This window comes from Xenorhabdus miraniensis (assembly GCF_002632615.1).
Map to the genome: position 1 here is coordinate 54,764 of NZ_NITZ01000008.1, position 55,805 is coordinate 110,568.

Below are 55,805 nucleotides of genomic sequence, written 5' to 3' on the forward strand. Positions count from 1 at the left end.
ACTGCCAGAAGGCGTAGAGATGGTAATGCCAGGTGACAACATCAACATGGTAGTTAACCTGATTGCGCCAATCGCAATGGACGAAGGTCTGCGTTTCGCAATCCGTGAAGGCGGCCGTACTGTAGGTGCTGGTGTTGTTGCTAAAGTGATCGCATAATTCATTTAATGTGTTCATTTGGAAGGGCATCGACAGATGCCCTTTTTATACGTTGTCTTAGGACTCAGTTTTAGCGCGAGTTTTAAAACATTGTCTTAAGAAGAACCTATCTCATCAATAGTTGTTCATTAATAATTGTCTGATGGCAAGATAAATCGTCATTTGATTGCTATTCTTAACTATTGGTGAGATAGGCTCTGATACAACGGATGGGCTTAAAGATCATAATGATACGAAAGTCCTACTGAATTATGGCGCCGAGTCAGATACAATTACAATTATCTTTGGGTTCGGTCTGATTTGTTTTGCTCTTGCGAGGCAAGCTGGCTATCTATTTTCATCATAGTTACTTACATAGAGTTACAGGTTGGTTTATGAGTGCGAATAGCGATGCTCAAGAAAGCGGGCGTGGTCTTGATATAGCAAAATGGCTATTGGTAGCAGTGCTGCTGGTGGTTGCTATTGTGGGTAATTATTATTACCGAGAGTATAACCTGCCTCTGCGCGCGATAGCTGTTGTTGCTATTGTTGCCCTTGCAGGAGCAGCTGCATTGTGGACTGTGAAAGGTAAAGCTGCATTAGCATTTGCCCGTGAAGCCCGCATTGAAATGCGGAAAGTCATTTGGCCAACTCGCCAGGAAGCGCTGCATACAACGCTGATTGTTGCGGCTGTGACGGCTGTCATGTCCCTAATTTTGTGGGGATTGGATGGTATTCTGGTGCGTTTAGTTTCATTTATTACAGGCCTGAGGTTTTAAAAAATGTCTGAATCCCCAAAAAAGCGTTGGTATGTCATACAGGCATTTTCTGGGTTTGAAGGTCGTGTCGCTCAATCTCTGCGTGAGCATATCAAATTACAGGATATGGAAGATTCTTTCGGCGAAGTTATGGTGCCGACAGAAGAAGTTGTTGAGATCCGCAGTGGCCAACGCCGTAAAAGCGAACGTAAATTCTTCCCTGGCTATGTCTTGGTACAGATGGTAATGAACGATGCAACTTGGCATTTGGTTCGTAGTGTACCTCGCGTAATGGGTTTTATCGGCGGCACGTCTGACCGTCCGGCACCAATTAGCGATAAAGAAGTTGATGCAATTATGAATCGTCTTCAGCAAGTTGGTGATAAACCGCGGCCAAAAACGTTGTTCGAACCTGGCGAAATGGTTCGTGTCAGCGATGGCCCGTTTGCAGACTTCAATGGTGTAGTGGAAGAAGTCGATTACGAGAAGAGCCGCTTGAAAGTTTCGGTTTCTATCTTTGGTCGTGCTACACCAGTCGAGCTGGATTTCAGTCAGGTAGAGAAAGTCTGATTTGATGCTTAAATAAGCGGGCTCGCTTGCAAAGGGTGTGAAATTAGCATACAATTTCGCGCCTTTTGTTTTTTATCCAGGCATTATTTTTGATGATGCTTTCTGGAAAACAAAGTAATGTTTTAAGTGGCCTGGTCTTTTGACGGGGCCTAAATCGTCAGGGGAGCCTCATTTTGAGGCGATAAGACCCACATAGAGGAAATATAGATGGCTAAGAAAGTACAAGCCTACGTTAAGCTGCAAGTTGCAGCTGGTATGGCTAACCCAAGCCCACCAGTTGGTCCAGCTCTGGGTCAACAGGGTGTTAACATCATGGAATTCTGTAAAGCGTTCAATGCTAAAACTGAAAGCATTGAAAAAGGCCTGCCAATTCCAGTTGTTATTACTGTTTACGCAGACCGCTCTTTCACTTTCGTGACCAAAACCCCACCAGCGGCTGTTCTGCTGAAAAAAGCAGCAGGCATCAAATCTGGTTCTGGCAAACCGAACAAAGATAAAGTTGGTAAAGTAACCAGCGCACAAGTTCGTGAAATCGCTGAAACTAAAGCTGCGGACATGACTGGTGCTGACGTTGACGCGATGATGCGTTCAATCGAAGGTACTGCTCGTTCCATGGGCCTGGTAGTGGAGGGTTAATCAATGGCTAAACTGACCAAGCGCATGCGCACTATTCGTGAAAAAGTTGATGCAACTAAACAATACGAAATCAACGAAGCTGTTGCTCTGCTGAAAGAACTGGCTACTGCTAAGTTTGTAGAAAGCGTTGACGTAGCTGTTAATCTTGGCATCGATGCTCGTAAATCTGACCAGAACGTTCGTGGCGCAACTGTACTGCCACACGGTACTGGCCGTTCAGTACGCGTTGCTGTATTTACCCAGGGTGCAAACGCTGAAGCGGCTAAAGCTGCTGGCGCTGAACTGGTAGGTATGGAAGATCTGGCTGAGATGATTAAGAAAGGCGAGATGGACTTCGACGTAGTTATCGCATCTCCAGATGCAATGCGCGTTGTTGGCCAACTGGGCCAAATCCTGGGCCCACGTGGTCTGATGCCAAACCCGAAAGTGGGTACTGTAACTCCTAACGTTGCTGAAGCGGTACAAAACGCTAAAGCAGGTCAGGTTCGTTACCGTAACGACAAGAACGGTATCATCCACACTACCATCGGTAAAGTTGACTTTGAAGCTGACAAACTGAGAGAAAACCTGGAAGCTCTGCTGGTTGCGCTGAAAAAAGCTAAGCCATCTTCTGCTAAAGGTGTTTTCATCAAGAAAGTTAGCCTGTCCACTACCATGGGTGCAGGTGTTGCGATCGACCAGTCTGGTCTGAGCGCATCAGTTTAATTATTTAAGCTGAGAATAACGCTTTACCTTAGCGTCAGATTTGTCTAAAATCTGACGCTTAAAATTTGCCTGATAGAATGTGTAATGACACACAGCTTTTGAAAAATAAGGCAATATCGGCAAATAACAAGTTTTCGGTTGGAGCTTGGCCTTAATCCAAGCCCCGTCCAAGACCGCAGGCGTAAGTACGTAGTAATAAATTACTTACTTAATATCCTGCGTAGACGGTGACAGAGCCAAATGAAATTTATTTTCTGGATTCTGCTCACCGTGTTTTAGCGCTCAGACACATTCTGTGCCTTGAGTGAAGTGAGTTCCGGGTTTTCCCGGTTAATCCAGGAGCAAGAAGCTAATGGCACTAAATCTTCAAGACAAACAAGCGATTGTTGCTGAAGTCAGCGAAGTAGCCAAAGGCGCGCTGTCTGCGGTTGTTGCGGATTCTCGTGGCGTTACTGTAGATAAAATGACTGAACTGCGTAAAGCATGCCGTGAAGCTGGCGTTAACGTACGTGTTGTACGTAATACCCTGCTGCGCCGTGCTGTTGAAGGTACTGAATATGAGTGCCTGAAAGAAGCGTTTGTTGGTCCAACCTTGATTGCTTTCTCTTCTGAACATCCGGGCGCAGCAGCTCGTTTGTTCAAAGATTTCGCGAAAGCGAATCCAGCATTCGAGATTAAAGCGGCAGCCTTTGAAGGTGAGTTCATCCCAGGTGAAAATATCGATCGTCTGGCAACACTCCCAACTTACGAAGAAGCAATCGCACGCCTGATGGCAACCATGAAAGAAGCCTCTGCAGGCAAACTGGTTCGCACTCTGGCTGCGCTACGCGATCAGAAAGAAGCCGCTTAATTGCCTATTTCCTTCGTCGCTTTTTAACGTATAAACTTTTTCTGAATTTTAGGAACACTTGTTATGTCTATCACTAAAGAACAAATTCTGGACGCAGTTGCAGAAATGTCTGTAATGGACGTTGTTGAACTGATCAGCATGATGGAAGAAAAATTCGGCGTTTCTGCTGCTGCAGCTGTTGCTGTAGTTGGTGGTGCTGCTGAAGTAGTTGAAGAAAAAACTGAATTCGACGTAATCCTGACTGGCGTTGGCGCTAACAAAGTTGCTGTAATCAAAGCAGTACGTGGCGCAACTGGCCTGGGTCTGAAAGAAGCTAAAGACCTGGTTGAAAGCGCACCAGCAGCACTGAAAGAAGCTATCAGCAAAGACGACGCTGAAGCTCTGAAAAAATCTCTGGAAGAAGCAGGCGCTTCTGTTGAGATCAAGTAAGATCAGTTTTAAGTTCGCAGCCTAACTTTAAAGGCTGGCGGCTGGCGATTTTTTAATCGCCAGCCTTTTTGCGCTGTAGGGGGTTAGTAGCATTTCACACTGTTTGGCTGCTAATTAACCCAAAATACTTCTTCCTATTGACGACTTAATATACTGCGTTCTCAGCTACGATCCACTCGGGTAGCTCGGTAGTAAGGTAACGCAATGAAATGATTTGAGAGTAATAGTAATGGGTATTACGGAAAATATTCTATTTTCTGTTCGAAAAAAATAGTGTTGCAGAGTGCTGTCCTTAAGGGCGGACAGAGTGGGTCACTTATCAGCGAGCTGAGGAACCCTATGGTTTACTCCTATACCGAGAAAAAACGTATTCGTAAGGATTTTGGTAAACGTCCACAAGTTTTGGATGTTCCATACCTTCTTTCTATCCAACTTGACTCGTTCCAGAAGTTTATCGAGCAAGATCCTGAAGGCCAGAATGGACTGGAAGCGGCCTTCCGTTCTGTGTTCCCAATTCAGAGTTACAGCGGCAATTCTGAGCTGCAATATGTAAGCTACCGTCTTGGCGAACCTGTTTTTGATGTTAAAGAATGTCAGATCCGTGGTGTGACTTTCTCCGCACCGCTGCGCGTTAAACTGCGTCTGGTGATCTATGAGCGCGAAGCGCCAGAAGGCACAGTCAAAGACATCAAAGAACAAGAAGTCTACATGGGTGAAATTCCACTCATGACTGATAACGGTACTTTCGTTATCAACGGTACTGAGCGCGTTATCGTATCTCAGTTGCATCGTAGCCCAGGCGTTTTCTTTGACAGCGATAAGGGTAAAACCCATTCATCCGGTAAGGTACTGTATAACGCACGTATCATCCCTTACCGTGGTTCATGGCTGGACTTCGAATTTGATCCAAAAGATAACCTGTTTGTGCGTATCGACCGCCGCCGTAAACTGCCGGCTTCGATTATTCTGCGCGCGATGGATTACTCTACTGAAGACATCCTGAATCTGTTCTTCAACAAAACCGTTTTCGAAATTCGCGATAACAAATTGCAGATGACGCTGGTTCCAGAACGTCTGCGTGGCGAGACTGCTTCATTTGATATTGAAGCGAACGGCAAGATCTATGTTGAAAAAGGCCGTCGTATTACTGCTCGTCATATCCGCCAGTTAGAAAAAGATCAGGTAAACCGCATTGAGGTGCCTGTCGAATATATCGCGGGTAAAGTTGTAGCAAAAGATTACATCGACCAGAACACAGGTGAAATCATCTGTGCGGCTAACATGGAACTCTCTTTGGATCTGCTGGCGCGTCTGAGCCAGTCTGGTCACAAATCTATCGAGACCCTGTTTACCAACGATCTGGATCACGGTGCATACATTTCCGAAACTCTGCGTATTGACCCAACCAACGATCGCCTGAGCGCACTGGTTGAAATCTATCGCATGATGCGTCCGGGTGAACCACCAACACGAGAAGCCGCAGAAAACCTGTTTGAGAACCTGTTCTTCTCTGAAGATCGTTATGATCTGTCTGCGGTTGGCCGTATGAAGTTCAACCGTTCTTTGGATCGCGATGAGATTGAAGGTTCCGGTATCCTGAGCAAAGAAGACATCATTGATGTGATGAAGAAGCTCATCGATATCCGTAACGGTAAAGGTGAAGTCGATGATATCGACCACTTGGGCAACCGTCGTATCCGTTCTGTCGGTGAAATGGCTGAAAACCAGTTCCGCGTAGGTTTGGTTCGTGTAGAGCGCGCCGTGAAAGAGCGTCTGTCTCTGGGCGATCTGGACACTCTGATGCCACAGGACATGATCAACGCCAAACCAATTTCTGCGGCGGTGAAAGAGTTCTTTGGTTCCAGCCAGCTGTCCCAGTTCATGGACCAGAACAACCCACTGTCTGAAATTACCCACAAACGCCGTATTTCTGCGTTGGGCCCAGGTGGTTTGACTCGTGAACGTGCAGGCTTTGAAGTTCGAGACGTACACCCGACTCACTACGGTCGTGTTTGTCCAATCGAAACGCCTGAAGGTCCAAACATCGGTTTGATTAACTCATTGTCCGTTTATGCGCGTACCAATGAGTATGGTTTCCTTGAAACCCCTTACCGCTTGGTTCGTGATGGTGTAGTGACTGATGAAATCCACTACCTGTCTGCGATCGAAGAAGGTAACTACGTTATTGCACAGGCTAACACCGTATTGGATGAAGAAGGCCACTTCGTTGAAGAATTGGTAACTTGCCGTCATTACGATGAATCCAGCTTGTTCAACCGTGATCAGGTTCAGTACATGGACGTTTCGACACAACAGATCGTGTCCGTCGGTGCTTCCCTGATCCCATTCCTTGAACACGATGACGCCAACCGTGCCTTGATGGGTGCGAACATGCAGCGTCAGGCGGTTCCAACACTGCGTGCTGACAAGCCGCTGGTCGGAACAGGTATGGAGCGCGCGGTAGCAGTTGACTCCGGTGTAACTTCTGTTGCTAAACGCGGTGGTATGGTTCAGTACGTTGACGCATCTCGTATCGTTATCAAGGTTAACGAAGATGAAATGTACGCGGGTGAAGCGGGCATTGATATCTATAACCTGACCAAATATACCCGTTCTAACCAGAATACCTGTATCAATCAGATGCCATGTGTTTCTCTGGGCGAATTGGTAGAACGCGGTGACGTACTGGCTGATGGTCCATCCACCGACTTGGGTGAATTGGCGCTAGGTCAGAACATGCGTGTGGCGTTCATGCCATGGAATGGTTATAACTTCGAGGACTCCATCCTCGTATCTGAACGTGTTGTTCAGGAAGACCGTTTCACAACGATTCACATTCAAGAACTGGCTTGTGTGTCCCGTGACACCAAACTGGGGCCTGAAGAGATTACGGCTGACATCCCTAACGTGGGTGAAGCTGCGCTGTCTAAGCTGGACGAATCCGGTATCGTTTATATCGGTGCAGAAGTGAAAGGCGGCGACATTCTGGTTGGTAAAGTGACGCCAAAAGGTGAAACTCAGCTGACTCCAGAAGAAAAACTGCTGCGTGCGATCTTCGGTGAGAAAGCGTCTGATGTTAAAGACTCTTCTCTGCGCGTACCAAACGGCGTTTCCGGTACTGTTATCGACGTACAGGTCTTTACCCGTGATGGCGTAGAAAAAGACAAGCGTGCGCTGGAAATCGAAGAGATGCAGTTGCGTGAGGCGAAGAAAGACCTGACAGAAGAACTGCAAATTTTCGAAGCTGGCTTGTTCGCTCGTATCCACTCTGTACTGGTTGCAGGTGGTATTGAAGCAGAAAAACTCAGCAAACTGCCTCGTGAACGCTGGTTAGAACTGGGTCTGGCTGATGAAGAAAAACAAAATCAGTTGGAGCAGTTGGCAGAACAGTATGACGAACTGAAAGCAGAGTTCGAGAAAAAACTGGATGCTAAACGTCGTAAGATCACACAAGGTGACGATCTGGCACCGGGCGTGCTGAAAATTGTCAAAGTGTATTTGGCGGTGAAACGTCAAATCCAGCCTGGTGACAAGATGGCAGGTCGTCACGGTAACAAGGGTGTTATCTCTAAGATCAACCCGATCGAAGACATGCCTTACGATGAAAACGGTACTCCTGTTGACATCGTACTGAACCCGCTGGGCGTACCATCACGTATGAACATCGGTCAGATTCTGGAAACTCACTTGGGTATGGCGGCAAAAGGCATTGGTGACAAGATCAATGCAATGCTGAAACAACAGCAAGAAGTTGCCAAACTGCGTGAATTTATCCAGAAAGCTTATGATCTGGGTGACGATACTCGTCAGAAAGTTGACTTGAATACCTTCTCTGACGAAGAAGTGATGCGTCTGGCAGAAAACCTGAGAAAAGGTATGCCAATCGCAACACCAGTCTTTGACGGTGCTAAAGAGACCGAAATCAAAGAGCTGCTGAAATTGGGTGGCTTGCCGACTTCCGGTCAGATCACACTGTTCGACGGCCGTACTGGTGAACAATTCGAGCGTCAAGTAACCGTTGGTTACATGTACATGCTGAAATTGAACCACTTGGTTGATGACAAGATGCACGCCCGTTCTACCGGTTCTTACAGTCTGGTTACTCAGCAGCCGCTGGGTGGTAAGGCACAGTTCGGTGGTCAGCGCTTCGGGGAGATGGAAGTGTGGGCATTGGAAGCATATGGTGCTGCGTACACCCTGCAAGAAATGCTCACCGTTAAATCCGACGATGTTAACGGTCGTACCAAGATGTATAAAAACATCGTGGACGGTAACCACCAGATGGAACCAGGCATGCCGGAATCTTTCAACGTATTGCTGAAAGAAATCCGTTCGTTGGGTATCAACATCGAGCTGGAAGACGAATAAATTGTTTTCCCGCTGGTACTGCCCGGCCGTATGTTGAAGCATAAAACATGTTGAAGCATAAAAATACCGGGCAGTTTACCAGCCAGTGGTTACACTGGTCATAGGGGGGAGTGGCATGGGCCACTCACCTAACAGGTCTAACTCCGACAGGAGCTATTTCGTGAAAGACTTATTGAAGTTTCTGAAAGCGCAAACCAAGACCGAAGAGTTTGATGCGATCAAAATTGCTCTGGCCTCTCCAGATATGATCCGTTCGTGGTCATTCGGGGAAGTAAAAAAGCCAGAAACTATTAACTACCGTACGTTCAAGCCTGAACGTGACGGACTTTTCTGTGCACGTATTTTCGGGCCGGTAAAAGACTACGAATGCTTGTGTGGTAAATACAAGCGTTTGAAACACCGTGGTGTGATTTGTGAGAAATGTGGCGTTGAAGTAACCCAGACTAAAGTTCGTCGTGATCGTATGGGTCACATCGAGCTGGCATCTCCAACCGCTCACATCTGGTTCCTGAAATCTCTGCCATCCCGCATCGGTTTGTTGCTGGATATGCCTCTGCGCGATATTGAACGCGTACTGTACTTCGAATCCTATGTGGTTGTTGAAGGCGGTATGACCAGCCTTGAGCGCAGCCAGATTCTGACTGAAGAACAGTATCTGGATGCTTTGGAAGAGTTCGGTGATGAATTTGACGCAAAAATGGGTGCAGAAGCCATCCAGGCTTTGCTGAAAAACATCGATCTGGAAAACGAATGTGAAACCTTGCGCGAAGAGCTGAATGAAACCAACTCTGAAACCAAACGCAAGAAGCTGACCAAGCGTATTAAACTGCTGGAAGCGTTCATTCAGTCTGGCAACAAACCAGAGTGGATGGTTTTGACCGTTCTGCCAGTTCTGCCACCGGATTTGCGTCCACTGGTTCCATTGGATGGCGGCCGTTTCGCAACTTCAGACCTGAACGATCTGTATCGTCGCGTTATTAACCGTAACAACCGTCTGAAACGCCTGCTGGATCTGGCTGCGCCAGACATCATCGTACGTAACGAAAAACGTATGTTGCAGGAAGCGGTTGATGCCTTGCTGGACAACGGACGCCGCGGTCGTGCGATTACGGGTTCTAATAAGCGCCCTCTGAAATCCCTGGCAGACATGATCAAGGGTAAACAGGGTCGTTTCCGTCAGAACCTGCTGGGTAAACGTGTTGACTACTCAGGCCGTTCTGTAATTACCGTAGGTCCATACCTGCGTTTGCATCAGTGTGGTCTTCCTAAGAAGATGGCACTGGAGCTGTTCAAGCCATTCATCTACGGCAAGCTGGAATTGCGTGGTCTGGCGACGACTATCAAAGCCGCCAAGAAAATGGTTGAGCGTGAAGAAGCCGTCGTATGGGATATCCTGGATGAAGTGATCCGTGAGCACCCTGTTCTGTTGAACCGTGCACCGACCCTTCACCGTTTGGGTATTCAGGCATTTGAACCTGTTCTGATCGAAGGTAAAGCGATCCAGTTGCACCCACTTGTGTGTGCGGCTTATAACGCCGACTTCGATGGTGACCAGATGGCTGTCCACGTACCGTTGACACTGGAAGCACAGTTGGAAGCGCGTGCGCTGATGATGTCTACCAACAACATCCTGTCTCCGGCGAGCGGTGAACCAATCATCGTTCCATCTCAGGACGTTGTATTGGGTCTGTACTACATGACTCGTGACTGTGTTAACGCGAAAGGCGAAGGCATGGTTCTGAGCGGCCCTAAAGAAGCAGAGCGTGTTTACCGCGCAGGTCTGGCTTCTTTGCACGCTCGCGTCAAAGTTCGTATCACTGAAGAAGTGAAAGATGGCGAAGGCAATATCACCGTTAATACAGGGTTGGTTGATACAACTATCGGTCGTGCCATCCTGTGGATGATCGTACCGAGAGGTCTGCCATATTCACTGATTAACCAGGCGCTGGGTAAAAAAGCAATCTCCAGAATGCTGAATACCTGTTATCGCGTACTGGGCCTGAAACCAACGGTTATCTTGGCTGACCAGACCATGTATACCGGCTTTGCTTACGCTGCTCGTTCAGGGGTATCCGTAGGTATCGACGACATGGTTATTCCTGAGAAGAAAGAAGGCATCATCGCGGAAGCGGAAGCGGAAGTGGCTGAAATTCAGGAACAGTTCCAATCAGGTCTGGTAACCGCTGGCGAACGCTATAACAAGGTTATCGATATTTGGGCCGCGGCGAACGAACGTGTTGCTAAGGCGATGATGGAAAACCTGTCTACTGAAACTGTTATTAACCGTAACGGTGAAGAAGAACAGCAAGTTTCTTTCAACAACATCTTTATGATGGCCGACTCTGGTGCGCGTGGTTCTGCTGCTCAGATCCGTCAGTTGGCGGGTATGCGTGGCTTGATGGCAACACCAGATGGCTCCATCATCGAAACCCCGATTACCGCGAACTTCCGTGAAGGTCTGAACGTACTCCAGTACTTCATCTCAACCCACGGTGCTCGTAAAGGTCTTGCGGATACCGCATTGAAGACCGCGAACTCCGGTTACCTGACTCGTCGTCTGGTTGACGTTGCCCAAGACTTGGTTGTGACTGAAGACGACTGTGGTACTCACAACGGTATCCTGATGACTCCGGTTATCGAAGGTGGTGACGTTAAAGAACCACTGCGTGAGCGCGTATTGGGTCGTGTGACGGCTGAAGACGTTCTGAAGCCGGGCACCGCGGACATTCTGGTTGCACGTAATACACTGCTGAATGAAAAATGGTGTGATCTGTTAGAAGAAAACTCCGTTGACAGCGTGAAAGTACGTTCCGTAGTAAGCTGTGAAACTGACTTTGGTGTTTGTGCGAACTGTTACGGTCGCGACCTTGCTCGTGGTCATCGCATCAACAAAGGTGAAGCAGTTGGTGTTATCGCGGCACAGTCAATCGGTGAGCCGGGTACACAGTTGACGATGCGTACGTTCCACATCGGTGGTGCGGCATCTCGTGCGGCAGCAGAATCCAGCATTCAGGTACGTAACAAAGGTCACTTAAAACTGACCAACGCTAAATTCGTGACTAACTCAGCGGGCAAACTGGTTATTACTTCTCGTAATACCGAATTGCGCCTGATCGACGATTTCGGCCGTACTAAAGAAAGCTATAAAGTTCCTTACGGCTCGGTATTGGCTAAAGGTGATGGTGAGACAGTAACCGGCGGCGAAACCGTTGCGAACTGGGATCCACATACCATGCCAGTTGTGAGTGAAGTATCCGGTATCATTCAGTTCTACGACATGGTTGATGGCCAGACCATTACCCGTCAGACGGACGAATTGACCGGCCTGTCTTCACTGGTGGTTCTGGATAGTGCAGAGCGTACTGGTAGCGGTAAAGATCTGCGTCCGGCACTGAAAATCGTTGATGCTCAGGGTAACGATGTTCTGATCTCAGGTACAGATATGCCTGCTCAGTACTTCCTGCCGGGTAAAGCGATTGTTCAGTTGGAAGATGGCATGTCCATCTCTGCGGGTGATACGTTAGCGCGTATTCCTCAAGAATCCGGCGGTACTAAAGATATCACCGGTGGTCTGCCACGCGTTGCGGACCTGTTCGAAGCTCGTCGTCCGAAAGAACCTGCTATTCTGGCAGAAATCAGTGGTATCGTTTCCTTCGGTAAAGAAACTAAAGGTAAACGTCGTCTGGTTATCAGCCCACTGGATGGTGGCGATGCTTACGAAGAGATGATCCCTAAATGGCGTCAGCTCAACGTATTCGAAGGTGAGGTTGTTGAACGCGGTGACGTGATCTCCGATGGCCCAGAATCTCCACATGACATTCTGCGCCTGCGTGGTGTTCACGCGGTTGCCCGTTACATCACTAACGAAGTACAGGAAGTTTACCGTCTGCAAGGCGTTAAGATTAACGATAAACACATCGAAGTTATCGTTCGTCAGATGCTGCGCAAAGTGACCATCGCGAACTCAGGTAGTTCTGAATTCCTCGAAGGCGAACAGGTTGAATACGCGCGCGTTAAAGTCGCGAACCGTAAGCTAGAATTGGATGGTAAAGTACCAGCGACTTTCCACCGTGATCTGCTGGGTATCACCAAGGCATCACTGGCAACAGAATCCTTCATCTCTGCGGCGTCGTTCCAGGAAACAACGCGCGTACTGACTGAAGCAGCTGTTGCAGGTAAACGTGATGAACTGCGTGGCCTGAAAGAGAACGTTATCGTTGGTCGTCTGATCCCTGCTGGTACAGGTTATGCTTACCACCAGGATCGTATCCGCCGTCGTCAAGAAAACGAAGTGGTTGAAGCACCACAAGTTAGCGTTGACGAAGCCACTGCAAACCTTGCTGAATTGTTGAATGCAGGTTTCGGTAGCAGCAGCAATAACGACTAATATCGTGATGCGTAGCTTACATAGGTATAGCTAATCGTAAAATGCCCTCTCTTGGTAGAGGGCATTTTTTATTGGATGGAAAATTAAAATGAGACGAATCGTTCATGTTAGTGCAATGGTTTTCTTGCCACTTTTATTATGTTTTTCCTATCCTGTTTTCGCGCAGCACCATGACTCGCCTGACTATCACTATATGGAGTCGACCAGAGACAGTGATATTTATGCCTGGGTCGGTGAACACGTTATCAAGGCTGGTGTATTAAAGAAAAGGCAAAGCCTGAAGGTGTTTGAAGAAGAAGGGGAAGATAAAGATTATTATGCGTTTCATTTTGGTAATGGCACCGGCTATATTGCCAAAGAGCATTTAAAGAAAATAAAAAAATCGGCGTTTCCCGCAGATCCCTTCAATATTCTCCATAAAAAAGTTACCCAAAATTTGGTGGTTTTTAAAGAAGCCAAAATTTATAGCACACCTAAAATTGATAGCAAACCAGTTGGTATTTTGATGGCGAACCTCCGTTACCCGATTGTAAGTAAGTTACATGATCCTTCACATCATACCTGGTATGAAATTAATATGGGTGATCGATTAGGCTACATTAGTGATCAGGATGCAGAATTGGATAATGGCATTCCTTTATTAACCTATCATCATATTTTGCAGGATAAAGAGAATAAACGTTTTCTCCATACCTCAACAACGACATCTCTGACAGCCTTTCGTGAGCAGATGGCTTATTTGAAACAAGCAGGTTACACCACAATTTCATTATATGAATTGGAAGGTTATATAAATGGCACAATTAATTTGCCAGCAAAAGTGGTTGGTTTGACTTTTGATGATGGCTTGAAATCTGTGTATCGTTATGCTTACCCAATTTTGAAAGAAAACAAACAGAAAGCGACATTTTTTATTATTTCATCTCGTATTAAACGTTACCCGCAGAAATGGAACCCTAATAGTCTGCAATTTACCAGCCTCTCTGAATTATATGCCATGCAGGATGTGTTTGATTTTCAATCCCATACCCACTTTTTGCATCGCTTGGGGAAAAATAAGCAACCCATATTATTCAGTCGGTCATATCGTACTATTTTGTATGATTTCGAACGTTCCAGACGGGCCTTGTCACAGTTTAACCCTCATGTACTTTATCTCTCGTATCCTTTTGGTGGATATAACCCGACAGCAATGAAAGCGGCTGAACAAGCCGGGTTTCATTTGGCGGTGACCACGATACAAGGCAAAGTAAAGCTGGGTGATAACCCATTCTCATTGAAGCGATTATATATCTTACGGACTGATCCGATTGAAAAAATGGCAAAAATGATTGCTAATAACCCTGAATCAATGCCTTTGCAACCAATTGATAATCGTATGTAAGATGTAAAATATTTATTCGATAAAAAGCTAAGAGCTATTTCACAATGTTATGATTTATTTGGATTTATTGTGAATTTTGAACCTAATATAAATGTTTTTTACAAGGAATGATGCTGGTGGATATATTGGCAGATATATTAGCAACAATATTGGAAATATTTTATAACACCATAAAATATACTATTAAGTTTATTGCGTGGTTATTTAATGTTGCAATGAAGGATATTGTTATTTCGTTGCTGTCTATAGGTGTTTTATTCTGTTTGTTATTTTCAGTAATAATACCCGAGATCATGTTTATTACCTTATTATTAGTGCTGGTTATTGGTTTCGTCTATAAATTTCGCGGAAAAATAAAAAATTATCTTGATAAGAAAGGGAGTTAAAGAGAATTTTAATTAAATATCATACCGTAACGAGTGATAACAAAAGTCTGTTAAGAAATAATGAAAGGGTTATAGTGATATTTAGTTCTCAAACTCAATAAGCTATAACCCTGTCATGAGTTAAATTTATCCTTTATTTTTTATTAACTTAATAAAAGTTTCTCGTGCGGTTGGCGAACCTAGGCGTTCCGCTTCATCCAACAGTTTCAACGCCTTATCAATATCGCCATGATTAATAGCTCTCCTGATGGCATCATTGAAATACTGTTCTGTATCGCTCAGTACAGGTTTAGCTGCGGATGCGGTAGATTGCGGTACAGTCACGGGGAGTGTTCTTACCGGTGATGTGGATATTTCTTGTGTAGAGCCTACGGTAACGGGTTTTGGTGCTGGTGTAGAAAATACCTGACCAATCAGAATATTGCCGGCATCACGTTCTGACTTCACTTTTAGCGTTAAAGTTCCTGTTTCCGTATGGCGAGCGATCGGATCCGGAATGTCCGGTACTGCGTTACCTACTCCTTGTGCATAGGCTTTAGCGGGATCGACCATTTGTGTAGAGGACTTCAAATCAGCAAAAGTTGTATAAATCAGTAAATAAATTCGCTGTTGTCCTAATGCAGGTGTCAGTTTTAATACACCTTGAAGCCTGTCAACGGACATAATGCCCGGTTGTTGATAGTGAAAATAGTGGCTTGGATAAAAGGCAGCAGGATTCAGTTGTTCATCAAGTACCAGAACATTTGGTGAATATACCTGATTGTCCTTTATCAGACTATTTAACGTGATCTCCAATGAACCTTGATTAGCAGGCAAAGCAAATGCCGCTATCGCCCCGCGGATATCCTCATTAGTAAGTTGTTGTGACGTGCCACTGAGAATAACGGTTTGTGTGTCATGAGTATTAATGGGTTGCCATTGTAACTTGTGTAAGGCTGACAGAGACAAATTTGGTGCAATAGCGTTGGATGTTGCTATTCCTGAACTTGCTTTATTAGTGGTTACAGCATTTGATGCAGCATAACTTCCAGCGGGAATCATGCTGTAGAATAACGTACTGAGACAAAGTACGAGTAATTTCGTTTTCATCACCACCAAGCCTCAAACTGAGCACCAAACGTAAATTCATCACTGTTACCACGGCTGAATCGGTGCGCTGGTGTATCACGATAAGCTACGCCGCCACTATAACCCCATTTCTCATCCCATTTGGTGTAAGTAGCGAATAAACGAATGGCAGGGCGTGACCAGATACTGTCACCGGCTTGCCACTGTTGGGCCAGTGTAATTTTGTACTGATTATTGCTCTTGCTGGTTCGTTGGGATTTTACATTGTCATAGCCAACTTCCATCAAGGTACTCATTACTGGTGTCCATTTGTACATTGGGCGGACACCTACTGTGTACCATGTATCGCCATTGTTATTGTCGAGATCAATATCTTGATACATGGCGACGTACATCAGATCCCAGTTTTTTGCAACACTGACGGCACCATGATTCAGAACGCGCAGCATATGCCCGTCATTGTTGGCACTAGCACCTTCAGCACGCCCATTCCTGCTGGAAGTCAGAGCGTCAGTTGCATACTGTAAGACAAATTTGTTGAAACCACCGAGCATACTTTGGGTATGTTCAGCAGTCAGCATCACACCGTCTTTGGATGCCTTCTGATCAAGCTTATATCCCTTGCGTGCATTAGCGCGTCCATAATTAATGCCAAGCTCCAATGTGCCGCCATCATTGACGGGTAATTTAGCGAGTCTTATATCGAAAACATCATTTGAGGTTGAGATTTTTTTCTTTTCACCGGCAACCCAGCCATGTGAATCACCGGATTCTGTATTGCGGGTTACAGCGAAGGAAAGGTTGCCGAAACCAAGGTCAATATTCTCCAACCCTGCGCCGGGGCCAGAAATATCCCAGTAATAGAAGTCAATCATATGAACATCATGGCGTTGGTAGAAACGTTTACCTGCCCACAATGTTGAACCGGGTAACCAGTCAATGATATTGGTTGCCTTTACGTTTGCTTCACGGAAAGCAGGATTGGTTGCCTCCCAGTCTTTTTCTTGAGATACGGAGTAAGCTAAGTTGGTATCAAAGTAGAAACTCTTGTCACCTTCTTTCCATAATTCCTGACCTAGCTTAAGTTCCGCATAGGTTTCACATTCATTGCCGAGACGGTACTTACTCTGAGCGCCTGTGACTGGGGCGCATTTTTGATCGCCACCGCTACCTGTCCAGCCAATTCCTGAACGGGCATAGCCGTGAAAGTCTACCGCAGCAGCCTGCATGGATAACAAACCAGTGAGCATGGCCAGTGAGAGAGGCAATATACGCATAATGATTCTCCTGTTATTTTTGATAACCGCGGATCTAGATTCCGGGTTCTTTATGTAAACGTTGGCATGCAGTTCCATCTTCACGGAAAAGATGGCAACGGTGGGGAGCTAACCCGATAGTGAAGTCCGCTCCTTCTTGCACGAGAACAATATCAGGCTGGCGGTAGACTAAGTTTTGGTGAATGGCAGGTATGCGGATGTGAATTTGGGTTTCATTGCCCAGTTGTTCCACTATCTGTACTGTCCCCTCTAACGTAACATCAGCAACATCATTAGGCAAAAGGTGTTCGGGGCGAATTCCCAAAGAGACATTACTACCAACCGTGAGCCCTTTACTTTCAACGGGCAACCAAACGAGTTGACCATTAGGCAGGGTAATTTGTACCTGATCGACGGCAATAGCTGAGACTTTGACAGGTAGGAAATTCATTTTCGGTGAGCCAATAAAGCCAGCAACAAAGCGATTGGCAGGATAGTGATAAATTTCAAGGGGTTTGCCGACCTGAGCAATGTTTCCACCATCCAGCACAACAATTTTATCCGCCAGAGTCATAGCTTCAGTCTGATCATGGGTGACATAAATCATCGTGCGTTGCAGGCGCTTGTGCAGACGTGAAATCTCAATTCTCATTTGTACACGTAAGGCCGCATCCAGATTAGAAAGAGGTTCATCCAGCAGAAAAATATTTGGCTCTGCGACAAGTGTTCTCCCAATAGCGACCCGTTGGCGTTGTCCACCGGATAATGCCTTAGGGCGACGATCGAGCAAATGAGCAAGCTGGAGGGTTTCTGCAACTTGTTGCACCCGTTTTTGAATATCACTTTTTTTGACTCCTGCCAGCTTCATGCCGAATGACATATTGTCAGCAACAGAGAGATGGGGATATAGCGCATAAGATTGAAAAACCATGCCGACACTGCGCTTAGCTGGTGGAACATCATTCATCCGTTTTCCCGCCATCAGCAAATCACCGGATGTGATGTCTTCCAAGCCCGCGATCATCCTCAGTAACGTCGATTTTCCACACCCTGACGGGCCAACAAATACGACAAATTCTCCTTCCTGGATATCAAGATTGAGATCTCTGGAGATGACTGTTTCACCATATGATTTAGATACATTGCGGAATGTGACGCTAGACATTTGTTCCCTCCCTCGGATTGGCAAGATTGTGTACAAAATAACAGGTGTAAGAATCCTCCATTCCCGAGTTTTTTATGGGGGAGGAATCAGGATGATGAGATTAATGCGGTTAGGGGATGGAGGAGCCAATTGTCAGATAAGATGTGATTCAAATCGCAAAAAATAATGCCTTATTGGTGTTAACGTTATGATTTTAATTATTTTTGTAACCCAGTTCACACTCATTCTGATTGAGGCGTAGGGCAGGGGAGGATGAGTCTTTTTTCTATTAATTGCACACTGAGAACCATTTTTTAGCCATGTAGCAAAGAAATGAGTAATGAAGAAACTCATCTGAACTGACAAATGATAAAAGGGCGGAATGATGATCAAAAAAAATTTTAAAATGGGTACCCGCACCCTTATGCTGTCTGTTTTAACGACATGGGTATTGTCTGCCCCAGCTTTTGCAAAGTTTGAGGAAGGCAAGCTGGTGATTTGGATCAATGGTGATAAAGGCTACAATGGACTGGCTCAGGTCGGTGAAAAATTTGCAAAGGAAACGGGAATTCCTGTCGTTGTTGAGCACCCTGACAAGCTGGAAGAGAAATATACCCAAATAGCGGCTACAGGAGGCGGGCCGGATATCATTTTTTGGGCACATGATCGTTTTGGCGGTTATGCTCAATCAGGTTTAGTCGCTGAAATTACACCTGACAGCGCTTTCATCAATAAGCTATTCCCTTTTACTTGGGATGCTGTTCGTTATGATGGAAAACTGATGGGATATCCTGTCGCAGTTGAAGCGCTTTCTCTTATCTACAATAAAGATTTAATCAAATCTCCGCCTAAAACATGGGAAGAAATTCCTGCATTGGATAATGAACTGAAAAAGCAAAATAAAAGCGCAATTATGTTCAATTTGCAGGAACCTTATTTCACCTGGCCGCTGATTGCCGCAGATGGTGGTTACGCTTTCAAGGCAGAAAACGGTACTTATAACGTTAAAGATAGCGGAGTGAATAACGCAGGCTCTAAAGCAGGAATGCAGTTTTTGGTTGATTTAGTCAAAAACAAACATCTCAGTGCTGACATTGATTATTCGATTGCTGAAGCCAACTTTAATAAAGGCAAAACAGCAATGACGATCAATGGCCCGTGGGCATGGTCAAATATCGATAAAAACAAGATTAACTATGGCGTTACGTTATTGCCGACTTTCAAAGGAAAACCGTCTAAACCATTTGTGGGTATTTTAACGGCAGGGATTAATGCGGCCAGCCCCAATAAAGAATTGGCGAAGGAGTTTTTGGAGAACTATCTGCTTACGAACGAAGGTTTAACAATGATAGATAAAGATAAGCCGTTGGGAGCCGTGGCTTTGAAATCTTATCAGGAGATCCTTGCGAAAGACCCACGTATTGCTGCCACGATGGAAAATGCTCAGAAAGGCGAAATTATGCCTAATATCTCTCAAATGAGTAGCTTCTGGTACGCCATGCGTAGCGCAGTTCTTAACAGTATTAATGGTCGTCAGACAATCGATGCCGCACTTAATGATGCTGAATCAAGAATGACAAAATAAACAAATAACAGGCTCCTGCTTTGAAAGGAGCCTGAGTACCCATTGGATAGACCCTTAATTACGGGAATTGAATTACGGGAACTTTATCTCGAGTAATCGTAACAGGAAGTGCAAGATGTCAGCGACATTAGAAAAAACAGTATGGTGGCAGCATCCTGCCTTGAAATGGTTTGCTGTAGGTTTGTGCCTGCTTTTTACCGGTTATCTGGTTGTATTGATGTATGCGCAGGGAGAATACCTGTTTGCTATGTTGACATTGATATTACTGGGAAGCGGTATTTATGTTTTTGCCAATCGCAAAGCGTATGTTTGGCGCTATACCTACCCAGGAATTGCTGGAATAGGGTTGTTTATACTGTTTCCGCTTATTTGCACGATTGCCATTGCTTTCACAAACTATAGCAGTACCAACCAATTGACTTTTGAACGTGCCCAGACTGTCTTAATGAGTCGTCAATATCAGGCAGGGCAATCCTTTAATTTTAAACTCTATCCTGCATCTGATAAGTGGATTTTGGCGCTGAGCGTTCCAGACAGCACTCAACCACTGGTATCAATGCCTTTTTCTTTTTCTGAGACGGAAGACATTACCCTGCCTCTACGTGAACAAGAAAAAAGTTTTGAAGGTGATGCCGCAACGTTACGCACGATTACCCAACATCGTCAAGCCTTGAGCCGATTGGTCGCGGTTCTTCCCGATGGTGGTCAGTTACGGATGAGTTCATTGCGTCAGTTTTCCGCTATACATTCTCTTTATTCCCTTGAAGAAGATGGCGTTACATTGACCAATAAACAAACCAGCGTGCAATATCGGCCGAATATGGAGACAGGGTTTTATCAATCCGTTCATGCTGAAAGTGGTTGGGGACAAGAAACATTAAGCCCGGGGTTTACAGTTTCCATTGGCTGGAAAAACTTCCTGCGGGTGATACAGGATGAAGGCATTAAAAAACCTTTTTTGTCTATTTTTGTCTGGACGGTGATCTTCTCGCTGCTGACGGTAGTACTAACGGTTGCATTAGGAATGATCCTCGCGTGTATTGTGCAGTGGGAAGCCCTTAAAGGACGGGCGATTTATCGTGTACTCCTTATTTTGCCTTATGCCGTTCCTTCTTTTATCTCCATTTTGATTTTTAAGGGATTGTTTAACCAGAGTTTCGGTGAAATTAATCTGGTGCTTAACGGCCTGTTTGGCCTTAAACCAGATTGGTTTACAGATCCAACCTTGGCCCGAACGATGTTGATTATCGTAAATACCTGGTTGGGCTATCCCTATATGATGATTCTTTGCATGGGGCTGCTTAAGGCTATTCCTGATGACCTTTATGAAGCATCCGCTATTGATGGTGCAGGGACATGGCAGAACTTCACCAAAATAACCTTCCCGTTGTTGATTAAGCCACTGACACCGTTAATGATTGCCAGCTTTGCTTTTAACTTTAATAACTTTGTCCTGATCCAATTGTTAACCAATGGCAGACCTGACCATATTGGTACAACGACTCCTGCGGGTTATACCGATCTTTTGGTGAGTTATACCTACCGTATTGCGTTTGAAGGCGGCGGCGGACAGGATTTTGGTCTGGCAGCCGCGATCGCGACGTTAATTTTCCTGTTAGTGGGGGCATTAGCCATCATCAATTTGAAAACCACCCGCATTAAATTTGATTGAGGAGAGCAAGAATATGGCGATGGTACAACCCAAATCGCAACGTTGGCGGGTATGGGCAACGCACGTGTTTATGCTGGCTTTTATTGCCTTGATTTTATTTCCTCTGTTGATGGTGATTGCTATTTCTTTGCGTCCGGGGAATTTTGCTACTGGTAGCCTGATCCCAGACACCATTTCTTGGGAACACTGGAAACTGGCATTTGGTTATAGTGTGGAATCTCCTGATGGGAGAGTGGTCCTGCCGCCATTTCCGGTTATGCAGTGGCTTTGGAATTCAGTAAAAGTTGCATCCATTACTGCGATCGGAATTGTTGCATTATCAACAACTTGTGCTTATGCGTTTGCCCGCATGCGTTTTCGTGGCAAAAGCACTTTACTGAAAAGTATGCTGATTTTTCAGATGTTCCCTGCTGTGCTCTCATTAGTCGCATTATATGCTTTGTTTGATCGGCTAGGGGAATATATCCCTTTCCTTGGGCTCAATACCCACGGTGGCGTGATTTTTGCCTATATGGGAGGGATTGCTCTGCATGTATGGACGATCAAAGGTTATTTTGAAACGATAGATCGTTCGCTTGAAGAGTCTGCCATGCTGGATGGGGCGACAACGTGGCAAGTTTTCCGTTTGATATTGCTACCACTTTCTGTACCGATATTGGCTGTTGTGTTTATCCTGTCTTTTATTGGTGTGATTACCGAAGTGCCTGTTGCATCCCTGCTATTACGGGACGTAGATAATTACACGTTGGCAGTGGGCATGCAGCAATATCTTCACCCACAAAACTATCTTTGGGGAGACTTTGCCGCTGCGGCTGTACTTTCAGCTATTCCTATTACGGTGGTTTTCTTGGTTGCTCAACGCTGGTTGGTCGGTGGATTAACATCGGGAGGCGTGAAAGGCTGAAATAAACCGGCAACGATAGGATAACGTTCGTTGCCGGTTTAGCCGGTTATGAAGCTTGTTTTCTGGCTTCTCTTACTGTTTGCAATAATTGCTTGATATGCTCATCCGTAAACATAGCTTCCAATGTGACAGTGAGTTTGCGTCGCCAGTTGGGATATTCCTCAGTTGTACCGGGAATATTGACGGGGTTTTCCATATCTAGCCAGTCTTCAGGTTGTAATCCTAATAAAGCGCAATTGCTATGAGCGATATAGTGATGTACAGCGTAATTGATAGAAGCAGACATGGGGTGTTCGGCTTGCCCTTGTAATGCAGTTTGCTGTGATGATGGCTGTTTATCCGTTTCTATAGGTGATGTTTCTATAGGCGATGTTTCTGATAAATAGCCGTGTTGATTTAAACTTGCCAATAATGCCTGCTTGCAACGTTTACGTTCAGTATATAACTCAGCAAGAAGTGCTTTATCAGGGTACAAACCAATGTCTTCTCCTAAAGAGAGATCTCCGTTTTGCCAAAATCCACGTAAGGTAGGTAAATCATGGGTGGTAATGGTTGCCATGGCTTGCACAGGATATTCATCAGGAGAGCGATATTCACCTTGCTCGTTGCGTTCAAAGTAAAACACTTTATATGAATAAACGCCCCGATCGCGTAACTTATCTACAATCTCTTCCGGAACAATACCCAAATCTTCACCAATCACCAGACAATGATGACGCTGGCTTTCCAGTGCCAGTATCGCCAGAAGATCATCGACCGGATAATGGACATAGACGCCTTTATCAGCAGTTTCTCCTTGGGGGATCCACCAGAGCCTGAGTAAAGACATCACATGATCGATACGCAATGCACCGCAATGGCGCATATTGCTGCGTAGTAATTCAATGAACGGTTGATAGGACTGAGCTTTTAATACATGGGGATTCATTGGCGGAAGCCCCCAGTTTTGTCCTAATGGCCCCAGAATGTCAGGTGGTGCTCCTACCGACGCCTGAGTGCAATAAATGTTGCGGTTACACCATGTTTCAGAACCTCCCTGTGCCACACCCACAGCGAGATCACGGTAAATGCCAATCGGCATGTGGTTGGATTGACTGGTTGTGAAGCACTCAGCAAGTTGAATATCAGCTATCCATTGTAACCAAAGGAAAAACTCGATTTCTTGAGGGTATGAATGACAAAATTCTTTCACTGCTTCACTGGCGAATTCACGATATTTTTCCGGCCATACCGGCCAGCCCCAGTAAGTATTATTTTCTCCATATAGTTTATGGTGAAGTGCATCATAAACTGCTTGAGAGTGAAGATTTTTGCCACCTTTGGTTACAAATTGTTGGAAAGCAAATTTCTGGGGATCATTGCCGGTTCGGTTTTTAAATTGTGGATAAGCGAGACGTAGGGCCGCCATTTTTAGTGCCATGACAGTCGTGTAATCAACCCACTCTGTCTGGCGGGCTTGCTGGAGTTTGAGCTGTGTTTCCGGTGAGTGCCACCACGCTTGTGCTTTGGCACTATCCTTAAAATCCTCTACCTGATGCACTGCAATATAGATGATATTGAGCCAGTGACGGGAGGATGGGCTGTAAGGGCTGGCATTTTCAGGCATGGCAGGATAGATGGCATGAAGAGGATTCAGGCCGACAAAAGCTCCTCCACGTAATGCCAGTTCTTGCAACATGTATTTCAAATCGCTGAAATCACCGATTCCCCAGTTATTTTCTGAGCGCAGGGTATAAAGCTGAACGCAAGCGCCCCAAAGTTTTTCTCCATGTATCAGCGCCTGTGGTTCATAACAACGTTCAGGAGCAACAATGAGTTGCATAGTTTGTTGTTGAGAACTGGCTTCTTGTTCCACTTTTGGTATCAGTGTCAGAGTGTGATATCCCAAAGGGAGGTCGTTTGGTAAAGTGAGCTGATGCTGACAGCGACCATGAAATACTTCCCCTTGTTCAGTGGTTATCTGCCAGTGGTAACTGGTTAGCGGCTTTAGCGGCAGAGTTATCTCCTGACCTTGAATAATCACTGTAACCTGAGGCGAAGAAGGATCCTGTAAGTAAGAAACCGGTCTGTCGACCGGTGTATTTTTACTCATGGCTTCCAATATCCGATGCCGGGTTTCAGCCGGGATCGCCTGTGGTTTTCCATAGGCATTAATATATTCGCTGGTAATGCCGGCTTCAGTTGCTAAATCATCTAGCCATTTGTTTTCCATGCTAAATCCCTATTTGGTTTGCCAAATGCGCTGCTGATAATCCCGAATAGTTCGGTCAGAACTAAACTTACTCATTCGGGCGGTGTTGAGCACAACACTGCGTGTCCAACGTTGAGAGTCACGATACAGGGAATCAATTTGCTTATGGGTATGGCAATAGGAGGCAAAATCAGCCAGCACTAAATAAGGGTCACCAGCATCAATCAGGCTACGTAACATGAGATCAAATGCGTGCGTATCTCCGTGACTGAATTCACCCTTAGCAAGGGAATCCAATATGCCTTTCAGATGATGATCTTGTTGAAGAATATCGTGTGGATTGTAGCCATTATTCAGCAAGGCTTTTGCCTCTTCCACGGTTTTACCGAAGATAAAGATATTGTCGTTTCCGACCTGTTCGGCGATTTCGACATTGGCGCCATCCAGTGTTCCGATGGTGAGTGCGCCGTTTAAGGCCAGTTTCATGTTGCCTGTTCCAGAGGCTTCTTTGCCCGCAGTGGAGATTTGCTCTGATACATCAGCGGCAGGGATCATCAGTTCCGCTACGGAAACGTTGTAATCAGGGATGAAAGCAATCTTGATGCGATCGCGGACGATCGGATCATGATTGATCTTTTCCGCCGCATGATTAATGGCTGAAATGATGTTTTTCGCCAGATAGTAACCGGGAGCAGCTTTGGCACCGAACAAGAAAACACGGGGGTGGATATCCAAAGCCGGATTTTCCTGAATTTGTCGGTAAAGTGACAAGATATGGAGCAGATTCAAATGTTGTCGCTTGTATTCATGCAGACGTTTTATCTGTACATCGAACATGGCATGCGGATCAAGTTTGAGTCCCATGACCTTATTCACATAGTTGGACAGGCGAATTTTATTTTCCTGTTTGATGGTGCGGTAAGCTGCGCAAAATGTGGCGTCATCAGCATAAGGCTCGAGTTGTTTGAGAGCATCAAGATCATTAACCCATTCTTGGTTTAATGTCTGACTGATTAATGCAGAAAGCGCAGGGTTGCACTGTTTTAACCAACGACGAGGCGTTACCCCATTGGTGACGTTGTGGAATTTTGTTGGCCACAATTGATGATATTCAGGGAATAAATCAGACACGATCAAAGATGAATGCAGTGCTGCGACACCATTGACGGCAAAACAGGCGACAACGCAGAGATTAGCCATTCTTACCTGATTGTCATGGATAACCGCCAGTTTTTCCCAGACTTGTTGGTTACCTGGCCAAGTTTGTTCCACGGTTTCTTTAAAACGTCGGTTGATTTCTTGAATGATGCGGTGGTGGCGTGGCAGGAGTTCAATAACCAGTTTTTCATCCCAACGTTCCAAGCCTTCCGGCAGAAGTGTATGGTTAGTATAGGCGAACGTTTGTCCCGTAATTTTCCATGCTGTTTCCCAATCTAACTGGTATTCATCCAGCAGAAGACGCATCATTTCAGGAATAGCGATAGTTGGGTGAGTATCGTTAAGTTGGATAACTTCGTAACGTGCCAGTTCTTCTATTTTACGCCCTGCTTGTTGGTGACGGCGCAGAATATCTGCCACGGCACAGGCACATTGGAAGTATTGCTGCATCAGGCGCAGGCGCTTGCCGGCCTGATGATTATCGTTCGGATAGAGCACTTTGGTTAAACTGGCGGCTTCAATGCCTTGTTGTTCAGCAAGCAGAAATTGCCCATCATTGAAAAGTGACAGATCAAAGGGGCTATCGTATGTTGCCTGCCATAAACGCAGTGGTTGAGTAATGCCATTGCCATACCCAATTACCGGTAAATCCCACGCTTCGCCAATCAGGGTAAATGCAGGGTTCCACGTTTCATGACCGTCGGCAGTTGCCACGATTTCGCCACCAAAACTAACATCAATTTTTAATTGGGCGTTGTGGTGGAACCACGGGTAAGACTCTCGTTCCCAATTATCGGGGGCTTCGATCTGTTGTCCGTGTTCAAAGGATTGGCGGAACAGGCCGTATTGGTAATTCAGGCCATATCCTGTGGCGGGTTGATTGATCGTTGCCATGGAATCAAGAAAACAAGCTGCCAACCGCCCCAGCCCGCCGTTACCCAATGCAGGGTCGGTTTCTTCTTCCAGCAAATCCGTTAAAACGATGCCTTCTTCTGCCAGATAAGCCTGCACATCGTCATACCACCCCAGATTCAATAAGTTATTAGCCGTCAGGCGGCCTATCAGAAACTCCATCGAAATATAGTTCACATGGCGTTGCTTACTTTGAGGTGGATTACTTTGAGGTGGATTACTTTGAGATAGATTGCTCTGAGATAGATTGCTATGGGATGAATTGCCATGGTTTTTCTGGGAAGAGAGAGGAAGTAATTCAGAAAGTGCGGCACTCACGGCGAGCCACCACTGATGTGGGGTCATCTCTTGCAAGGAGGTAAGACCAAAGCGTTGCCATTGGCGTGTGAGAGCCGCTTGGAATGTGGCTTTATTTAGCTTGGTTTTTTCACCTGATTCGAACTGTTGCATGGCGTCGTCATCCTGTCACTGAATAAGGAAAATGTAGAGATTATTTAGCGGAATATGCTGAATGCTCATGGCATGGGAAACATCATCCCGTGAAAATATTCGCGGGGAGGAGTGCAAGGGCGTAGCCATTTCTTTCGAATCTTTTCGCAATTTCATCGAGAAATAGAAAGGTTGTAGTAAAAGAATGTGACAAGGTGCAATTTAACACAATGAAATCAAACAACTTGTTTGCAAAAGATGGGCGTTTCTCTAAATTTGGTTGGCATTGATGTATGTTAAGGGCGTAAGTCAGCCAATCGCATCAAACGGAATTCTGGTATCAGTTTTATTCACTGCTTGTGTGGGGAGAAAATTAATGCTTATCCCATCGAAACTCAGTCGTCCACTTCGCCTGAATAATATGGTTATGCGGGAGCGTCTGTTAGAAAAGTTCAATGAGGTACAAGATTATCGCTTGGTGTTGATAACCAGTCCGGCGGGGTATGGTAAAACCACCCTTATGTCTCAATGGGCTGCCGGACGGGATAATCTGGGCTGGTATTCTCTCGATGACAGCGACAATCAGCCAGAGCGTTTTGCCAGCTATTTGATAGCCGCTATTCAGCAGGCAACGCAAAGGCATTGTGCGAAAAGTGAGGTGCTGGCTCAGAAACATCAGTATGCCAATTTATCCGCACTGTTTGCTCAACTTTTTATTGAACTCAGTGAATGGCAGCAGCCAATTTTTCTGGTGATTGATGATTACCATCTTATAGAGAATGACCTTATTCACGAAGCAATGCGCTTTTTTCTCCGCCACCAGCCAGAGCATTTGACGCTGATGATCTTATCGCGCCATTTGCCTTCATTGGGCGTGGCAAATTTACGTGTGCGTGAACAGCTATTAGAGATTGATAGTCAGCAACTCGCTTTCGATTATCAGGAAACTCAGCAATTTTTTGCCAAACGGCTGGCGCATCCATTGGATGCCGATAATTGCAAACAGTTGTGCAATGACGTTGCAGGATGGGCGACAGCATTGCAGCTTATTGCACTTTCTGCCCGCCAATCGGGCAACACGGCTGAAATGTCAGCGAAGCGGCTTTCGGGGATTAATGCCAGCCATCTTGCGGATTATCTCGTGGATGAAGTTTTAAATCGTGTAGATCAATCGACGCGGGATTTTTTGCTACATAGTTCTATCTTGCGTTCCATGAATGATGGTTTGATTGTTTGCCTGACGGGAGAAGAAAACGGCCAGCAGCGCCTTGAGGATATTGAGCGTCAGGGGCTGTTTATTCAGCGCATGGATGATTCCGGCGAGTGGTTCTGTTTTCATCCTTTGTTTGCATCATTCTTGCGCCAGCGCTGCCAATGGGAAATGGCGGCAAAATTACCTGAATTACACAGAGCGGCAGTGAAAGGATGGTTGATGCAGGGATATCCGGGGGAAGCGATTCACCATGCCCTTGCCGCAGGGGATAGTGTGTTGTTGCGGGATATTTTACTGCAACATGCCTGGGATCTCTTTAACCACAGCAAACTGTCTTTGCTGGAAGAGTGCATGAATGCACTGCCATATGAACAATTATTGGAAAGCCCGCGTTTGGTACTGTTGCAAGCGTGGTTGGCACAAAGTCAGCACCGCCACTATGAGGTGAATGCGTTATTGAATCAGGCGGAGCAATCACTTAAGCAGAAACAAATAGTCATTGAACCGGAGTTGCTGGCGGAATTTGATGCCTTGCGCGCTCAAGTGGCAATTAACGACGGGCGGCCAGCCGATGCAGATGCCTTGGCTGAAAAGGCACTGGCGACCCTGCTGCCGGATAATCAATATGGTCGTATTGTCGCTATGTCGGTGAAAGGTGAAGTATTGCATTGCAACGGGCAACTGGTTAGCGCACTGGCTCTGATGAAGCAAACGGAGCAACTTGCCCGCCTTTGCCATGTTTATCACTATGCTTTATGGGCGTTGCTGCAACAAAGTGAGATTTTACTGGCTCAGGGTTATTTACAGGCTGCTTATGATATCCAAACCCATGCTTTTGATTTAATTCGTGAGCAGCATTTGGAACAATTGCCGATGAATGAATTTCTACTGAGAATTCGCTCGCAGCTTTTGTGGTGTTGGGCACGCATTGATGAATCGGAAGAAGCGGCCCGCCAAGGATTGGAAGTATTGTCCAATTTCCAGCCACAGCAGCAATTACAATGCCTGACGCAATTGGCGAAATGTTCTTTGATTCGTGGCGATATTGATAATGCCCGCCGTTATCTATCCCGTTGTGAGAATTTGCTGAGTAATGGTCAGTATCACCGTGATTGGCGGACGAATACTGACAAACTGCGCGTTATTATCTGGCAGAGTGTGGAAGACAGCAATTCGATGTCTCAGTGGCTGGTGCAGGCAGAACGGCCTGAAAGTTTCTGTAATCACTTCAATCAAAATCAATGGCGCAATATTGCCCGCGCCCAAATCCTGCTGGGGCAGTATGCGGAAGCCGAATCTGTCTTAAAGACACTGAATGAATACGCGAGAGAGTTGGCGCTGATCAGCGACCTGAACAGAAATCTCCTGCTGTGTAATCTGCTTTATTGGCAGCTTGGACGAAAAGCTGAGGCTCAGGATGTTTTGATGGAAGCTCTGCGTTTGGCTAATCGCACGGGATTCATCAGCCACTTTGTCATTGAAGGGGAACTGATGGCTTTGCAATTACGCCAGCTTATCCAGCTTAATATTTTACCGGAAATGGAACAGCATCGGGCACAGCGTATCCTGCGGGAAATCAACCGCCAGCACCGACATAAATTTGCTCACTTTGATGAAGCGTTTGTCGAACAATTGATTCACCATCCTGATGTGCCGGAACTGATTCGTAATAGCCCGCTTACCCAGCGTGAATGGCAGGTATTGGGGCTGATTTATTCTGGCTACAGCAACGATCAGATCGCTGCCGAATTGGATGTAGCTACGACGACTATCAAAACCCATATACGTAATTTATATCAGAAAATGGGCATTACTCATCGGCAGGAAGCTATTCATCAGGCTCAGAATTTGATGCAAATGATGGGGTTGGGCGTTTAATGGCTATTTCCAGAAGTGATTTATTTCCAGTTTAATATAATAAAAGAATATTAATGGAAAAATATATGATATTTCAAATATTAAATAATTTTTAAAATTACATGATATTTTTTATAACGTTTTTGTGATCGAAATAAAATTTAAATGTGCTTAAGCTGGTCTCATCACAGTAGGTGTTTTTTTATTGTTTAACATAACTAATTAGTGGTGAGTCATTATGGAAAATAAAAACCATCTTGAAGAGATGCTTTCTCGTTTTGTGGGTCATGGCCCTTATTTGGCCATTGATGGTGAAAAATATATTGATGCGGCATCAGGGACGTTTAATTTGCCGCTTGGCTACACAAATCAGAGGATTGCAGAAAAACTCAAGCAGCAGATTGATAGATGTACGCATTTAAGTTCGGCTTATACACGTGAAATGTCACAGTATATTTTGACTAAATTACAGAAATATACCCCGGAGGGAATAGACCGTATCTGGTTACGGGATGTTTCCGGTTCTGGTGCGGTTGAATGTGCCATTCGGATAGCACAAAAAGCCACAAGGCGTTCAGGCATTATTTCGTTCTTTCTTGCTCACCACGGTCAATCTTTAGCAACAGCTCATATTTCGGGTAATGCGTTCAGAATCAAAGACTTTCATATTAATATCGATGGTTCGATAAAAATTCCTGCTCCTGCCAGTGTTCTGGCTGAATCACAATCACAATTGGGAGAAGATAAATTTGTCGATTTAGAGCAATTCATTCAATTAGGCTCTAGCGACAATATTGCATGTCTGATTATTGAACCGATTCAGGGGAATGGCGGAAACACGGTTTTCCCTGTGGAATTCTACCGGAAGATCAGGGAAATCTGCCATCAACATGGCATCATCATTATTGCAGATGAAGTACAAACCGGCTTTGGTCGTACAGGAACTTTCTTTGCATCGACAGGTTATGCCAAGGATTTGGAGCCGGATATTATCGTTTTCGCCAAAGGTGCTGGCGGTATTGGTATTCCGACCGGCGGTGTACTGATGCGTCATTCACTGGATGTGTTGGAATCATTTGAACATTCCAGCACTTCTGGTGCCAACCCTCTCTCTTTAGTCGCCCTCAACGAAATCATCGACATTATTGAAGATGATAAGATCTTGGAAAATGTACAACAAAATGAAGCCCATCTGCGTGATGGTTTGTTGAAGTTACAGCATAAATATCCTGAAATCACTGGCGTCAGAGGGGTCGGCTATATGTATGGCTTTGATACACCATCCCCGGAATTTGCTGCACAGGCCATCGCAACAGCCAGCCGCCATCATTTGATTCTGCGCGGTTCCCGCTATGGTAAAGGAAAGGTAATCAAAGTACGCCCACCGCTGATTTGTACACAAGAACATTTGAATGAAATCCTGCATAAGATAGACCTGACTTTTTCAGAGTTAAGCTCTGCCACACATGAATATAGGGAGATTGCATAATGTTAGCGCTTAAATACCATCAGGCATGGAACGTCGAGCTTCAACAAGTTGAACCTTTGTCTTGTATTGAACCGGATGATGTTGTTGTTGATGTCGCTGTGTGTGGCATTTGTGGTACGGATGTAGGGATCATTACTGGTTCTTATCCTGTTGCCGTATCGGGGACGACGTTGGGTCATGAAACCGCCGGTGTGGTGGCTAAAATCGGTAGCGGTGTGACTCAGTTTCAGGTGGGAGATCGTGTTGTCATCAACCCGACCTACTTTTGTGGTCATTGCCGGATGTGCCAGATAGGAAATCCCAATCATTGTGAGAGAAAGTTTGGGACAGAAGCCGGTGTTTCCTATGATGGCGCGTTTGCTGGTCAGTATCTGGCAAAAGAAAACTTGCTAATTAAGTTGGACGATCACGTCAGTATGGAAGAGGCTTCGTTGACTGAGCCACTAAGTTGCACATTAACCGGTGTGGATAAACTGGGGATCACCCATACGAATACTCGTGCGGTAGTGGCAGGGGCCGGCCCAATGGGGATGTTGTACATTTGGGCGCTGCATGAGCGGGGCGTGAAGGCATTTATGGTTGAGAAAAATGAGAGCCGGATGCAGTTTGCCAAAGATAATTTGCCGCCAGAATGTCAGTTATACCCCGATTTTGATACGGCACTGATGCAAGAATATGGTGATAAATCGACGTTGATTGATTTGTGTGTGGATACAACGGGGCAATTGACCGAATACATTTTCGCTCATCTGGCTCCCGGAGGAAAACTGCTGAATGTTGCCCTGAAGGATAAACATGCCAGTCTGGATATCATGAAAATTGCGGATAAAAGCCTTTCTGTCGTTGGCTCCATTGATTCCCTGAACAATAGCTTTGAGCGTGCCTATGCCATGATCCGTGATGGCGTCATTCCTGTAGGGCGTTTGATTAGTCAGACCTTTGCTTTCAAAGATTACCAACAGGCTTTTCTCATCGTCGGCTGTGATCTTGCGGCGAAAGCCCAAGTTCCTCTCAATACCCCAAATTGCAAGGTGTTGATTAGGATCTCTGACCTAAAATAATTAACTGTTTTGAGGCACTGCTTCCGATGAATAGATGGAATGTCATTTTTGATATCGACGGCGTCATTGTCGATAGTGAACAACTGCATTTTGATGTATTGCGCGATGTCGTCGGTGATGTATTGGGTGAACAGGCATCAGGGCACGTGAAGAATATCCAGCCGCAGCAGTTGATTGGACTAAGTCTGGCGGAAACACTGGATGCAATTGGCCTTCCGGCATCTATGCAGCAAGGCATTACTGAAAGGATTATTTCGCGTTATCAAGAAAAATTGTCTGAACATTATCTGCGTCCGGGGATTACTAACTTGATTGCGGCCCTGCAACAAAATGGCACCCATTTTGGGTTTGTTTCCACTGCACCGCGTGATGTGTGTTTGGCGAATTTAAGGTTGTTGGATCTGGATGAACCACCGGCCCTGATCTCTGGTGATGATGTGGAAAGAACCAAACCTTTCCCTGATCCTTATCTGGCAATGTTGAAACTGAAAGCGATGGATGTTCAGCAAACTCTGGTAATTGAAGATACTGATTTGGGAATAGAAGCGGCAAAACAGGCGGGCATTCCATGTATCTATGCCTGGCCTCATGCTTTGTCGTTAACAGAACAGTATGGGCAGGCGACCCGTGTCATTGAAGGGTTGGCGGATATTCCCCAATTTTCTGGAATAAATGCAAAATTAATGTAATGCCTTGATGAGCAATATTTAATGCCCTCCACTAAAGCCAGTAGAGGGCATGTTTTAATGACATATTTTAAAGCGTTATTTGAAAATATTGTTTGGGAATATTGTTTGGGAATATTGTTTAGAAATCTTGTTTTTTAGGAATAATATCTGGAGGAATTGAATTGTCTGAAGAATATACAGTCTCTTCAATAAAGCAGCCTATTATGGCAACGCGAATTTCGTTTTTTATTGCGGGATTCAGTATTGCGAGTTGGGCCCCCCTGATCCCGTTGGTGAAAGAACGCTTAGGGTTGGATGATGGCTCGATTGGGTTGCTGATACTGCTGTTTGGTATCGGCTCTTTTATCATGATGCCGATAGCAGGAATGTTGGCGACTCGTTTTGGCTGCCGAAAGGTTTTTACCTTTTTTGCCTTGTTGGCTATTTTGATATTGCCGGGGTTAAGTGTGCTTTCAACGCCACTGACGTTGGCTTGTGCCCTGTTTTTGTTTGGTGCAGGAATTGGGGCGACCGATGTCATCATCAATATTCATGCGGTCAATGTTGAGAAAAGAGTACACCAGCCAATTATGTCAGGCTTTCATGCGTTATTCAGCTTAGGTGGAATTGCGGGTGCAGGCACTGTCAGCTTATTGCTGTTTATGGGTATTCCCCCATTTCAGGTCACAGTTGTCGTGGCATTATTCGTGATTCTACTGCTATTGCCTGCATGGAATGGGTTGCTGGATAACACTGAAACAGAAGATACGCCATTTTTTGCCTTACCACGTGGCATTGTTATCCTGATTGGTTCCCTCTGCTTTGTTGTCTATCTGATGGAAGGTTCTATGCTGGATTGGAGCGGGATCTTGCTCAGTAGCGTACATAACATGAGCAGCCATCAAGCGGGATTCGGTTACACCCTTTTTGCCATTACCATGACATGCGGCCGGTTTCTGGGCGATAAAATCATTGCGGCATGTGGGTATCGGCGTGTATTTTTGGGCAGTGCCATTTTGGCGACTTCGGGTTTTGTTCTGATTTATCTGGCAACGGGTACTGTTCAGTTAGCTATTGCTTTCCTGATGATTGGTGCTGGCTTATCTAATTTAGCCCCGATGTTTTTCACTGCATCAGGGCAACAGAAAGTCATGCCTGATGCGCTGGCTGTTTCTGCGGTTTCGACGATGGGTTATTCGGGCATCCTGCTTGGTCCGGCAATTATCGGAGGCTTGGCACATCAAGTCACATTACATGGTGCTTTTGCCTTTATTGCTTTGCTTTCTCTTTCATTGTTGGCAGGGTATGGTTTGATTAATACGGCCAAAAAATAACAGGGTAAATATTGATGAATTTGCAGCAATGTCATTGGTTAAATGAACCAGCTTCTTGGCGGTGTCAGGAAGATGAACTTCATGTCACGACGGATAATAAAACCGATTTCTGGCGTGATACGTGGTATGGCTTTCAGCGTCATAGTGGCCATGTATTTGGTGGCTATGTTGATGATGATGTACATATTAAAGAGGGGTTCACGTTCCAGCTCTGTATTGAAGGGCGTTTTGAACAGCTATATGATCAGGCTGGCATTATGCTGCTGGTGGATGAGCATCAGTGGTTGAAAGCGGGTATTGAACATTCTGATGGGCAGTCGACGATTGGCAGTGTACTGACGAATCCTTGTTCTGACTGGGCAATGGGGGTTTTCTCTGGTAACCCAGATAAATTCTGGTTACGTTTGACTTATCAAGAAGAGACTATCCGGTTGCAGTATTCTACCGATGGTGTGATGTGGCCTTTATTGCGGTTATCTCCTTTTGCTATCGATAACTCCAATAAGCAGCGAGTGTTTGTCGGAGCTATGTGCTGTTCCCCAGAACGTGAAGGATTACAGGTGAAATTTTCCGATTTCAGGTTGACGTCATCGTTGAAAAAACACCTGCATGATTTGAGTTAATTGTTTAATTAAATATCCATACGAAGATTAGTTTCAATTTCCTCTATTAATGAAGATGGTACTTCATTCTCTTTGGCCAATTTAGGCCAAAGAGAAACACTCTCCTTAACTTCTTCGACCAATTCGTTAATGTATTTCTTTGTAAAACGTTTGGATATGTTTTCAAAGGAATAGAGATCATCTCTGATGAAATTGTCACGTTTACTATTGAGAGTCATCCAGTGACTGTTAACCCATTCGCTTCCTGGTTTGTAAAAATGGCGATATGATTTGCCATCTATCTAAATAGGTTTTCATAATAGTGATACACTCAATTTATGAGGAGTAAGGAAGTGAACTACAAATTTGGAATGTTATTTAGCTAATTTTACTTGTTAAAGTATACATAGATTATTTAATCTAAATTTAAAAATAAAAATCCAAAAAAAACATACTATAGTAGCTTAAAATATAATCATTTAAATATTCACGTTTGACAAAATAAAACACTACAAGTTAATCTAATTTTAAAATATTATAAATATCATTGACAAAGCAAATAATTATTTTGTACTTTAATGTGAATAAAAATGCATCAAAGGAAAATGGAATGGCTAATATTATTTATTTAACAATTAAAGGAAAAAAACAAGGTTTAATATCTGCTGGTTGCTCGTCAGAAGATTCAATTGGTAACCTTTGTCAGAGCAATCACGAAAACCAAATATATATCTACGAATTAAATCATTCATTATCTAGGGAGCAAAATGTAAATCATTTCCCAATCACAATAAAAAAACCAATAGATAAATCAACTCCATTATTAGGAATGGCAATATCAAACAATGAAGAATTAGAATGTATATTTGATGTGTACAGAACAGATAATAATGGTGGATTAGTACTTTTTTTTACTATAAAAGCAACAAATGTTACTATAAGCAATATTGATATTATTTGCCCTCATTCTCTAACTCATAATGATGCCCAACCACAGGAAAGCGTTTCTTTAAAGTATAAAAGTATAACGTGGCAACATCATATAGCAGGAACTAGCGGGTATAGTATTTGGGATGATAGGGTTTATTAAACATGGACATATATGCAAATAGAGATAATGATTACTTTGCAACAATGGGGGCACTAACTGCCAGAAGTGTCACTGAGGCAGCTTTGAGTGCCTCACTATTTTTAGATAGTTTTATTATAAAACAAAAACTTAAATCGGAAATAAAAAAACTTACCGACCATAATTTAAATATAATATTAAGCAAGTCATCCACACAATCATCTAAATTGCAAGCAATACAAGATCTAAAAAAAGAAAAATTATATTTATCCCAACAAGAAAGTATCATAAGAAATAATATACTCCAGAAGTACGCTGTTATAGAAATTAAGAAAGAGCTTGATTTTTTTACTTATGTTTTAAAAGGTATTGGCTTGGTTGCTGGAGGGATCCAGCTAATTACAGGTGTTGCTATGGTAACAACTACAAGTCAAACAGCGGTTGGTTATGTTGCAGGTTCAGCACTCATAGTTCATGGTATGGGTAATATAGAAGAAAATTTAATATCATTATTAAATAATGATGCTGACTATAAAGGACATCTAAGAAAAGGATATGAACATGCTTTTGCATTTATAGGATCAGATAAAAGAACTGCCAATTTGGTTTACGGTGGTGTAGATATTGCTCTGTCTGGCTATGGTGTATTTAGAAATGTGTTAAAACCTGAAGCATGGCGATTATTTAATTATATAAAAGATGATTATATCGCCAGCTATAAACTAATGGGTGGTTATGCTCTTACATTTGAAATATTAGCTGATGGGGTAACATTAAAATCAACCTACGATTCTTATAATGATCCTCAAGACAGCAAAAAATAATATTTATTCGCGTTTATATTTCCTCATAAATATAAACGCCCTATAGGATAACCTAAATGATAGCATAAATAAAGTAGGTGGGATTGTAATAATAATAGCTATGATAAAACCGATAACATTAACATCTCCCGCGATTAAAAATAAAAAAGCAAACCCCCAAAAAATCAAAGTGTTAATAAATATTAATTTATAAAACCGTCTTTCTAAATCAATTAGGTTATCTATAAATGTAGTGCCGTCTCTTTTATTTATAGATCTCAGTAAGCTAATATCATCAGAAGTAAATCCACTTTTTATCATTAATTTTTCTATGTTTTCATTAATCATTTCATGACTCCTTTTTTATTTATTTCCGACTCTTCTTCAACTTTTCATAACCATTCGTGATTATATTTAATTTTTCCTCTAGCTGTTCAGTCTTTTGATAAGTAACAGCAACAACATTGTAATGCTTATCTAGCCCAGAACTAAAGAATAACTTTACACTAAGGGCGGTCACTACAACAACAGCCCCTAGTTAATTGTCACCCCAAATAAAATAATTATCTCCCCAAATAATTATCCCAATCCTTCCAAACAGGTTGTAAACCTGATTTGACCAAGGCTTCGGCAACCTGAAAAACAGAGCGATTGTCGTGAGGAGCGAATTGCTCTAGCTCGTGATGACCATCAGCATAGCCGCCGGGCTGGGTTTTGGAGCCGGCACTGATGTTATTAATAGCGAGTGGTACAACGTGATCGCGGAAGTAGGGAGATTCACGGGTAGAGAGGGAAAACTCTACATCCGGTGCCAACAGACGGAACGCGCAGATGAGTAGTTGTGGGAAGGAGATGGAATAGCGACTTTTCCAAAACTGTTTTTGCAGGAAAATTGGCGATCCAAGCATTAAGAACTGCATTACCAAAATCATCGGGGAGAGAATCGGCGATCATGCTTGGTAAGCCACGAAAAGTGTCATAATTTAAATTAGAAAACGTGAATACTTTACCTGGCCTTGCTTGTTTAATTGGCATTTTCAATGGGGCAAGGTCTAGTCCCCTTTTGATAAAGGTACGCTCATATTCAAATGATCCGATGCCTTTTTCTGTGTCAAAGGCTATGGCACCGACATCTATATCTTGGTATTTGATTCTAATGGATTCATTCACCAGCTTGCCTCCTTATTAAGAGTGTACTCATCTTCTTGTTCTCCTGATGCTCTCTGACGTATATGGCCCTGCATTTTCGCGAGCTGGATGGGTGATGGAGGCTGTGGAGGAATGAAAATATCGAGTTGTTCTGTCAGATCGAGCGCATTCAGGATAAGCAGTATTGTTTCAAGGGAGGCATTCCCTTTCTCTGCATTACCAATGGCTCGACGGGTAATCCCTATAGCGTCAGCTAGCGTTTGTTGCTTAATATTTTTGTTGAGACGAGCTTGGCGTAGTCGGTATCCCAACTCTTCCTGCTGGTTTTTAATTTGATTGAAAGGAACATTTTTTATCATCTGAAAGCTCCTCCTCTATCTGATTTTTACAAGGTCAGATAAATGAAACAAATTCACAGTAGTATGATAGCTCTCATTATAACCATGTTTCATTAGGTGCGTAAATTTGCACATTGTTTTTATTTTTGCTGTTTATGTGTATTTATTTATACATTATTTGGCTTTATTTTTCTGCCTTATTATTAATATTAATGTGCTTTTTTATGCTCATTAATGGGTTTTTTGCTTATTATGGTTATATTTTTACACATTATTAAAGATAGATGCCACGTTTGTAGCATCCTCAAGTTACAGGCTATATCAAGTAGCGGTAGCACTAATTAACTGTTATCTAAAATAATTATCTCCCCAAATAATTATCCCAATCCTTCCAAACAGGTTGTAAACCTGATTTGACCAAGGCTTCGGCAACCTGAAAAACAGAGCGATTGTCGTGAGGAGCGAATTGCTCCAGCTCGTGATGACCATCAGCATAGCCGCCGGGCTGGGTTTTGGAGCCGGCACTGATGTTATTAATAGCGAGTGGTACAACGTGATCGCGGAAGTAGGGAGATTCACGGGTAGAGAGAGAAAGCTCTACATCCGGTGCCAGCAGACGGAACGCGCAAATGAGTTGTACCAATTCAGCTTCATTCATCAAAGAGGCTGGCTCAATGCCGCCCGCACAGGGACGCAGTCGTGGAAAAGAGATGGAATAACGGCTTTTCCAGAACTGTTTTTGCAGGAAAAAGAGGTGTTCCGCTACCATATAGCAGTCGGTTCGCCAATTGTGAGATAGCCCAATCAATGCACCTAGCCCGATTTTGTCGATACCTGCCCGCCCAAGGCGTTCCGGTGTTTCTAATCGCCAGTGGAAATCCTGCTTTTTGCCTTTCAAATGATGTAATTGATAACTGGGTTGATGGTAGGTTTCCTGATAAACCATCACGCCATCCAAACCGAGTGTTTTTAGTTCAGCGTATTCCTCTTGCGCCAGTGGCTGGACTTCCATTGAAACTGAACTGAAATGGCGGCGGATCAGAGGAAGGTAGCGGCGAAAATAATCCATGCCTACTTTATTCTGATGTTCCCCCGTTACCAGCAAGATATGCTCAAATCCCAGTTTTTTCAGTGCAAGGCATTCCGCTTCAATTTCCTGTTCATTGAGTGTCTTGCGCTTAATGTGATTACTCATAGAGAAACCACAATAGGTGCAGTCGTTGGCGCACAGATTGGAAAGATAAAGTGGGATGAAAAATCCCACGGTATTGCCAAAACGCTGTCGGGTTAGTTGCTGTGCGCGTTGAGCGAGTGATTCAAGATAAGGCAGAGCCGCCGGGGAAAGCAAAGCCATAAAATCATCCAGCGTTAAGTGATCGCTGGTTAGCGCATGTTCAATGTCCCGCGATGTTTTACTGTTAATGCGCAGGGTGAGGTCATCCCAGTCCAATTGTTGCCAGTGTTGACGAAACGTATTGTGGCGAAATGTACTGTTTGTCATAACGCCCCCAGAAACTCGGTGAGAGGGCTGGAAGCCTCTGCATGGGATTTCTGGCTTGCTACACCGGCCTGATGTGAAAGTTCGCCTGCTTCAATGGCGGTTTTGAATGCCTGAGCCATTTTGACAGGGTTGCGGGCAACAGCGATGGCGGTATTGACCAGTACGGCATCTGCCCCCATTTCGATGGCTGCCAGTGCATGGCTGGGAGCACCGATCCCTGCGTCCACAACAACGGGCACATTGGCTTGTTCGATGATGATTTGCAGAAAGTCACGCGTCAGTAACCCTTTATTTGAGCCGATGGGAGCCCCTAATGGCATGACAGCCGCGCAGCCGACTTCTTCCAACCTCCGGCACAGAACCGGATCAGCGCCGCAATAAGGCAGGACGACAAACCCTTCTTTCACTAGCTGTTCTGCGCCTTTCAGGGTTTCAATCGGATCAGGTAGTAAATATTTTACGTCGGGGTGGATCTCCAGTTTAATCCAGTGCGTTCCCAGTGCTTCCCGTGCAAGGTGAGCGGCAAATATGGCTTCTTCCGCCGTTTTTGCTCCAGAAGTATTGGGGAGTAGTTTAACGCCCAACTGTTGCAAGGGCGCGAGAATACCATCGTCATTCCCATGGAGATCAATGCGCTTCATCGCCATTGTGACTAATTGGCTGCCTGAGGCCCGAATTGCCTCGATCATTAATCCGGCATTGGCAAATTTGCCTGTGCCGGTAAATAGACGGGAGTCGAAGGTGGTATCAGCAATCTTTAACATAATTAGCCTCCAGCAATATTAGCCACCAGCAATGGCCTGAAACAGCAAGATGTTGTCCCCGTCATTCACCTGATGGGTATACCATTCTGAGCGTGGAATGATGGTTTGATTGATAGCCAATGCGGTGCCGGATTGAGTGCGCTGGATATGTTCCAGCAACTGTTGCACCGTCATGGGAGCACTGAGTGTCATCATCTGATCGTTAACGATAATGTTCATACGACTTCTTTTCCTGCCCGTTTTTTATCGATATTGACGTTTTCACTAATAGCTTTTTCGATATCGATTTTTTCGATAACTGAGTTGCAAACCGGACACTGTGGTGAGCGAGTCAGTTGTAACGTACTCCAGCTCTGTTGCTTACCATCAAACAGCCGGAGTTTCCCACTCAAAGGAGAGGGAATTCCTGCCAGCATTTTTATCGCTTCCAATGATTGCAATGTCCCAATGACACCAACGATTGGGCCTAATATCCCCGCGGTTCTGCAATTGCGTTGGGGTTCTTCTTGATCAGGATAGAGACAGGCATAACATCCATGTTGATAAGGAAATTCGAAAACCATGAGTTGCCCACTGAAACCGATCGCACTGCCGCTGATTAGCGGCTTGTTTTCAGCAATACAGGCGGCATTGATGGCATGGCGGGTTGCCATGTTATCACTGCAATCCAGTACCAAATCGATCCGGCTGACAATATTCGCCAAAGATTCACGATCTTGCCGTTCGGTGAGGTCGGTGATATTGATCTGTGGGTTTAAATCAGCCAGTTGTTTTGCTGCTGATTGGGCTTTGTTGGCAGGGATATCTGCTGTGCGGTAGATAATTTGGCGTTGCAGGTTCGAGATATGCAGCGTGTCATCATCTGCAAGATAAAGATTCCCTACGCCGGCGGCGGCGAGATAGAGCGCTGCGGGTGAACCTAAACCACCCAGACCGACAATCAGCACCTTACTGGCTTTTAATTTTTCCTGACCTTCAGGGCCAATATCTTCCAGAAGTAATTGACGGCTGTAACGCATAAATTCTTGATCGTTTAGCATAAATTCCCTCGCTCTAGCCCTTCAACTAAATGAAGTAATTTCGCTGTGGTTTGCTGCCAATCTTTCGATTTCGTGATGGCACTGACTAATGCAACGCCACCAACACCTGTTGCAACGACATCCGGTACACGTTCCAGTGAGATACCACCAATGGCAACGGTAGGATATTCCGGTGTGATCTCAACCTGATGTTTTAGTGCTGCAAGACCTTGGGGTGACGACGGCATCTCTTTCGTGGTGGTGGGGAAAATATGTCCTAATGCGATATAGGAAGGGTGCAGGGATTTTGCCCGCGCCAGCTCTTGTTGATCGTGGGTGGAAATCCCCAAACGCAGCCCCGCTTGCCGGATGGCGCTAAGATCGGCGATATCCAGATCTTCTTGCCCTAAATGAACGCCGTAGGCCTGGTGTTTGATTGCCAGCCGCCAGTAGTCGTTAATAAACAGCCGGGCGTTGTACTGACGGCCGAGTGCAATGGCGGACTGAATATCCTGCTCTATCTGTTCTTCGGGCTTATCTTTGATGCGCAGTTGTAAAGTCCTGACGCCGGCTTCCAGTAATCGTTCAATCCACACCAGAGAGTCCACAACGGGATACAGCCCCAGCCGATGTGCGGTTGGAGCAAATGATGGTGTGTCATGTAGTGTTTCACGCTGATTTTTCATTGGCGGTATCCTCAGCACTGTGATACAGCTCGCTGCCACGGGCGCGGAACTCTTCAGACATCTGTTCCATACCTGCTTCCTGTTCCAGTTTTGCTGCGTAATCTCGCACGTCTTGTGTGATTTTCATTGAGCAGAATTTCGGACCACACATGGAACAGAAATGGGCGACTTTGCCGGACTCCTGCGGTAAGGTTTCATCGTGATAAGCACGGGCGGTATCCGGATCAAGCGCGAGGTTGAATTGATCTTCCCAACGGAATTCAAACCGCGCTTTTGACATGGCGTTATCGCGGATCTGGGCACCCGGGTGGCCTTTGGCAAGATCAGCCGCATGGGCCGCGATTTTGTAAGTAATCAGCCCTTGTTTGACATCTTCTTTATTGGGTAAGCCGAGATGCTCTTTTGGCGTGACATAACACAGCATTGCACAACCAAACCAACCGATCATGGCGGCACCAATACCGGAGGTGAAATGGTCATAACCGGGGGCGATATCCGTTGTCAATGGCCCTAATGTGTAGAACGGGGCTTCGTGGCAATGCTCCAGCTCTTCCGTCATATTGCGGCGGATTAATTGCATCGGGATATGCCCCGGCCCTTCTATCATGACCTGAACATCGTACTCCCAAGCGATTCTGGTCAGTTCTCCCAGAGTATGCAGTTCGGAAAATTGTGCTTCATCATTGGCATCCTGAATGGAGCCGGGACGCAATCCATCCCCCAAGGAGAGGGAAACATCATAGGCAGCACAGATTTCACAAATTTCACGAAAGTGCGTGTAGAGGAAATTTTCCTGATGATGGGAAAGACACCATTTCGCCATAATTGAGCCACCACGGGAAACAATGCCTGTCAGGCGCTTAGCGGTCATCGGTACGTAACGCAGCAATACTCCGGCGTGAATGGTGAAATAATCGACACCTTGTTCGGCTTGTTCCAGCAACGTATCGCGGAACATTTCCCATGTCAGGTTTTCCGCTATGCCATTGACTTTTTCCAGTGCCTGATAAATCGGTACTGTACCAATGGGAACCGGGCTATTGCGTAGTATCCATTCACGGGTTTCATGGATGTAACGTCCGGTGGAGAGATCCATCACCGTATCTGCGCCCCAGCGGGTAGACCAAATCAGTTTTTCCACCTCTTCTTCAATGGATGAGGTGACAGAAGAGTTACCGATATTCGCATTAACCTTCACCAAAAAATTGCGGCCAATAATCATGGGTTCGGATTCGGGATGGTTAATATTCGCGGGGATAATCGCGCGACCGGCAGCAACTTCCTGACGGACAAATTCCGGCGTGATGTTTTCCGGTAAGTTGGCACCGAAACTTTGACCTGCATGTTGTTGGCGCAGGACTTCACTGCGAATACGTTCGCGTCCCATATTTTCGCGCAGTGCGATAAATTCCATTTCTGGTGTGATGAAGCCTTGGCGCGCATAGTGCAATTGGGTAACACGTTTGCCTTGTCTGGCTTTCTGTGGATGTGGGCGATGGTGAAAACGCAGGTGATCCAGCCCCGCATCGGCAAGACGTTGTTGCGTAAAATCGGAACTGAGAACGGAGACAGGCTCTGTATCATCACGTTCGTCGATCCACAGTTGGCGGATTTTGCGTAATCCCGTTTGCACATCCAGCACGGAAGTGGGGTCACCATAAGGGCCGGAAGTGTCATAAACGGGTACAGGTTCGTTTTCCTCTAATTGAGGTTGCTCTTTTGTGCCACCCACCAGCGTGGGGGATAACTGAATTTCACGCATCGGAACCTGAATATCCTGACGGGAGCCTTCAAGATAAATGCGCTTTGAGCTGGGAAACGCCACGCCTTGAATGGAGCTGATAAATGCCTGAGCTGCATCTCGCTGCGCTTTACGCGGCCTTGCAGGGGGGGCTTTGGGGGAAATATCCGTGGCTGGAATAACAGCATTGGAAACAACGGTATTGTTGGACTTAGACATAGCAAATTCCTGACTGTGTTATCGCCTTTCTCATTACTGAACAGGCTTAAGTTGAGAAAATTGCTTGTCTGGAGCTCGCAGGGAGTAATGGTTGATGCTGATTAGTATTTGTACACGCTATTTGTATATTAGATGTACGCTGATACTAACAGCGGAGTGATTACTCTTGTTCCCTTCGCGGGTATTAGCCCGATCAGGTTCTGCGGATCCCGAATTAACGGTCTCAGCCTGTGTCCATCGTGATATACGTTGAACGCTAGGCACTCCGACAAGAAAAAAACACCCCAGAGTATAAAGGGGATTGTGAAAACTACAACCTAAAACTTGTACTCTAAGTGAGATTAAAATCCAATTGTAATCCCTGAGTTCAGCCCTGTACCACTTTGAGTGTCATACGTCATGGCAACTTTTATTTGAATATGTGGGCTAATGGTAAAAATAGAACCCACAGCTCCCGCGGCTTGCCCACGGTATGAGGCGATACCAAAACCAACTGAGAGTTTATTGCTATTTTTTGATGGAATGGCGGTTGTTGCCATTGCAGCAGAAATACCTGCCCCTAGTTTAAGGCCAGTGTTGAGAGGGAAAGTTAATATAACAAGATTAAAGACGAAATAAGATAAAAAGGAGTATGCTTCATTTGTGTTGATTTTGAACAAGATATAATGGAAATCATCATACAACCTATGACGGAACAGAGACAAATGACGCAACAAAAACTGACAGGTACAGAACGGGGCTGGTGGATTGTCAGTCTTGAGAATCAGGTTTGGCTCCCACAGGGAGAGTTACCATCAGGAACGGCTAATCAGTGGTTATTGCAAGGCCATATGGCGCAGCCTATCGGCGAGTGGCAGGGGGAAACGGTTTGGCTGATTCGCCATAGAATGACTTCAAATATGTCTTCCCCCCGTTTAATTGCTGATCGGGATGCCAAATTATTTCAGATGGTAGGACGCGGCGTCCAATTGGCCGAGTTTTATCGTTCGCACCGTTATTGCGGTTACTGCGGTCATGATATGCAGCATAGCCAGTACGAATGGGCCTGTTTATGCAGCCATTGCGAAGAGCGTTATTATCCACAAATTGCACCCAGTATTATCGTGGGCATCCGTCGTGATGACCATATTTTGTTGGCACAACACCAGCGTCACCGTAATGGTATCCATACTGTACTTGCAGGATTTGTTGAAGTGGGGGAAACGCTGGAAGAAGCGGTCCATCGTGAAGTGATGGAAGAGAGTGGCATTAAGATCCGTAACTTGCGTTATGTTGCTTCCCAACCGTGGCCTTTCCCGAATTCATTAATGACGGGGTTTTTGGCTGATTATGATAGCGGTGAAATCAATCATGACCCCGTTGAATTGGTCAGTGCAGATTGGTTTCGCTACGATAAGCTTCCCCTTATTCCCGGGCCTGATACGATTGCTCGCCGCCTGATTGAGGATACTGTGGCGTTGTGTCGTCAGCAGTGATGTTAATTGATCAATGAGTTGTGTATTAAGAATGAGAGCTACCTTGTGTTTTGTATCAGGATTCGATATCCATACCAAAACGGGTAACTCTCAATCATTTAAGGCTCAGTGGCTGATTAAGGCTGTTTTTGTTCCTTCAGTCCCCGGTTTTTCAGCATAGGTTCAATACTCGGTGGTTTACCGCGCCAGTTGATATACAGCTTTTCCAAGTCTTCACTATTACCACGTGACAATACCTTATCGCGGAAAAGTTGGCCATTCTCTGGTGTCAGGCCACCATGTTCGGTAAACCAGGCAAAAGCATCGTCTGCCAGCATTTCGGTCCACAGATAAGCATAATAACCGGCAGCATAACCGTTACCCCAAATGTGTTTGAAGTAGCTGGAACGATAACGCGGCGGCACGTAGCTGATATAGATGTTATCTTGTTGCAGAGACTCGGCTTCAAACTTATCCACGTCCTGCTGTGGCTGATCAGCGGTCAGCATATGCCAGTGCATATCCAACAACGCGGCTGACAGCAGCTCGGTCATGCTATAGCCTTTGTTGAATTTGTCAGCCTTATTGATCTTATCCATTAACGCCTGTGGCATCGCTTCACCGGTTTGGTAATGCTTGGCGTAATGGGCAAACACCTTGGGATCACGCGCCCAATACTCATTAAATTGCGATGGGAATTCCACAAAATCACGGGCGGTATTGGTGCCGGACAGGCTCGGATATTCCTGATCGGCAAACATGCCGTGCAAGGCATGCCCAAACTCATGGAAGATTGTGATCACGTCATCATATGACAATAGTGCAGGTTGGCCCGGCGCAGGTTTGGTAAAGTTGGCGACGTTGTAAATCACCGGCTTGGTTCCGATGAGCTTTGACTGATCGACAAAATTACTCATCCAGGCTCCACCGCCTTTGTTGTCGCGCTTAAAGTAATCGGTATAGAACAACGCCAACGGTTTCCCGTCCTTATCGAAAACTTCATACACGCGGACGTCGGATTGATAAACCGGGATGTCTTTGCGCTCTTTAAAGGTAATGCCATACAGCAGATTGGCGGCATAGAATACGCCATTATTCAGGACGTTATTCAGCTCGAAATACGGCTTAATCTGTGATTCATCCAAATCATATTTTGCTTTGCGTACCTGCTCGGCATAAAACGGCCAATCCCAGGCTTCCAGCTTGAAGCCCCCTTTTTGCTGATCAATCACCGCCTGAATGTCTTTGGCTTCGCGCTCAGCGCGTGCCGTTGCCGCAGGTACAATATCACGCAAAAATTTCAACGCGGTCTTAGGCGTTTTTGCCATCTGATTTTGCAGTTTCCACGACGCATAATCCGGGAAGCCCAGCAGCTTAGCCTGCTCAGCACGGATCTTCGCTAACCGGGCTAAGGTTTGACGCGTGTCATTATCGTCACCTTTCTCGGCTCGGATCCACGATGCCTCAAATAACGCCTTACGCGTATCGCGATCTTTCAGGTCTTGCAGACTCGGTTGCTGGGTGGTGTTCTGCAATACCAACAGCCATTGTTTGTCTAGCTTACGCTCACTGGCAGCCTGTGCAGCGGCGGCAATTTCGCCATCGGACAGTCCATTCAGTCTGGCTTTATCTTGAATCGCCAATGCGCCATTTTTGGTTGCCGCCAGCAGTTTGTTGCTAAACTGGGTACTGAGTGTGGCTGCTTCCTGATTCAAAGCCTTTAACTTTGCTTTATCCGCATCAGACAAGTTGGCTCCCGCTAACTCGAAACTTTGATAAGTCACTTCCACCAATCGGCGCGATTCCGGATCCAGATTCAACGTCCCGCGCTGCTGGTAAATAGCTTTGATACGGTTGAACAGTTTACTGTTCAGCATAATTTCATCGTTCATCGCCGCCAGCTTTGGTGCAATTTCTTCATCCAGTTTTTGCAGCCTGTCAGTGGTATTAGCTGACGTCATCGCCCCAAATACATTCATCACCCGTGTCAGCGTTGCGCCCGATTTCTCCAGCGCGATAAATGTATTTTCAAAGTCAGGCGTGGCAGGATTATTGGCGATCTTCTCTACCTCCTTCAGTTTCTGTTTAATACCGGCAGCAATCGCGGGTGCATAGTCTGTTTCTTTTATCTTATCGAACGGAGGAGCCTGGAACGGTAGTACACTCGGGTAGAAGAAAGGGTTTTTGTTCTTGTATTGCCGTTGATTAGCTTCACCAGTCACACTCATCTCCTTTACCTGATCACTTGATACGTTCGTGTGGTCAGATCCCAGTTTATTTTCTTCGGCCTGCGCCTGAGTGCCTAGTGCCAAGCCAATAGCCAGTACTAAAGTGGATAAACGCATCAGTAGAAACTCCTCCATGTAGGTCTAATAGGTTATTTATCAACGAAAATGACTTCATAAGCGCTTTGATACAGTCAGTTAACTACAGACAATTAATTTACAGTCAATTAATTAACGTAAACCAACTCATCCAACGATTAATTGAAAAGCGCGAACAATGAAGGGTTATGGCAACGTGAGAAACGGCATTGCCTTCATGTAACGCATGTGTTACATGAATGTAGCATAATGAGAGCGATGAGCTGACGTGCATAGTCCTTGTTCCGGGTTTTGTGACTCTGTACATAAATTTTTTCGTCTGACGTCGGGATTGGTACTTGACGTTTATTTATTGTGGTCACGACGGAAGTTCGGCTTCCGACGTGTTATCATGCGGGCGCTTTTTGTTGATAATCAAGGGAGCTTGTCATGAATGCGTTGAAAAACGATCGCTATCTGCGTGCCTTATTACGTCAGCCTGTCGATGTCACACCGGTATGGATGATGCGCCAGGCTGGCCGATATTTGCCTGAATATAAAGCGACACGTCAGGAAGCGGGGGATTTCATCTCGTTATGCAAAAATACCGAATTAGCTTGTGAAGTCACACTTCAACCCTTGCGCCGTTTTCCGCTGGATGCGGCAATCCTGTTTTCTGATATTTTGACGATTCCCGATGCGATGGGGCTGGGGCTTTATTTTGAAACGGGTGAGGGGCCGCGTTTTCACTCCCCGATTATGAATCATGCTGATGTGGAAAAACTGCCTGTACCCGATCCAGAAATGGAGTTGGGTTATGTGATGGATGCCGTTCGTGCGATCCGCAAGGCGTTGGCAGGGCAAGTTCCGCTCATCGGCTTTTCCGGCAGCCCGTGGACATTGGCAACCTATATGGTTGAAGGCGGAAGCAGTAAAGCGTTCACGAAGATCAAGGCCATGATGTATGCTGAACCTGCCACATTGCATCTGCTACTGGATAAATTGGCAAACAGCGTTATTCTATATCTGAACGCGCAAATAAGGGCGGGAGCCCAATCTGTCATGATTTTCGATACTTGGGGCGGCGTTTTATCTCATCGCGATTATTTGGAATTCTCCCTACAGTATATGTATAAAATTGTTGATGGACTGATCCGCGAACATGAAGGCCGCCGTGTGCCTGTGACCCTGTTTACCAAAGGGGGAGGGCAATGGCTTGAAGCAATGGCGGCAACAGGGTGTGATGCGCTTGGTTTGGATTGGACAACGAATATTTCTGATGCTCGTCGTCGTGTCGGAGATAAGGTTGCCTTGCAGGGCAATATGGACCCATCCATGCTGTATGCGCAACCCGCCCGAATTGAAGAAGAAGTTTCGACAATATTACAAGATTTTGGTGTAGGCAGTGGGCATGTTTTCAATTTGGGGCATGGCATTCATCAAGATGTTCCACCAGAACATGCCGGTGCATTTGTCGAAGCCGTACACCGACTTTCAGCAAAATATCATCAATAACGATATTAGTAATAACAGTATGATTGATACAAAGGCACTTCGTCAGGAACAGGTAGAAAAATCACGGCAGGTTATCCGTCATGATGTTTTTTCTGCCTCTTTTACGCCAGAGTTCATTGCGGGTGCTGATGTTGGCTTTGAAAAAGATGGCACGGTAACCCGTGCCGCAATCGCGATTTTGCGATATCCCTCGTTAGAATTAGTCGAATACCAAATCGCAAGAATTGATACGGTACTTCCCTATATCCCGGGTTTACTCTCATTTCGTGAATACCCTGCATTGATGGCCGCATGGCAAAAATTAAGCCTGCGGCCTGATTTGCTTATGGTGGATGGTCAGGGTATTGCCCATCCCCGACGTTTTGGGGTTGCCAGTCATTTTGGAGTATTGGTCGATGTTCCGACAATTGGAGTGGCAAAAAGCCGTTTGTGTGGTGAACATGCCCCAGTAGGAGGACTTCCGGGAAGTCGCCAGCCATTGATGGATCATGGCGAACAGATTGGGGTTGTATTACAAAGTAAAAAGAGATGTAACCCACTCTATATTTCCATCGGGCATAAGGTCAGTATTGATAGCGCGATTTTTTGGGTTGAGCATTGTTTGAAGGGGTATAGACTGCCTGAACCGACCCGTTGGGCGGATGGGATTGCTTCAAATAGACCATTTTTTAAGCAAACAATGCAGAAAAATCTATAATTGCGGCGGAAATGTGTGGATATTCTTGATTTTCAGGTAAACTTCGACGCAAATTAGGCATCATGAGTAACGACCAATGTTAAGAAACCCGATCCATCTGAGGTTGGAGAAACTCGAAAGTTGGCAACATTTGACTTTTATGGCTAGTCTATGTGAGCGAATGTATCCAAATTATCAGGTGTTTTGTCGCCAGAGTGGGTTTGCCGACCCCGCACAATATCGCCGCATTTTGGATTTAGTGTGGGAAATTTTGGTCGTCAAAGATGCAAAAGTGAATTTTGATAGTCAGCTGGAAAAATTGGAAGCCATTATTCCATCATCAGAAAATTATGATATTTATGGTGTGTATCCAGCGATTGATGCGTGCATTGCATTGGGTGAAGTAATTCATTCTCGTCTGAGTGGCTCGACGTTAGAGCATGCAATAGCCGTCAGTGAGATATCCATCCGCACTGTTGCCATGCTGGAAATGACGCAGGCCGGTAGGGAAATGACCGAGGATGAGTTAAAAGTATTACCTGCCATTGAAGAAGAATGGGATATTCAATGGGAGATTTTCCGTTTATTGGCAAATTGCGAAGAACGGGACATTGAATTAATTAAAGGATTAAAGGCTGATCTCCGTGAAGCGGGGGTCAGCAACATCGGCATAAATTTGGAGCAGTAACACATAAAACGTGACTTAATGCTTGATTTGCCGTATTTAAAGGCTTCACATTTGCCCTCACTCTGTTCTACATTGGGGGGCGAAAAGAAGTGGCTATCGGTGCGTGTATGCAGGGGTGCTGTCAAATCGGCATATCCGTCGCACTCGATGCTTTGCAAACGATAAACACACTGTAAGGATAATCTATGAATAAGACCGAATTAGTTGATGCAATTGCAGCAGGTGCAGATCTGACTAAAACTCAGGCTAAAGCAGCTCTGGAATCAACTTTGAATGCAATCACTGAATCTCTGAAAAATGGTGATGCAGTGCAGCTGGTAGGCTTTGGTACTTTCAAAGTTAACCACCGTGCGGAACGTACTGGCCGTAACCCACAAACTGGTAAAGAAATTAAAATTGCAGCAGCAAACGTACCTGCTTTCTCCGCTGGTAAGGCATTGAAAGACGCAGTTAAGTAATTGCATTGCGAAATAAAATAAGAGGGGGGAATTCAAAGCCCCTTTTGTTGATTCTACAGGGGCTGTTTGCATTAGGGTTTATCTCTTTGCTCAGCGCCTGTTCGATTCAATCAAACACTCCTCTTTTCAATGCCAGTGGTTTTACAACCGACAGCGGTGCTATCCGCTTATGGCGTTTGAATGATCAAAACAGTAAGCCTCAGGTTATCATGAGCGTTTACAGTCCTTATCGTAATAACAATACTATTGTTACTTTTTATGAATATCGTCATGGCAACTTGTGGCAGATCCGTCGCAATGTGCTTGATAACCCTCCGATTGCAGAAACATTGCGTATCGATCAAAATAACTCGGCCATTTTTAATCTGCGGCAATCAGAAAAACATAATGAACCACTTTCCGCCGATGATATTGCTCGCCTGCGGTTTGATGCCAGACAGATAGAGAAAACCAGTGATGCCTTAATTGCAGGAGATATTAAGCTATTACAGGGACATTGGCAGTATGGCAGAGTTACCACCTGTGCCGGAAAGCAATTATTCGTTGAGTTTGAGCCTCATGATCAGAGATGGATTGAAGAAAGGCAAAACAACAGCTCTGGCCCATTGACTATTGCGTGGCTGGATTCGCCAGCAGGAAAACAGTTGTTATTGGTGGCTAATGATGATTTTTGTCGTTGGGAACCGACGGAAGATAAGCTGTAACGCTGTGACTTCCGCCGGTTTAATTGGTTTATTTCAAACGGGCAATGGCTCGGTAGCCAATATCTTTACGGTAAAAACACCCTTTCCAATCAATTTGGGTTGCTCTCAGGTAAGCTTTTTTCTGTGCGTCTGCAATATCGTTACCTAATGCGGTAACACATAAAACACGTCCGCCCGCAGTGATAACATTTTCATCCTCAAATGCGGTGCCTGCATGAAAGACTTTTTCATCGGCATTCGTTTCCTGACCTAACCCGCTGATAACATCACCTTTGGCATAATTGGACGGATAGCCTCCCGCCGCCAGCACGACACCCAACGCAGGACGAGGGTCCCATGTGGATGTTTTCCCACTTAATTGGCCTTTCGCTCCAGCAAGACACAGTTCGACTAAATCAGAATTCAAACGCATCATAATAGGCTGGGTTTCAGGATCACCAAAGCGACAGTTAAATTCGATTACTTTAGGCTCTCCTTGTTTATCAATTATCAACCCGGCATAGAGGAAACCAACGTAGGTATGTCCTTCGGCTGCCATTCCTTTAACTGTAGGGTAAATAATTTTTTCCATAATGCGCTGGTGGAGCTCATCCGTTACCACAGGGGCAGGCGAGTAAGCGCCCATGCCGCCGGTATTTGGCCCGGTATCACCGTCACCGACACGTTTGTGATCCTGACTGGTTGCCATAGGAATCACGTGATTGCCATCTACCATGACAATAAAGCTGGCTTCTTCTCCATCCAGAAATTCTTCTATAACGATACGATGCCCTGCATCACCAAATACATTACCTGCCAGCATATCTTTAACCGCGCTTTGCGCTTCTTCCATCGTCATGGCGACGACGACACCTTTACCCGCGGCCAGACCATCCGCTTTAATCACAATAGGTGTGCCCATCTTTTCTAAATAGGCCAGCGCAGGCTCAACTTCTGTAAAGTTTTGATAGGCCGCCGTGGGGATATGATGGCGATGGAGAAAATCTTTGGTAAAAGCTTTGGACCCTTCCAGTTGAGCGGCTGCTTTTGTAGGGCCGAAAATTGTTAGTCCCGCTTGCAGGAAAGCATCAACCACGCCGATAACGAGCGGAGCCTCAGGCCCCACGATGGTCAGATCAATATTATGGTTCTGGGCAAACGCAAGTAGCCCATCAATATCTGTTGCCGCAATGTCTACATTTTCCAGATTTGCTTCCAGCGCAGTTCCCGCGTTACCCGGTGCAACATAGACCTTATTCGCCAAAGGTGACTGTGCCGCTTTCCAAGCGAGTGCATGTTCTCTTCCGCCACTGCCAATAATCAAGATGTTCATCTGAGCCCTCTATATATAAGGTGAAAATTATTAATGGCGGAAATGACGCATACCAGTGAAAATCATCGCGATGCCATGTTCGTCGGCAGCAGCAATGACTTCATCATCACGGATAGAACCTCCGGGTTGAATAACACAGCTCACGCCAACCGCCGCTGCGGCATCAATACCATCACGGAATGGGAAAAAGGCATCTGAAGCCATAACGCAGCCCTGAACTTCCAACCCTTCATCGGCTGCTTTAATTCCTGCGATTTTGGCTGAGTAAACACGGCTCATCTGCCCGGCACCAATACCAATTGTCATATTGTTCTTGGCATAAACGATAGCATTGGATTTGACGAACTTCGCTACTTTCCAACAAAACAGGGCATCCTGTATCTCTTGTTCTGTGGGTTGGCGTTTGGATACGACACACAGATCATCTTTTGCGACCATGCCCAGATCGCGATCCTGGACCAATAAACCACCGTTGACACGTTTGAAATCCAAAGCTGCAACGGGTGAATGCCATTCGCCACATGCCAAAACGCGAACATTGGGTTTGGTTGCGAGTATTGGTAGGGCTGCTTGATTAATAGAAGGAGCAATAATGACTTCAACAAATTGGCGCTCAATGATGGCTTGAGCTGTGACCGCATCCAATTCTCGGTTAAACGCAATGATGCCGCCAAACGCAGAAGTAGGGTCGGTTTTGAAGGCATTGTCATAGGCGGCATGAATATCAGCACCAATCGCAACACCACAAGGGTTGGCATGTTTGACAATCACACAGGCAGGCCCGGCAAAAGTTTTCACACATTCCAGAGCCGCATCGGTATCTGCAATATTATTATAGGAAAGCGCCTTGCCTTGTAATTGAGTCGCTGTGGCAATCGAAGCTTCAGTGATTTGTTCTTCTATGATTTGTTCTTCTATATAGAAAGCTGCATCCTGATGGCTGTTTTCGCCATAACGCATATCCTGCTTTTTAATGAAGTTCAGATTCAACGTGCGAGGGAAGCGACCTGATGGTTGATTTGTCTCTCCATAATAAGGAGGAACCAGTTTGCCAAAGTAATTGGCGATCATACTGTCATAAGCGGCCGTATGCTCAAATGCCTTGATGGCTAAATCAAAACGAGTGGCTTGTGTCAGCGAGTTTTGATGGTTATCCATTTCCTCGATAATTTTGTCGTAATCCTGGCTGTTAACAACAATCGCTACATCCTTGTGGTTCTTAGCGGCAGACCGAACCATGGTTGGGCCACCGATATCGATATTTTCTACAGCATCTTCCAGAGAGCAATTTGGTTTCGCGACGGTTTGTGCAAAGGGATAAAGATTAACGACGACCATATCAATTGGAGAAATTTGATGTTGCGCCATCACTTCATCATCTTGCCCGCGTCGGCCCAGAATGCCGCCATGAACTTTGGGATGAAGTGTTTTAACCCGTCCATCCATCATTTCAGGGAAGCCTGTATAGTCCGAAACTTCAGTGACATTTAGTCCGGCTTCGGCCAGCAGACGAGCAGTACCCCCTGTTGAAAGCAGTTCGACACCGCGACTGGATAAGGCTTTGGCAAATTCAATAACCCCCGCTTTGTCAGAAACACTCAGCAGGGCACGACGGATTGGACGAAGCTGTTGCATTGGTGTGATCCCTTGAATTTCGTAAAACAAGAATGTGCTATTGAGAAAAAACCACTGACTTCATAGAAAAAATGGCTTCTGCAATAACATTTCAAAACAATTTGAAAAAATCATGTGGCGATTTTTACTTCGCAGATTGTAGCGCAAACGTTTGCGCGATGCCCGACAAATTTTACCAAAATATCCATCTGTGGATAAATTTGTGTGTAAATGGGTATAAAGTGGTGTTTTGCTGTGTAATTCAGCAAACGATAATGTTTTTCGAAAAAAACTATTGTCAGCGGCGTAAAACTCCCTATAATGCGCCACCACTGACCGACGATGCGCTGAGACAAGCCGCCGAGGAAAGTGGGAGGAAAGCGAAAATAAACGCTTGACTCCGGAGGCGAAAAGCGTAAGATACGCAGCCTCGCAACCCGGAAGAAGATTTTCGGTTGCACTGCTCTTTAACAAATTAATCAGACAATCTGTGTGGGCACTCGCAAGACACTATCCACGCCGGAAGGCGAAAAAGATATTAAGTCTTGAAGAGTGACTGAACAGTTAATTCATTACGAACTAACACAGTTAAATTCTTTGAGCATCAAACCTTTAATTGAAGAGTTTGATCATGGCTCAG

Annotated in this window: 45 protein-coding genes, 1 pseudogene and 1 riboswitch; of the genes and pseudogenes, 27 read left to right on the forward strand and 19 right to left on the reverse strand. The window is 45.3% G+C overall.

All coding sequences use genetic code 11. The annotated features are described in order from the left end of the window. The 10 genes from Xmir_RS09575 to Xmir_RS09620 all read left to right on the forward strand — a co-directional run. On the forward strand, nt 1-157 hold a 157-nt coding region (locus Xmir_RS09575), incomplete at its 5' end, for an EF-Tu C-terminal domain-related protein (RefSeq protein WP_479688411.1). A gap of 374 nt (nt 158-531) precedes the next feature. Then, entirely contained in the window at nt 532-915 is a 384-nt protein-coding gene (gene secE / locus Xmir_RS09580; protein WP_099114155.1) for a preprotein translocase subunit SecE, read from the forward strand. A 3-nt stretch (nt 916-918) separates the two neighbouring features. Beyond that, nucleotides 919-1,464: a transcription termination/antitermination protein NusG gene (gene nusG, locus Xmir_RS09585; protein ID WP_099114156.1), complete on the forward strand. Its 546-nt coding sequence runs from the start codon at nt 919-921 to the stop codon at nt 1,462-1,464. 207 nt (nt 1,465-1,671) lie between these two features. After that, nucleotides 1,672-2,100, forward strand: a complete 429-nt coding sequence (rplK, locus tag Xmir_RS09590) for a 50S ribosomal protein L11 (RefSeq protein WP_086109843.1) — start codon at nt 1,672-1,674, stop codon at nt 2,098-2,100. A gap of 3 nt (nt 2,101-2,103) precedes the next feature. Continuing rightward, complete coding sequence (gene rplA / locus Xmir_RS09595) at nt 2,104-2,805, forward strand: 50S ribosomal protein L1 (protein ID WP_099114157.1); 702 nt, start codon at nt 2,104-2,106, stop codon at nt 2,803-2,805. A 352-nt stretch (nt 2,806-3,157) separates the two neighbouring features. Next, nucleotides 3,158-3,655: a 50S ribosomal protein L10 gene (gene rplJ, locus Xmir_RS09600; protein WP_099114158.1), complete on the forward strand. Its 498-nt coding sequence runs from the start codon at nt 3,158-3,160 to the stop codon at nt 3,653-3,655. Between the two features lie 63 nt (nt 3,656-3,718). Next, complete coding sequence (gene rplL / locus Xmir_RS09605; RefSeq protein WP_099114159.1) at nt 3,719-4,084, forward strand: 50S ribosomal protein L7/L12; 366 nt, start codon at nt 3,719-3,721, stop codon at nt 4,082-4,084. A 339-nt stretch (nt 4,085-4,423) separates the two neighbouring features. Next, nucleotides 4,424-8,452 carry a DNA-directed RNA polymerase subunit beta gene (rpoB, locus tag Xmir_RS09610; protein ID WP_099114160.1) on the forward strand — a complete coding sequence of 1,343 codons (4,029 nt, stop codon included), beginning with the start codon at nt 4,424-4,426 and terminating at the stop codon, nt 8,450-8,452. 160 nt (nt 8,453-8,612) lie between these two features. Further along, nucleotides 8,613-12,839, forward strand: a complete 4,227-nt coding sequence (rpoC, locus tag Xmir_RS09615) for a DNA-directed RNA polymerase subunit beta' (RefSeq protein WP_099114161.1) — start codon at nt 8,613-8,615, stop codon at nt 12,837-12,839. 88 nt (nt 12,840-12,927) lie between these two features. Next, nucleotides 12,928-14,223, forward strand: a complete 1,296-nt coding sequence (locus Xmir_RS09620) for a polysaccharide deacetylase family protein (RefSeq protein ID WP_099114162.1) — start codon at nt 12,928-12,930, stop codon at nt 14,221-14,223. Nucleotides 14,224-14,735: 512 nt separating this feature from the next. Here the strand turns inward: Xmir_RS09620 and malM are convergent. From malM to malK, 3 genes are read right to left on the reverse strand one after another with little or no spacing between them, the layout of a single operon-like run. Further along, nucleotides 14,736-15,698: a maltose operon protein MalM gene (gene malM / locus Xmir_RS09630; protein ID WP_099114164.1), complete on the reverse strand. Its 963-nt coding sequence runs from the start codon at nt 15,696-15,698 to the stop codon at nt 14,736-14,738. Beyond that, entirely contained in the window at nt 15,698-16,954 is a 1,257-nt protein-coding gene (locus Xmir_RS09635; RefSeq protein ID WP_099114165.1) for a maltoporin, read from the reverse strand. Before Xmir_RS09635 ends, malM begins: the two co-directional genes overlap by 1 nt. Before the next feature lie 34 nt (nt 16,955-16,988). Beyond that, nucleotides 16,989-18,098: a maltose/maltodextrin ABC transporter ATP-binding protein MalK gene (gene malK, locus Xmir_RS09640; RefSeq protein WP_099114166.1), complete on the reverse strand. Its 1,110-nt coding sequence runs from the start codon at nt 18,096-18,098 to the stop codon at nt 16,989-16,991. 364 nt (nt 18,099-18,462) lie between these two features. Here malK and malE point away from each other — a divergent pair, with 364 nt between their 5' ends. From malE to malG, 3 genes are all read left to right on the forward strand, one after another. Beyond that, nucleotides 18,463-19,662: a maltose/maltodextrin ABC transporter substrate-binding protein MalE gene (malE, locus tag Xmir_RS09645; RefSeq protein ID WP_099114167.1), complete on the forward strand. Its 1,200-nt coding sequence runs from the start codon at nt 18,463-18,465 to the stop codon at nt 19,660-19,662. A gap of 115 nt (nt 19,663-19,777) precedes the next feature. Then, the gene (gene malF, locus Xmir_RS09650) at nt 19,778-21,334 is read left to right on the forward strand and encodes a maltose ABC transporter permease MalF (protein ID WP_099114168.1); all 1,557 of its coding nucleotides are present in this window, start codon (nt 19,778-19,780) and stop codon (nt 21,332-21,334) included. Nucleotides 21,335-21,347: 13 nt separating this feature from the next. Further along, nucleotides 21,348-22,238: a maltose ABC transporter permease MalG gene (gene malG / locus Xmir_RS09655; RefSeq protein ID WP_099114169.1), complete on the forward strand. Its 891-nt coding sequence runs from the start codon at nt 21,348-21,350 to the stop codon at nt 22,236-22,238. Between the two features lie 46 nt (nt 22,239-22,284). On the opposite strand, the gene malQ is transcribed toward malG, so the two are convergent. Both malQ and malP read right to left on the reverse strand, forming a co-directional pair. After that, nucleotides 22,285-24,450 (reverse strand): 4-alpha-glucanotransferase, encoded by a 2,166-nt coding sequence (gene malQ, locus Xmir_RS09660; RefSeq protein WP_099114170.1) that lies wholly within the window; start codon nt 24,448-24,450, stop codon nt 22,285-22,287. Nucleotides 24,451-24,459: 9 nt separating this feature from the next. Beyond that, nucleotides 24,460-26,949: a maltodextrin phosphorylase gene (gene malP / locus Xmir_RS09665; RefSeq protein WP_099114171.1), complete on the reverse strand. Its 2,490-nt coding sequence runs from the start codon at nt 26,947-26,949 to the stop codon at nt 24,460-24,462. 355 nt (nt 26,950-27,304) lie between these two features. On the opposite strand from malP, the gene malT reads away from it, so the two are divergent. The 8 genes from malT to Xmir_RS09710 all read left to right on the forward strand — a co-directional run bounded on the left by malT (nt 27,305) and on the right by Xmir_RS09710 (nt 37,045). Beyond that, nucleotides 27,305-30,019 carry an HTH-type transcriptional regulator MalT gene (gene malT / locus Xmir_RS09670; protein WP_099114264.1) on the forward strand — a complete coding sequence of 905 codons (2,715 nt, stop codon included), beginning with the start codon at nt 27,305-27,307 and terminating at the stop codon, nt 30,017-30,019. Nucleotides 30,020-30,236: 217 nt separating this feature from the next. Further along, complete coding sequence (locus Xmir_RS09675) at nt 30,237-31,487, forward strand: class-III pyridoxal-phosphate-dependent aminotransferase (protein WP_099114172.1); 1,251 nt, start codon at nt 30,237-30,239, stop codon at nt 31,485-31,487. Further along, nucleotides 31,487-32,548 carry a zinc-dependent alcohol dehydrogenase gene (locus Xmir_RS09680; protein ID WP_099114173.1) on the forward strand — a complete coding sequence of 354 codons (1,062 nt, stop codon included), beginning with the start codon at nt 31,487-31,489 and terminating at the stop codon, nt 32,546-32,548. Before Xmir_RS09675 ends, Xmir_RS09680 begins: the two co-directional genes overlap by 1 nt. A 26-nt stretch (nt 32,549-32,574) precedes the next feature. Beyond that, entirely contained in the window at nt 32,575-33,237 is a 663-nt protein-coding gene (locus Xmir_RS09685; RefSeq protein ID WP_099114174.1) for an HAD family hydrolase, read from the forward strand. A 203-nt stretch (nt 33,238-33,440) separates the two neighbouring features. Next, nucleotides 33,441-34,550, forward strand: coding sequence for an MFS transporter (locus Xmir_RS09690; RefSeq protein WP_208620418.1), 1,110 nt, complete (start codon nt 33,441-33,443; stop codon nt 34,548-34,550). Between the two features lie 14 nt (nt 34,551-34,564). Next, on the forward strand, nt 34,565-35,173 hold the full coding sequence (locus Xmir_RS09695; protein ID WP_099114176.1) for a DUF1349 domain-containing protein: 609 nt from the start codon (nt 34,565-34,567) through the stop codon (nt 35,171-35,173). A gap of 589 nt (nt 35,174-35,762) precedes the next feature. Then, complete coding sequence (locus tag Xmir_RS09705; RefSeq protein WP_099114178.1) at nt 35,763-36,242, forward strand: Hcp family type VI secretion system effector; 480 nt, start codon at nt 35,763-35,765, stop codon at nt 36,240-36,242. A gap of 2 nt (nt 36,243-36,244) precedes the next feature. Beyond that, complete coding sequence (locus Xmir_RS09710) at nt 36,245-37,045, forward strand: DUF4225 domain-containing protein (protein WP_244170910.1); 801 nt, start codon at nt 36,245-36,247, stop codon at nt 37,043-37,045. A gap of 3 nt (nt 37,046-37,048) precedes the next feature. Here Xmir_RS09710 and Xmir_RS09715 read toward each other — a convergent pair whose 3' ends face one another. From Xmir_RS09715 to Xmir_RS22760, 11 genes and pseudogenes are all read right to left on the reverse strand, one after another. Continuing rightward, nucleotides 37,049-37,372 (reverse strand): hypothetical protein, encoded by a 324-nt coding sequence (locus Xmir_RS09715; RefSeq protein WP_099114179.1) that lies wholly within the window; start codon nt 37,370-37,372, stop codon nt 37,049-37,051. 215 nt (nt 37,373-37,587) lie between these two features. After that, a pseudogene (thiH, locus tag Xmir_RS09720) lies at nt 37,588-37,917 on the reverse strand (2-iminoacetate synthase ThiH); the annotation flags it as partial. Beyond that, a complete protein-coding gene (locus Xmir_RS33315) occupies nt 37,802-38,194 on the reverse strand; it encodes a HipA N-terminal domain-containing protein (RefSeq protein WP_208620419.1) in 393 nt (130 codons plus the stop codon). The pseudogene thiH (Xmir_RS09720) and the gene Xmir_RS33315, both read right to left, overlap by 116 nt. Then, nucleotides 38,191-38,532 (reverse strand): helix-turn-helix transcriptional regulator, encoded by a 342-nt coding sequence (locus Xmir_RS09730; protein WP_099114180.1) that lies wholly within the window; start codon nt 38,530-38,532, stop codon nt 38,191-38,193. Before Xmir_RS09730 ends, Xmir_RS33315 begins: the two co-directional genes overlap by 4 nt. A 340-nt stretch (nt 38,533-38,872) precedes the next feature. Next, complete coding sequence (thiH, locus tag Xmir_RS09735; RefSeq protein WP_099114181.1) at nt 38,873-40,012, reverse strand: 2-iminoacetate synthase ThiH; 1,140 nt, start codon at nt 40,010-40,012, stop codon at nt 38,873-38,875. After that, nucleotides 40,009-40,776 carry a thiazole synthase gene (locus Xmir_RS09740; protein ID WP_099114182.1) on the reverse strand — a complete coding sequence of 256 codons (768 nt, stop codon included), beginning with the start codon at nt 40,774-40,776 and terminating at the stop codon, nt 40,009-40,011. The genes thiH (Xmir_RS09735) and Xmir_RS09740 overlap by 4 nt, the downstream gene beginning before the upstream one ends. Nucleotides 40,777-40,794: 18 nt before the next feature. Then, the gene (gene thiS, locus Xmir_RS09745; RefSeq protein WP_099114183.1) at nt 40,795-40,995 is read right to left on the reverse strand and encodes a sulfur carrier protein ThiS; all 201 of its coding nucleotides are present in this window, start codon (nt 40,993-40,995) and stop codon (nt 40,795-40,797) included. Beyond that, a complete protein-coding gene (locus Xmir_RS09750) occupies nt 40,992-41,816 on the reverse strand; it encodes a HesA/MoeB/ThiF family protein (RefSeq protein ID WP_099114184.1) in 825 nt (274 codons plus the stop codon). The genes thiS and Xmir_RS09750 overlap by 4 nt, the downstream gene beginning before the upstream one ends. After that, on the reverse strand, nt 41,810-42,481 hold the full coding sequence (thiE, locus tag Xmir_RS09755; protein WP_099114185.1) for a thiamine phosphate synthase: 672 nt from the start codon (nt 42,479-42,481) through the stop codon (nt 41,810-41,812). The genes Xmir_RS09750 and thiE overlap by 7 nt, the downstream gene beginning before the upstream one ends. Continuing rightward, nucleotides 42,465-44,441, reverse strand: coding sequence for a phosphomethylpyrimidine synthase ThiC (gene thiC / locus Xmir_RS09760; protein WP_099114186.1), 1,977 nt, complete (start codon nt 44,439-44,441; stop codon nt 42,465-42,467). The genes thiE and thiC overlap by 17 nt, the downstream gene beginning before the upstream one ends. A gap of 153 nt (nt 44,442-44,594) precedes the next feature. Further along, nucleotides 44,595-44,719, reverse strand: a riboswitch (TPP riboswitch). A gap of 63 nt (nt 44,720-44,782) precedes the next feature. Next, nucleotides 44,783-45,100 carry a YadA C-terminal domain-containing protein gene (locus Xmir_RS22760; RefSeq protein WP_145956884.1) on the reverse strand — a complete coding sequence of 106 codons (318 nt, stop codon included), beginning with the start codon at nt 45,098-45,100 and terminating at the stop codon, nt 44,783-44,785. A gap of 45 nt (nt 45,101-45,145) precedes the next feature. Here Xmir_RS22760 and nudC point away from each other — a divergent pair, with 45 nt between their 5' ends. Then, the gene (nudC, locus tag Xmir_RS09770) at nt 45,146-45,916 is read left to right on the forward strand and encodes an NAD(+) diphosphatase (protein WP_099114188.1); all 771 of its coding nucleotides are present in this window, start codon (nt 45,146-45,148) and stop codon (nt 45,914-45,916) included. Between the two features lie 116 nt (nt 45,917-46,032). On the opposite strand, the gene dcp is transcribed toward nudC, so the two are convergent. Then, nucleotides 46,033-48,240, reverse strand: a complete 2,208-nt coding sequence (dcp, locus tag Xmir_RS09775; protein ID WP_099114189.1) for a peptidyl-dipeptidase Dcp — start codon at nt 48,238-48,240, stop codon at nt 46,033-46,035. Between the two features lie 408 nt (nt 48,241-48,648). On the opposite strand from dcp, the gene hemE reads away from it, so the two are divergent. From hemE to Xmir_RS09805, 5 genes are all read left to right on the forward strand, one after another. Continuing rightward, a complete protein-coding gene (hemE, locus tag Xmir_RS09785; protein WP_099114191.1) occupies nt 48,649-49,713 on the forward strand; it encodes a uroporphyrinogen decarboxylase in 1,065 nt (354 codons plus the stop codon). 19 nt (nt 49,714-49,732) lie between these two features. Beyond that, nucleotides 49,733-50,410, forward strand: a complete 678-nt coding sequence (gene nfi / locus Xmir_RS09790; protein WP_099114192.1) for a deoxyribonuclease V — start codon at nt 49,733-49,735, stop codon at nt 50,408-50,410. Nucleotides 50,411-50,486: 76 nt separating this feature from the next. Next, nucleotides 50,487-51,077, forward strand: a complete 591-nt coding sequence (locus tag Xmir_RS09795; protein WP_099114193.1) for a YjaG family protein — start codon at nt 50,487-50,489, stop codon at nt 51,075-51,077. A 185-nt stretch (nt 51,078-51,262) separates the two neighbouring features. After that, entirely contained in the window at nt 51,263-51,535 is a 273-nt protein-coding gene (gene hupA, locus Xmir_RS09800; protein ID WP_010848914.1) for a nucleoid-associated protein HU-alpha, read from the forward strand. Nucleotides 51,536-51,585: 50 nt separating this feature from the next. Next, complete coding sequence (locus Xmir_RS09805; protein WP_244170913.1) at nt 51,586-52,239, forward strand: DUF1481 domain-containing protein; 654 nt, start codon at nt 51,586-51,588, stop codon at nt 52,237-52,239. A gap of 28 nt (nt 52,240-52,267) precedes the next feature. On the opposite strand, the gene purD is transcribed toward Xmir_RS09805, so the two are convergent. Together purD and purH are read right to left on the reverse strand one after the other, a co-directional pair. Then, nucleotides 52,268-53,551, reverse strand: a complete 1,284-nt coding sequence (gene purD / locus Xmir_RS09810) for a phosphoribosylamine--glycine ligase (protein WP_099114194.1) — start codon at nt 53,549-53,551, stop codon at nt 52,268-52,270. A 30-nt stretch (nt 53,552-53,581) separates the two neighbouring features. After that, nucleotides 53,582-55,186 carry a bifunctional phosphoribosylaminoimidazolecarboxamide formyltransferase/IMP cyclohydrolase gene (gene purH, locus Xmir_RS09815; protein WP_099114195.1) on the reverse strand — a complete coding sequence of 535 codons (1,605 nt, stop codon included), beginning with the start codon at nt 55,184-55,186 and terminating at the stop codon, nt 53,582-53,584. Nucleotides 55,187-55,805 lie beyond the last annotated feature (619 nt).

Coding starts and splice junctions, on each gene's coding strand:
- secE (WP_099114155.1), top strand. CDS start 532: ATGAGTGCGAATAGCGATGCTCAAGAAAGCGGGCGTGGTCTTGATATA.
- nusG (WP_099114156.1), top strand. CDS start 919: ATGTCTGAATCCCCAAAAAAGCGTTGGTATGTCATACAGGCATTTTCT.
- rplK (WP_086109843.1), top strand. CDS start 1,672: ATGGCTAAGAAAGTACAAGCCTACGTTAAGCTGCAAGTTGCAGCTGGT.
- rplA (WP_099114157.1), top strand. CDS start 2,104: ATGGCTAAACTGACCAAGCGCATGCGCACTATTCGTGAAAAAGTTGAT.
- rplJ (WP_099114158.1), top strand. CDS start 3,158: ATGGCACTAAATCTTCAAGACAAACAAGCGATTGTTGCTGAAGTCAGC.
- rplL (WP_099114159.1), top strand. CDS start 3,719: ATGTCTATCACTAAAGAACAAATTCTGGACGCAGTTGCAGAAATGTCT.
- rpoB (WP_099114160.1), top strand. CDS start 4,424: ATGGTTTACTCCTATACCGAGAAAAAACGTATTCGTAAGGATTTTGGT.
- Xmir_RS09620 (WP_099114162.1), top strand. CDS start 12,928: ATGAGACGAATCGTTCATGTTAGTGCAATGGTTTTCTTGCCACTTTTA.
- malM (WP_099114164.1), bottom strand. CDS start 15,698: ATGAAAACGAAATTACTCGTACTTTGTCTCAGTACGTTATTCTACAGC.
- Xmir_RS09635 (WP_099114165.1), bottom strand. CDS start 16,954: ATGCGTATATTGCCTCTCTCACTGGCCATGCTCACTGGTTTGTTATCC.
- malK (WP_099114166.1), bottom strand. CDS start 18,098: ATGTCTAGCGTCACATTCCGCAATGTATCTAAATCATATGGTGAAACA.
- malE (WP_099114167.1), top strand. CDS start 18,463: ATGATCAAAAAAAATTTTAAAATGGGTACCCGCACCCTTATGCTGTCT.
- malF (WP_099114168.1), top strand. CDS start 19,778: ATGTCAGCGACATTAGAAAAAACAGTATGGTGGCAGCATCCTGCCTTG.
- malG (WP_099114169.1), top strand. CDS start 21,348: ATGGCGATGGTACAACCCAAATCGCAACGTTGGCGGGTATGGGCAACG.
- malQ (WP_099114170.1), bottom strand. CDS start 24,450: ATGGAAAACAAATGGCTAGATGATTTAGCAACTGAAGCCGGCATTACC.
- malP (WP_099114171.1), bottom strand. CDS start 26,949: ATGCAACAGTTCGAATCAGGTGAAAAAACCAAGCTAAATAAAGCCACA.
- malT (WP_099114264.1), top strand. CDS start 27,305: ATGCTTATCCCATCGAAACTCAGTCGTCCACTTCGCCTGAATAATATG.
- Xmir_RS09675 (WP_099114172.1), top strand. CDS start 30,237: ATGGAAAATAAAAACCATCTTGAAGAGATGCTTTCTCGTTTTGTGGGT.
- Xmir_RS09680 (WP_099114173.1), top strand. CDS start 31,487: ATGTTAGCGCTTAAATACCATCAGGCATGGAACGTCGAGCTTCAACAA.
- Xmir_RS09685 (WP_099114174.1), top strand. CDS start 32,575: ATGAATAGATGGAATGTCATTTTTGATATCGACGGCGTCATTGTCGAT.
- Xmir_RS09690 (WP_208620418.1), top strand. CDS start 33,441: ATGGCAACGCGAATTTCGTTTTTTATTGCGGGATTCAGTATTGCGAGT.
- Xmir_RS09695 (WP_099114176.1), top strand. CDS start 34,565: ATGAATTTGCAGCAATGTCATTGGTTAAATGAACCAGCTTCTTGGCGG.
- Xmir_RS09705 (WP_099114178.1), top strand. CDS start 35,763: ATGGCTAATATTATTTATTTAACAATTAAAGGAAAAAAACAAGGTTTA.
- Xmir_RS09710 (WP_244170910.1), top strand. CDS start 36,245: ATGGACATATATGCAAATAGAGATAATGATTACTTTGCAACAATGGGG.
- Xmir_RS09715 (WP_099114179.1), bottom strand. CDS start 37,372: ATGATTAATGAAAACATAGAAAAATTAATGATAAAAAGTGGATTTACT.
- Xmir_RS09730 (WP_099114180.1), bottom strand. CDS start 38,532: ATGATAAAAAATGTTCCTTTCAATCAAATTAAAAACCAGCAGGAAGAG.
- thiH (WP_099114181.1), bottom strand. CDS start 40,012: ATGACAAACAGTACATTTCGCCACAATACGTTTCGTCAACACTGGCAA.
- Xmir_RS09740 (WP_099114182.1), bottom strand. CDS start 40,776: ATGTTAAAGATTGCTGATACCACCTTCGACTCCCGTCTATTTACCGGC.
- thiS (WP_099114183.1), bottom strand. CDS start 40,995: ATGAACATTATCGTTAACGATCAGATGATGACACTCAGTGCTCCCATG.
- Xmir_RS09750 (WP_099114184.1), bottom strand. CDS start 41,816: ATGCTAAACGATCAAGAATTTATGCGTTACAGCCGTCAATTACTTCTG.
- thiE (WP_099114185.1), bottom strand. CDS start 42,481: ATGAAAAATCAGCGTGAAACACTACATGACACACCATCATTTGCTCCA.
- thiC (WP_099114186.1), bottom strand. CDS start 44,441: ATGTCTAAGTCCAACAATACCGTTGTTTCCAATGCTGTTATTCCAGCC.
- nudC (WP_099114188.1), top strand. CDS start 45,146: ATGACGCAACAAAAACTGACAGGTACAGAACGGGGCTGGTGGATTGTC.
- dcp (WP_099114189.1), bottom strand. CDS start 48,240: ATGCGTTTATCCACTTTAGTACTGGCTATTGGCTTGGCACTAGGCACT.
- hemE (WP_099114191.1), top strand. CDS start 48,649: ATGAATGCGTTGAAAAACGATCGCTATCTGCGTGCCTTATTACGTCAG.
- nfi (WP_099114192.1), top strand. CDS start 49,733: ATGATTGATACAAAGGCACTTCGTCAGGAACAGGTAGAAAAATCACGG.
- Xmir_RS09795 (WP_099114193.1), top strand. CDS start 50,487: ATGTTAAGAAACCCGATCCATCTGAGGTTGGAGAAACTCGAAAGTTGG.
- hupA (WP_010848914.1), top strand. CDS start 51,263: ATGAATAAGACCGAATTAGTTGATGCAATTGCAGCAGGTGCAGATCTG.
- purD (WP_099114194.1), bottom strand. CDS start 53,551: ATGAACATCTTGATTATTGGCAGTGGCGGAAGAGAACATGCACTCGCT.
- purH (WP_099114195.1), bottom strand. CDS start 55,186: ATGCAACAGCTTCGTCCAATCCGTCGTGCCCTGCTGAGTGTTTCTGAC.